The organism is Alsobacter ponti (genome assembly GCF_024294805.1).
GTDB classification, from domain to species: Bacteria; Pseudomonadota; Alphaproteobacteria; order Rhizobiales; family Beijerinckiaceae; genus Alsobacter; species Alsobacter ponti.
The window spans coordinates 1-51,806 of sequence record NZ_JANCLU010000009.1 but is presented as its reverse complement, the minus strand read 5'-3'; the positions used below and the strand labels follow the sequence as shown (position 1 = coordinate 51,806).

Here is a 51,806-nt window from a genome sequence, read left to right as displayed (position 1 = left end):
GCGCGCCGTCCTCGGTGTAGAGCAGCTCGGACGGCTCGATGTCGCTCATCTCCTCCCGCGTGGGGATGGCGATGCGCAGGAAGGCCTCGACCTGCTTGTCCTCCGCCGGCGTCGGCTCGATAAGGTCGATCCAGATCACATCCTCCGGGATCGGCTCGCCCCTCTCCAGCACGCGGCGCTCGAACGGCGACGCGCCCGGCGGCGCGCCCGTCACGCGGTGGACGATGATCATGCCGGCTTCCTTCCTATGGGGCGCTGTCCGGCCCCGCCGGAGGCGGAGCGGAGATGTCGAAGCGCGGCGGCTGCGTGCCGTCGATGTCGGTGAATCCGAAGCGGCGAGCGAGGTCCGCCACGAACAGCGATTGGCCGTTGAGCGCCATCGGGTCGTCGAGCGCGGCGAGCGCGGCCACGGCGCGCCCGGCATAGAGCGGCGACTGCGTCGCCATCGGCCCGTGCCCGGCGTCGAGCACGCGCTCGGTGCGCACGAAGCCCGGCGTCAGGTGGACGCTGGCGAGCCCGTGCGGGGCGAGTTCGGCCGCCATGGCGCGCGCGGCGCGCAGGATGCCGGCCTTGCCGAGGTCGTAGAACACGTCGCCCAGATACGCGTCGGCGGCGTCGAAGCCGACGGAGACGAACAGCCCCCGGCCCGCCGGCATCATCACCGGCGCGAAGGCGCGCGCCGTCGCCAGCACGGCGTAGGGGCCGGTGAGCATCGCAGTCTCGAACGGCTGCAAGGGCCGCGCGAAGAAGGGCGTGCCGTAGCGCGAGCCATCGGCGTAATGGTCCCCGTCGAAGCCTTCGTTGCCGCCCCACACCGCGCAGGCGACGAGCGAGGGCGCGCCGAAGCGGCGCAGCACCCAGGCCGCGAAATCGTAGAGCGCCTTGGGGTCGGTGTGGTCGCAGACGTAAGGGTAGCCCTTGCCGCCCGCCTGCTCCACCGCCTCGGCGGCGTCCTCCACCGTCTCGCGGCGTCCTTCCGTGCGGTGGCCGAACCGCGTCGAGCGGCCGCTGCAGATCACCGTCGCGCCGGCTTCCCCCAGCCCGACGGCGACGCCCCGCCCGACGCCCCGCGAGGCGCCGGCGACGACGCAGACGCGCCCCTCCAGCGGCCCGCCGCTCACGAAGCGAACACCCTGGCGGCGTCCGCCACCGCCCCGGCCCCGTCCACCACCGCGCGCTCCAGGCCGGGCGCCTCGGTCGCGATCTGCTCGGCGAAGAAGCGCGCCGTGGCGACGCGCGCGGTGCGCCCTTGCTCGGACTGGCCGGAATCGTCGAGCGCCGCCATCGCCTCCTTCGCCAGCGACACGCCGCCCTGGCCGACGCCGAACAGCCGCAGATAGGGCGTCGCGCCGGCCAGCGCCTCGGTCTGCCGCCCGTCCGTTGCCGCCGCCAGCATCCACGCCGTGGCGCGGTCGAGCGCGTCGACCGCCTCGCCGAGCCGCGCCGCCGCCTGTCCGAAGCCCGGCGTGTTGCGCGCCGCGAGCGCGTTCACTGTCTCGCGCATGACCGCGATGGCGGCGCGGACGGTCGCGCCGTCGGCCAGCGGCAGCTTGCGGGTGACGAGGTCGATGGCCTGGATGCCGTTGGTGCCTTCGTAGATGGCGGCGATCCGCGCGTCGCGCAGGTGCTGCGCCGCGCCCGTCTCCTCGATGTAGCCCATGCCGCCATGCACCTGCACGCCGAGCGAGGCGACCTCGACGCCGATATCGGTGGAATAGGCCTTGGCGACCGGCGTCAGCAGCGCGGCGCGGTCGGCGGCCTCGCGGCGCGCCTCCGGCGTCGGCGCTCGTCGGGCGCGGTCCAGCGCCTCGGCGGTGAGGTAGCAGATGGCGCGCGCGGCCCCGGTCTGGGCGCGCATCCACATGAGCATGCGGCGCACGTCCGCGTGGTCGATGATCGGGCTCATGCCCTCCCCCGCCGCGCCCGGCGCGCGTCCCTGCCGCCGCTGCCCGGCATAGTCCAGCGCCTGCTGGAAGGCGCGCTCGGCGATGGCGACGCCCTGCAGGCCGACGCCGAGGCGGGCGTTGTTCATCATCGTGAACATGCAGGCGAGGCCGCGATTCTCCTCGCCGACGAGGTAGCCGACCGCGCCGCCCGCGTCGCCGAACATCATCGTGCAGGTCGGCGAGGCATGGATGCCGAGCTTGTGCTCGACGCCGGCGCAGCGCACGTCGTTCGGCGCGCCGAGCGTCCCGTCCGGGTTGACCAGCACCTTGGGGACAACGAAGAGCGAGATGCCGCGCGTGCCGGGCGGCGCGTCGGGCAGGCGCGCGAGCACGAGGTGGACGATGTTGTCCGCCATGTCGTGCTCGCCATAGGTGATGAAGATCTTCTGGCCGAAGATGCGGTAGCTGCCGTCGCCGGCGCGCTCCGCGCGGGCGCGCAGCGCAGCGAGGTCGGAGCCCGCCTGCGGCTCGGTGAGGTTCATCGTGCCCATCCACTCGCCGCTGACGAGGCGGGGCAGATAGAGGCGCTTCAATTCGTCCGAGCCGTGGCTGGCCAGCGCCTCCACCGCGCCGGCGGTGAGCAGCGGGCCGAGCGAGAACGCCATCGAGGCCGAGTTCCACATTTCGATGCAGGCGGACTGGATCAGGTTCGGCAGGCCCTGCCCGCCATGCTCGGGCGGCGAGGCGAGCCCGTTCCAGCCCGCCTCCGCCCAGTCGCGATAGCTGTCGCGCCAGCCGGGCGGCGTCGTCACGCGGCCGTCCTTCAGCACCGAGCCGACCTTGTCGCCGATACGGTTGAGTGGCGCGACGCGCTCGGTGGCGAAGCGACCCGCCTCGCGCAGCACCGCGTCGGCCATCCCGTCCGCCAGCTCGGGCGCGAGCCCGTCCGCCTCGAGGCGATCGAGCCCGGCGACGTGGCGCAGCGTGTAGAGGATGTCGTCGACGGGCGCGCGATAGCTCATGGAGGCTCCTGCCTGCAATCGGGCTCGCGCCGGCGTGCGGGGCGGCCTCGGATCGGGTTGGCGGCGAGGTTATCCCGCGTGCTATGGCAGGCCCAACCGAAAATGTGAATGCTCGGGCTCCGCAGTTTGACCACCGCCGCAGCTTTTCCCGCGCCGCGCGCCACGCGCCGCCTCGCCGCCGATCCCGAGGGGATCGCGCAAGCGGCCGCGCTGCTGCGCGAAGGCGGGCTCGTCGCCTTCCCCACCGAGACCGTCTACGGGCTGGGGGCCGACGCCACCGACGCGCGCGCCGTGGCCGGCATCTACGCCGCCAAGGAGCGGCCGAGCTTCAACCCGCTGATCTCGCATGTGCCGGACGTCGACGCCGCCCTGGCCCAGGGCCGCTTCGGGCCGAAGGCGCTGGCGCTGGCGCGCGCCTTCTGGCCCGGCCCGCTGACGCTGGTGGTGGAGAAGAGCGCGGACTGCGCCGTCGCCGACCTCGCCACGGCGGGGCTGGGCAGCGTGGCGCTGCGCGTTCCGGCCCATCCCGTCGCCCGCGCCTTGCTGGCCGCGACCGGCCGCCCCGTGGCGGCCCCCTCCGCCAACCGCTCCGGCCGCGTCAGCCCGACGGAGGCGGCGCACGTGCTCGCCGACCTCGACGGCCGCATCGACGCCGTGCTCGACGGCGGGGCGACGCGCGTGGGGCTCGAATCGACCATCGTCTCGTGCCTTGGCGACGCGCCCGTGCTGCTGCGGCCCGGCGGCGTGCCGCGCGAGGCGATCGAAGCCCTGCTCGGCGAGACGCTGGCGAGCGGCGGTCACGACGCGCCCGAGGAGGGCGAAGCGCCGCTCGCGCCCGGCATGCTGGCCTCGCACTACGCTCCGCGCGCGCGGGTGCGGCTCGACGCCGTGGACATCGCGCCCGGCGAGGCCGCGCTGCTGTTCGGCGGCGCGAAACCGGCCGGGCTGGAGCGGGCTGTCGCGACGCGCGACCTCAGCCCGTCGGGCGATCTCGTCGAGGCGGCGTCCGGCCTGTTCGCCGCGCTGCGCGCGCTCGACGCCGAAGGGGCGGCGACCATCGCGGTGACGCCTATCCCCATGACGGGTCTCGGCGAAGCGATCAACGACCGGCTGCGCCGCGCCGCCGCCCCGCGCGGCTGACGCGAAAAACCCGCCGCGCGGGGGACGCGGCGGGGTTTCCGGTCGTGAACGGAGTTCTGGAGGTCAGGCCGTCCGGGCGACGGGCGCGCCGAACAGCGGCATGGCGGCGCGGCGCAGCGCGAAAGCCCCCTCGCCGGCCAGCGCCACCGTCAGCGCGCCGACCACCAGGAACGCCGGATATTCCCAGCCGCCATTGGGGTTGGTGAACAGCCAGCCATTGCCGAGGTGGACGTTCAGCGCCCCGAGCAGCAGCGGGATCAGCGCCGCCGCGACCCAGCGGCCGTAGAAGCCGACCACCAGCGCGACGCCGCCGAAGAGTTCGGCCAGCACGATCGGCCAGGCCAGGAAGGCCGGCAGGCCGACCTGCCCGAGAAAGCCCTCGAAGCCCGGCATGGTGAAGACCGCGTACTTGAGCCAGGCATGGGCGATGAACATCACGCCGAGCGAGACGCGCAGGACAAAGAGGCCGTACGGGCCGTTTCTGGTGTCGATCATGGCGATTTTCCTGTGGTGAGCCGACCGGCGGGACGTCCGGTCCGTCTGTCTCCGCCACAGTTATCTTTTCTCTTTCGCAAATCCATGCGAGAGTTGGAAAGGGAAAGATTGCAGGTTCGCAATGGAAAGAATGGCGTGGGACGATTTTCGACTGGTCAAGGCGGTCGCTGACAGCCGCTCGCTCACGGGAGCGGCCGACGCGCTGGGGGTGAACCACTCCACCGTGTTCCGCCGGCTGGGCGAGATCGAGAAGCGGCTCGGAACGCCTTTGTTCGAGCGCCACCGCGCCGGCTACGGCATGACGCCGGCGGGCGAGGAGATGGTGGCCCTGGCCGAGCGCATGGAGCGCGACGTGCTGGAGTTCTCCCGCAAGCTCGCCGGACAGACGCTGACGCCCTCAGGCGAGGTGCGGGTGACGACCAACGACACCATGCTGCTCTATCTGCTGCGGCCGGTGTTCGTGTCCTTCCGCGCGCAATATCCCGACATCCGGCTCGACGTGGTGATCTCCAACGCCGCGCTGAACCTCTCCAAGCGCGACGCCGACATCGCGGTGCGCCCGACGGACAACCCGCCGGAGACGCTGGTGGGCCGCCGCGTCGCCTCGCTGCAATGGGCGCTGTACGGCAGGCGCAGCGAGTTCGGCGACGCCGTCGGGCATGCCGGGCTCGACCCCGCGACGCTCTACCAGCGGCCCTGGGTGTCGCTCGGCGACCAGTTCAGCCATTTCAAGGTGGCGCGCTACGTGCGCGACCATGTCGATCCCGAGCGCATCGTGTTGAAGGTGAACACAGTGCTGGGCCTCACCGAGGCGGTCGAGGACGGCATCGGGCTCGGCCACCTGCCCTGCTTCATCGCCGACCAGCGGCCGGACCTCGTGCGCCTGTCGCCGATCAATCCCGACTTCGCGCCGGGCGTCTGGCTGCTGACGCACCCGGACCTGCGCGCCTCGCCGCGCATCCGCGCCTTCCTGGATTGCGCCGCGGCGGAACTGGTGAAGCTGCGGCCGGCTCTGGAGGGCGAACGGCCGTTCCGGCGCGAGCCGGCGCTGGCCTGAGCGGCGGGCCTAAGCTCAGCCGATCTCGACGATCTCCGCCTCGCCCTGCCCGGCGATGACGATGTCGCCGACCGTCTTGCCCATCAGCTCGCGGGCGAGCGGCGACACATAGGACAGCCGGCCCTCGGTGGGATCGGCCTCGTCCTCGCCCACGATGCGGAACTGCTGCGTGCGGCCGTCGTCGCGCTCGATGGTGACGCGCGAGCCGAAATACACCTTGTCGACGGCCTCGTTGGGCGGCACCACCTCGGCCGAGGAGCGCCGGTGCATCCAGTAGCGCAGGTCGCGCCCGATGCGCGCCAGCGCCTCGTGCTCGTCGTCGCCGCCCTCCTCGTCGGCGGCCTCCGCCTGGGCGCGGGACAGTTCGTCCTGCAGGCGCGCGACATGCGCCTCGATCAGGGCGAGGCCCTCGGGGGTGACGAGATTGGGGTGCGGGCTGATCGGACGGTCCGGAAGCTCGTCGAAGATCTCCGGGTCGTCCTGCTCCCTGACAAAGGCGCGGCTCATGCCAAGACAATACGCCCGCGAGGCGGCGGGTTCCATGTCCCCGCGGCGCGCCGGAAGGAGGCGAAGCGCCCGCCAGTGAAGCCAATCGCGCAGCCGGCGAGTTCTATACTCGCAAGAGTTGCAAGCCCTTGGAATAAAGCTCAAACTACGCCTCGCAACTTGACGGAAATGGGGGAAGACCATGACCAATGCGGCGCCTGTTTCGGCAATCGGCCTCGGCAACGGCATCGGCACGCTGCGGGCGAAATGGGGCTGGCTCGTCGCGCTCGGCGTGCTGATGGCGCTGTGCGGCCTGTTCGCGCTCGGCAACGCCGTGCTGGCGACCTTCACCGTCGTGATCTTCGCCGGCGCGGCCATGATCGTCAGCGGCATCGGCGAGATCATCCACGGCTTCGCGGTGAAGACGTGGAGCAAGTTCTTCCTGTGGGTGCTGGTCGGCCTGCTCTACGTCGTGGCGGGCATCGTCACGGTGTCGATGCCGCTCGTCTCGGCGGTGGTGCTGACGCTGTTCGTCGGCGCGGCGCTCATCGCCTCCGGCATCGTCCACATCGTGCTCGCGTTCCAGATGAAGGAAGGCGCGCCGTGGGGCTGGGTGGCGCTGTCGGGCGTGGTCACGCTGCTGCTGGGCGTGATGATCCTCGCCGGCTGGCCGGTGTCCGGCCTCACCGTGCTCGGCGTGTTCCTCGGCATCGACCTGCTGTTCACCGGCGCGAGCTGGATCGCCGTCGGCCTCGCCCTGCGCAAGGCCGGCTGAGCCGCCGCGCTGAGCCGCAAGCTGAGTCTCCAGCTGCGCATGGAACCCTGAAACGATCCGGGCCGTTCCGACGGGACGGGGCAGCCGCCCCGCTTTCGTCAGCGAACGGCCCAGCTCCCGCCATCGATCCCGGGGTGAATGCGGGCCCGCATCCGGCGCGGATGCGCGGCCGTCTCATCTGTTTGCCCCATTGCGTTTTGATTGGGGCTGGGCAATGCAGGCGGCGTGGTTCTCGCAGGCGCAATAAGAGGACGGCGTAGATGACCAAGTGGGTGTACAGCTTCGGCGACGGCAAGGCCGAGGGACAGGCCGACATGCGCAACCTGCTCGGCGGCAAGGGCGCGAACCTGGCCGAGATGAGCAATCTCGGGCTGCCCGTCCCTCCCGGCTTCACCATCTCCACCGAGGTCTGCACTTACTACTACGCCAACGGCCAGACCTATCCGGCCGATCTCGAGGGCCAGGTCCAGGCCGCGCTGGACCGGGTGGGGGCGATCACCGGCAAGACGTTCGGCGATTCGGAGAACCCCCTGCTCGTCTCCGTGCGCTCCGGCGCCCGCGCCTCGATGCCGGGCATGATGGACACCGTGCTCAATCTCGGCCTCAACGACGTCACCGTCGAGGCCATCGCCCGCAGCTCCGGCGACGCGCGCTTCGCCTATGACAGCTACCGCCGCTTCATCCAGATGTATTCGGACGTGGTGCTGGGCGTCGACCACGGCTTCTTCGAGGACCACCTGGAGGAATACAAGGAGCGCAAGAACTACAAGCTCGACACCGACCTCTCCGCCGCCGACTGGCAGGTGCTGGTCGGCAAGTTCAAGGACACCGTGCAGGCGGAGCTGGGCCGGCCCTTCCCGCAGGACCCGCGCGACCAGCTGTGGGGCGCCATCGGCGCCGTGTTCGGCTCGTGGATGAACCAGCGCGCGAACAAGTACCGCGAGTTGCACGGCATCCCGGCGAGCTGGGGCACGGCCGTCAACGTGCAGGCCATGGTGTTCGGCAATCTCGGCGAGACCTCGGCCACCGGCGTCGCCTTCACGCGCAACCCCTCCACCGGCGCGAAGGAGCTCTACGGCGAGTTCCTCATCAACGCCCAGGGCGAGGACGTGGTCGCCGGCATCCGCACGCCGCAGGACATCACCGAGGCGGCGCGCATCGCCGCCGGCTCGGACCGGCCCTCGCTGGAGCGCGCCATGCCGCAGGCCTACGCGGAGTTCATCCGCATTTGCGGCCTGCTGGAGAAGCACTATCGCGACGTGCAGGACGTCGAGTTCACCATCGAGCGCGGCAAGCTGTGGATGCTTCAGACGCGCAACGGCAAGCGCACCGCCAAGGCGGCGCTGAAGATCGCCGTCGACCTCGCCAGCGAGGGCGTGCTGACGCACGAGGAGGCGATCGGCCGCATCGACCCCGCCGCCCTCGACCAGCTCCTGCACCCCACCATCGACCCCGCCGCCGAGCGCAAGATCATCGCCACCGGCCTGCCCGCCTCTCCCGGCGCGGCGGGCGGCGAGGTGGTGTTCGACAGCGACGAGGCCGAGCAGGCCCGCGCCGCCGGTCGGCGCGTCATCCTGGTGCGCATCGAGACCAGCCCGGAAGACATCCACGGCATGCACGCCTCCGAGGGCATCCTCACCACGCGCGGCGGCATGACCTCGCACGCGGCCGTGGTGGCGCGCGGCATGGGCAAGCCCTGCGTGTCGGGCGCGGGCGGCCTGCGCGTCGACTACGCGGCGCAGACCCTCACCGCCGGCGGCGTCACGCTGAAGAAGGGCGACTGGATCACCATCGACGGCGGCACCGGCCAGGTCCTCGTCGGCGAGGTGAAGATGCTCGAGCCGCAGCTCTCGGGCGAGTTCGGCACGCTGATGGGCTGGGCCGACGGCGTCCGCCGCATGAAGGTGCGCGCCAACGCCGAGACGCCGCGCGACGCCCGCGCGGCGCGCGGCTTCGGCGCGGAGGGCATCGGCCTGTGCCGCACCGAGCACATGTTCTTTGAGGGCGAGCGCATCGTCGCCGTGCGCGAGATGATCCTCGCCGACGACGAGAAGGGCCGCCGCGCCGCGCTCGCCAAGCTGTTGCCGATGCAGCGCGCCGACTTCGTCGAGCTGTTCTCGATCATGAGCGGCCTGCCGGTGACGATCCGCCTGCTCGACCCGCCGCTGCACGAGTTCCTGCCGCACACGGACGAGGAGATCGCCGAGGTCGCCGCCGCCATGGGCGCGGACGCCGACAAGCTGAAGCGCCGCGCCGCCGAGCTGCACGAGTTCAACCCGATGCTCGGCTTCCGCGGCTGCCGACTCGCCGTCGCCTATCCCGAGATCGCCGAGATGCAGGCCCGCGCCATCTTCGAGGCCGCCGTGCAGGCCGCCAAGGCGAGCGGCCAGCCGGTGATCCCCGAGGTGATGGTGCCGCTGGTGATGACCAAGCCCGAGCTGGACCTCGTCAAGGAGCGCATCGTCGCCATGGCCGAGGCGGTGAAGAAGGAGACGGGCGCCGCCCTCGACTACCAGGTCGGCACCATGATCGAGCTGCCCCGCGCCGCGCTGCGGGCCGGTGAGATCGCCGAGAGCGCCGAGTTCTTCTCGTTCGGCACCAACGACCTCACCCAGACGACGCTGGGCATCTCGCGCGACGACGCCGCCTCGTTCCTCGGCCCGTACACGGCCAAGGCGATCCTGCCGGCCGACCCGTTCGTCACCATCGACGCCGAGGGCGTGGGCGAGCTGGTGCGCCTCGCCGCCGAGCGCGGCCGCAAGACGCGCGGCTCGCTCAAGCTCGGCATCTGCGGCGAGCACGGCGGCGACCCGGCCTCCATCGCCTTCTGCGAGAGCGTCGGGCTGGACTACGTCTCCTGCTCGCCCTACCGCGTCCCCATCGCCCGCCTCGCCGCCGCCCAGGCCGCCCTCGGCCTCAAGGCCGCCAGCACGGCTTAAGGCCCGCCACGACCGACGGCCGGCGCTCCCTCCGGGGAGGCCGGCCGGCGTCATACATGACTACATCCGGAACACGCCGAAGCGCGTCTCCTCCACGGGGGCGTTGAGGCAGGCGGAGAAGGCGAGGCCCAGCACGCGGCGGGTTTCCGAGGGCAGGATGATGCCGTCGTCCCACAGGCGCGCGGTGGCGTAGTAGGGGTGGCCCTCCGCCTCGTAGCGCGAGCGGATCGGCGCCTTGAACGCCTCCTCGTCCTGCGCGCTCCACTGACGGCCCTCGGCCTCGATGTTGTCGCGCTTGACGGTGGCGAGCACGCTCGCCGCCTGCTCGCCGCCCATCACCGAGATGCGCGCGTTCGGCCACGTGAAAAGGAAGCGCGGCCCGTAGGCGCGCCCGCACATGCCGTAATTGCCCGCGCCGAACGAGCCGCCGACGATGACGGTGATCTTCGGCACGCGCGCGCAGGCCACCGCCGTCACCAGCTTCGCCCCGTCCTTGGCGATGCCGCCGGCCTCGTATTGCCGGCCCACCATGAAGCCCGAGATGTTCTGCAGGAACAGCAGCGGAATGCGCCGCTGCCCGCACAGCTCGATGAAGTGCGCGCCCTTCAGCGCCGATTCCGAGAACAGGATGCCGTTATTGGCGACGATGCCCACCGGCATGCCCCAGATGCGCGCGAAGCCGGTGACCAAAGTCGTCCCGTAGAGCGCCTTGAACTCGTCGAACTGCGAGCCGTCGACGAGGCGGCCGATCACCTCGCGGATGTCGTACTGCTTCTTGAGGTCTACCGGCACCAGCGCCTCGAGGTCGGCGGGGTCGAGCAGCGGATCCTCCGGCTCGGCCATGGCGATGTCGGGACGCTTGACGCTGTTGAGGTTGACGACGATCCGCCGCGCGATGGCCAAAGCGTGGGCGTCGTCCGCGGCGTAGTGGTCGGCGACGCCGGAGACGCGGGCGTGGACGTCCGCCCCGCCGAGATCCTCGGCCGAGACCTCCTCGCCCGTCGCCGCCTTCACCAGAGGCGGGCCGCCCAGGAAGATGGTGCCCTGGCGGCGCACGATCACCGTCTCGTCGGACATGGCCGGCACGTAGGCCCCGCCCGCCGTGCAAGAGCCCATCACCACCGCGATCTGCGGGATGCCGAGCGAGGACAGCGTCGCCTGGTTGTAGAAGATGCGGCCGAAATGCTCGCGGTCCGGGAACACCTCGGTCTGGTGCGGCAGGTTGGCGCCGCCCGAATCGACGAGATAGACGCACGGCAGGCGGTTCTCGCGCGCGATCTCCTGGGCGCGCAGGTGCTTCTTCACCGTCATCGGGTAATAGGTGCCGCCCTTGATGGTCGAGTCGTTGCACACGACCATCGCCTCCCGCCCCTCCACCCGGCCGACGCCGGCGATGAGCCCGGCCCCATGGATGGCGTCCTCGTACATGGAGTTGGCGGCGAGCTGGCCGATCTCGAGGAAGGGCGAGCCGGGGTCGATGAGCCGCATGACGCGCTCGCGCGGCAGCAGCTTGCCGCGCGACAAATGGCGCTCGCGCGCCCTTGCCGGCCCGCCCTGCGCCGCCTCCGCCCGCCGCTCGCGCAACTCGTCGGCGAGCCGCCGCCACTCGGCGGCGTTGGCCTGGACGTCCGGCGCTTGGCGGTCGACGGCGGAAGTAAGGATGGTCAAGTGTCAGCCCCGCGTGCGGCGCGACGCCCCCCGCGTCGCCTCGCGGGCGATCATGGCCGAAGCGCCGCCGAACGCAACAGCCCCGCCTCGCGCGCCGGGCCGGGGCTCAGGCCCCCGGCTTCGGCTCGCCGCCTTCCACCGGCCCGCCCGCCTTCTTCCACGCGGCGAAGCCGCCGGCGACATGCGCCACCGGCTTCAGGCCCATCTCCTGCGCCGCCTTCGCCGCCAGCGCCGAGCGCCAGCCGCCGCCGCAGAAGAACACGAAGCGCTTGTCCTGCGCGAAGACCGGCTTGTGGTAGGGGCTCTCCGGGTCGATCCAGAACTCCAGCATGCCGCGCGGGCAGTGGAACGCGCCAGGCGCCTTGCCTTCGCGCTCCAGCTCGCGCGGGTCGCGCAGGTCGACCAGCACGACGTCGTCGCGGCCGACGAGCCCGATCGCCTCCTCGGCGGGGATGGTCTCCACCGCCGCCTCGGCCTCCGCCACCAGCGCCTTGTATCCCTTGACGATCGTCTGCGGCATGGCTCACCTCCGGTTGCGCGCGGGCAGGATGGCGAGCCGCCGCGCGGCGGTCAACGGGCGGCGCGCCGCCCCTCTCGCCAGCCCCTGCCCCGGCCTCTTGCGGGCGGCGGCGCGACGCCGCAAGCTTCGGCCATGCCGGACCTGACCCTCCTCGACGCCGTCGCGCTCGCCTTCTTCATCCTGTGCTGGGTCGCCTACCACCGCGTGCTGGAATCGCGGCGGCTGGGGCCGCGCTCGCTGAACGGCATGATGCACGCCGAGCGGCTGCGCTGGATGGAGCGGATGATCGTGCGCGAGCCGCGCATCGTCGACACCCAGATCATGGGCAGCCTGCAGAACGGCACGGCGTTCTTCGCCTCCACGTCGCTGTTCGCCATCGGCGGCTCGCTGGCGCTGCTGCGCGGCGCGGAGGACGTGCAGCGCGTGTTCACCGACATGCCCTTCGCCGTGCAGTCCACCCGCGCCATGTGGGAGGTGAAGACGATCGGGCTCACCGTCATCTTCGTCTACGCCTTCTTCAAGTTCGCGTGGTCGTACCGGCTGTTCAACTACGCCGCGATCCTGCTCGGCGCGACCCCGCCGCCCTCTTCCGCCGACACGCCGGAAGGCCGGCTGCACGTGCTCAAGACGACGCGGATGACCACCGCCGCCGGCGCGCACTTCAACCGGGGCCAGCGCGCCTTCTTCTTCGCGCTCGGCTATCTCGGCTGGTTCCTGGGGCCGGGGGCCTTCCTGGCGACCACGGCGGGCGTCCTGGCGGTGATGGCCTCGCGGCAGTTCCGCTCCAACGGCTACCGCGCCCTCGTCCTGCGCGAGGGCGACGACGCCGGCGCTTGACGCCGGGCGCGAAGCGGCGCAAACGCCCTCGCATGAGCGAGCCCGAATCCGACCCCAGGCCCCGCCCCGCGCCCGAGGCGCTGGAGGAAGCCATCGTGCGGCTCGTCGCCGAGCGCGGCGGCGACAAGACGATCTGCCCCTCCGAGGCCGCCCGGCTGGTCGGCGGCAAGCACCCGGACGAGTGGGGCAAGCTGATGATTCCCGTCCGCCGCGCCGCCATCCGCCTCGCCCACCAGGGCCGCGTGGTCATCTACCGCAAGGGCAAGCCCGTCGACCCCGACGACTTCAAGGGCGTCTACCGCATCGGGCTGCCAAGGCAGGACTGAGGGGGAGGCGTCGGAGCGAGGTTCGCTCGCCGAAGCGATGCGCTAGATTGCGCCGATGTCGCGCGCCGCACGCCTTCTCGACCTGATGCAGGCCCTGCGCCGCCGCCGCGCCCCGGTGTCCGGCGCGGTCCTGGCGGGCGAGCTCGGCGTCTCGCTGCGCACGCTCTACCGCGACATCGCCACGCTGACGGCCCAGGGCGCGCCGATCTCAGGCGAAGCCGGGCTCGGCTACGTGCTGAAACCGGGCTTCGACCTGCCGCCCCTGATGTTCCCGGCGGAGGAGGTCGAGGCGGTGGTGCTCGGCCTGCGGCTGGTGGCGCAGAAGGGCGACCCGGCGCTGACCCGCGCCGCCGAGAACGCCGCCGCGCGCATCCGCGCCGTTCTGCCGGCCGGCCTGCGCGAGGACGCCGAGGCCACGCCGCTGCTGGCGGGGCCGAACGGCGTCACACGGCGCGGGCCGCCCCGCCCCGTCGTGGACGTCGCGGTGTTGCGCGCGGCGCTGCGCACGCGGCGCAAGCTCGCCCTCGCCTATCGCGATCTCTCCGGCCAGGCGAGCCGGCGCGTCGTGTGGCCGGTCGCCCTCGCCTTCTTCGAGAACGCGCTTGTGCTCGCGGCGTGGTGCGAACTGCGGGAGGACTTCCGTCACTTCCGGGTCGACCGGATCGAGACCGCCGACACGCTGGAGGCGCTCGTGCCGGAACGCCGCGCCGCCCTGCTGAAGCGATGGCGCGAGCAGGAGGGCGTGGCCGCGCAGCTCTGAGCGCCGCTGCTGACGGAAACTGTCAGCGGCATGGGCGATGTCATGCGGGTCCTGTTTCGGAGACCCCGCCATGTTCGATCCTTCGCTCGTCATCCTCTACGTCGCCGACCCGGCCCGCAGCGTCGCCTTCTACGCGCCCCTGCTCGGCCGCGAGCCGGTGGAAAGCTCGCCGACCTTCGCCCTGTTCGCGCTCGAGGGCGGACGCATGCTCGGCCTGTGGCGGCGCGACGGCGTACGGCCGGACGCCGCCGTTCCCGCCGGCGGAAGCGAGATCGCCGCCGCCCTCCCCGACGCCGCCGCGGTGGAAGCCGTTCACGCCGCGTGGAGATCGCGCGGCGTCGCCATCGCCCAGCCGCCGACACCCATGGACTTCGGCCACACCTTCGTCGCCCTCGACCCCGACGGCCATCGCCTGCGCATCTTCGCGCCGGAGCAGGGGCAATGACCCGGTTCCGGATCGCGGTCGCCTGCGCCGAGCACGCGGCGCCCAAAGGGCGGACCTCGTCCGCCCGTCCCCGGAACCCCGGAGCGTCAGCGGAGGGGTGTCCGGGGTCCAGCGCATGGATGTTGCCGCGAAGCGGCGCTTTACAAGCCTTTTCCATGAGGACGCGCTGACGCGCGACATCTTGCGCTGGGCCCCGGATCCGGTTCCGCTCCGCTGCACCGGTCCGGGGACTGGCGGGCCGTTGGCCCCCTCCCCCCTCCTCAGCTCACCGGCAGCGGCAGGGCCCTGGCGGCGGCGGGGAGCGCGCGGAGGCGGGCGTACCAGCGCTCGACGTTGGGGTGGGGCTGGCGGGCGATGGGCATGTTCAGCCAGCGGTGGATGTTGGGCGCGAGCACGATGTCGGCCATGGTCAGGCGGCCGTGCTCCAGCGCGTCGCGCCCGGCGAGGTGGGCGTCGAGGATGCCCAGCAGGCGTTCCGCCTTCACCCGCGAGGCCTCGATGATGGCGGGGTCGCGCTTCTCCGCCGGCGTGCGGACGAGGTGCATGAAGGCCGGTCCCATGGCCGGCGCGAACTCGGCGATCTGCCAGTCCATCCACCGCTCGGCCAGCGCGCGCTGGCCGGGGTCGTCCACCCACAGCGTGTCCCGTCCGTAGCGCGCCGCGAGGTAGCGCACGATGGAGTTGGACTCCCACAGCACCAGCCCGTCGTCCTCCAGCGTCGGCACCAGCCCGTTCGGGTTGCGGGCGAGGTACTCCGGCGTGCCGACGACGCCGAACGCGCCGCCCGCGTCGCGCCGTTCATAGGCCAGGCCCAGAACTTCCAGCGCGAAAACGACTTTCTGGACATTCGTCGACGTTATACGCCCGAACAGCACAATCACGGCGGTACCTCCCTACGGAACAGGGCCCGATGTTCGCGGCTTCCAGCGGGACTCCGAATGGAATCGTGCGAACCGTCAATTCAATGCTCAATTGGGGCGTGAAGCCCCGGTTCAATCCGTCATCCAGCCCGTTGTCTCAACGCGCTGGGTTGATCTTGCCTATTCCGACTTCCCGAACAACTCGCGGCCGATCAGCATGCGCCGGATCTCGCTCGTGCCCGCGCCGATCTCGTAGAGTTTGGCGTCGCGCAGCAGCCGGCCGGTGGGATAGTCGTTGATGTAGCCGTTGCCGCCCAGCAGTTGAATCGCGTCCAGCGCCAGTTGCGTCGCCTTCTCGGCCGCGATGAGGATCGCCCCCGCCGCGTCCTCGCGGGTCGTTTCGCCGCGATCGCAAGATTTCGCGACGGCGTAGACATAGGCTTTGCAGGCGTTCATCGTGACATACATGTCGGCGATCTTGCCCTGCACGAGCTGGAACGTGCCGATGGGCTGGCCGAACTGCTTGCGCTCGTGGACATAGGGCAGCACCACGTCGAGCGCCGCCTGCATGATTCCCAGCGGCCCGGCGGCCAGCACCACTCGCTCGTAGTCGAGCCCGGACATCAGCACGTTGACGCCGCGCCCCACCTGCCCGAGCACGTTCTCCTCAGGCACCTCGCAGTCCTCGAACAGCAACTCGCAAGTGTCGGAGCCTCGCATGCCCAGCTTGTCGAGCTTCTGCGCGGTCGAGAAACCCTTCATGCCCTTCTCGATGAGAAACGCCGTGATGCCGCGCGGGCCGGCGGCGGGGTCCGTCTTGGCGTAGACCACCAGCGTCTCGGCCACCGGGCCGTTGGTGATCCACATCTTGTTGCCGTTGAGGACGTAGCGGTCGCCTTTCTTGTCGGCGCGGGTGCGCATCGAGACGACGTCCGAGCCGGAGCCGGGCTCCGACATGGCCAGCGCCCCGACATGCTCGCCGGAGATCAGCGCCGGCAAGTACTTGCGCTTCTGCGCCTCGGTGCCGTTGCGGCGGATCTGGTTGACGCACAGGTTGGAGTGCGCGCCATAGCTGAGGCCGACCGAGGCGGAAGCCCGCGAGACTTCCTCCATCGCCACGCAATGCTCGAGATAGCCGAGCCCGGAGCCGCCGTAGTCTTCCTCGACGGTGATTCCGTGCAGGCCGAGACTTCCCATCTTCGGCCAGAGATCGCGCGGGAACTGGTTGGTGCGATCGATCTCGACGGCGCGCGGCGCGATCTCGGCCTGGGCGAAGCCGCGCACCGTGTCGCGCAGCATGTCGGCCGTTTCCCCGAGGTCGAAATTGAACGGGCGGGCGGCGTTGGCGAGCATGGCGGCTTCGTTTCCTGTTGTGCGCGGTCGAGAAGGAGAATACCCCGTCCCGGCCCGGGGGGAAGAGCCCGCCGGCCCTCGGGGAACCCGCCGTCCATGACCCAGCCCTTCCGCGACCGGCCCAACGCCCTTCCCTGGCCGCCGATGATCTACCTCGCCGCCGTCGCGCTGGGCTGGCTGCTGCAGCAAGTCGACCCGTTCGACGCCATGGACCAGGCGCTGGCGATGCTGCCCCGCACGGTGGGGCTGGCGCTGTTCACCGCCGGCGTCGGGCTGGATTTCTGGGCCTTCCTGACGCTGCGCCGGGCCCGGACCACGGTGCTGCCGACAGCGGGCGCGAAGGCGCTGGTGACGGACGGGCCGTATCGCTTCAGCCGCAACCCGATCTACCTGGGCAACACGATGGCGCTGGCCGCCTTCGCCGTGGCGCTGCGCTGGGGCTGGCTGCTGCTGCTGCTGCCGGTGACGGTGGCGGCGGTGAACTGGCTTGGCATCGCCCGCGAGGAGGAGCACCTGGCGGCGCGCTTCGGCGCGGACTGGACGGCCTACGCGGCCAAGGTGCGGCGCTGGCTGTGAGCCGCGCCGCCGCCTCTCAGAACGGCAGGTATGCGCGGATCGAGGCCGTCGCCTCGGCCTCCATGGGCTCGTCCTGGATGACTCGGGCGCGCTTCAGCCACGCCACCCATTCCTTCTCGGTGCCGTTGAAGACGTTGCGGTCCACCGCGCCGCGCACGCCCGGCACCTGGCCGGTGGTGGTCCACTGCCACATCGTCCAGCGGCGGTCGCTGTAGCGCTCGTGCGGCTCGGCCGCGACGCTGCGGATCCAGAACGGATAGTCCTCGAACTCGCCCTTCAGCACCTCCTCGTGGAAGGTGATGTCGGTGTAGATGATCGGCTTCTTGCCGGTGTGACGCTCGAGCTCGCCCAGCATCACGCGGATCATCGCCAGCGCCTGCTCCTTGGGCACCTTGCGCGGGCAGGTGAGCGAGTGGCCGTTCCACTCCAGGTCGAGCACCGGGGGCAGCGCGTCGGGGTCCTGCGGGATGTGCTGGGCGAACCAGCGGGCCTGCTGGTCGGCCGGGCGGCACCAGTAGACGAAGTGGTACGCGCCGCGCGGAATGCCCGCGGCTTTCGCGCCGCTCCAGTTGGACCAGAACTGCGGGTCCAGGTAGTCGCCGCCCTCGGTGGCCTTGATGAACACGAACTTCGTGCCGGCGTCCTGCACCTCGGCCCAGTTCACGTTGGTCTGGTAGCGCGAGATGTCGATGCCGTGGATGGGATAGGTCTGCGCCTTGGCGACGCCGGGATGCGGCTTGGAATCGCTCTTCCGGGGGTAGTAGTTCGGCGCCATCGTGCAGGAGGCGAGCAGCGATGCGGCCAGCGCGAGGCCGATCCACTGCAGCGGGCGGGGCGTGCGAACGAAGAAGGCCATGGCGAAGGAACCGTCCGGGTGGGTCCTTCCAGCCATTGTATGAAACAGTTTAAGAAATCGGAAAGGCTCGTTTCAGCTTTTTCCAATCAGTGGAGACCGAACCAGAGCGTCGCGATCCCCAAAAAGCTGAAAAATCCCACCACATCCGTCACGGTTGTCACGAAAACCCCCGAGGAAACGGCCGGATCGGCGCGAAAACGCTCGAGAGCCATCGGAATGAGGATTCCGCCCAGCGCGCCCGCGATAAGGTTAACCACCATCGCGAGACAGATCACGATGCCGAGGTTCCAGTCCCGGAACCACAGGCTCGCCACCACCCCCGTCAGCAGCCCGAAACCGACCCCGTTGAGCAGCCCTACCAGCGCCTCGCGAATGGTGATGCGCCAGGCGTTGGAGGGGCCGAGCTCGCGCATCGCCAGCGCCCGCACCGCCACCGTCATGGTCTGCGTGGCCGCGTTGCCGCCCTGGCTGGCGACGATGGGCGCGAGCACGGCGAGCGCCACCATCTTCTCGAGGCTGCCCTCGAACAGGCCGAGCACGGAGGACGCCAGGAACGCCGTGAGCAGGTTGACGAACAGCCAGATGAAGCGGCTGCGGGTGGTGTAGAGCACGGTGTCGGACAGTTCCTCGTCCGCCCGCACGCCGCCCAGCGCCTTGATCTCGTCGTCGGCCTCTTCCTGCAGCACGTCAACCATGTCGTCGATGGTGATGACGCCCACCAGGCGGTCGGCCTCGTCCACCACTGGCGCGGAGACGAGGTTGTAGCGCTGGAACAGCCGCGCCACCTCCTCCGAATCGTCGAGCACGCGCACGCGCCGCCTGTCGGAGACCATCAGCGTCTCGATGCGGGCGGCGCGGTCGCTACGCAGCAGCGCGTCGAGGAAAAGGTGCCCGAGCAGCCTGTGGCCGGGGTCCACGACGAAAATCTCGAAAAACGATTCGGGCAGTTCGGTCGCCTCGCGCAGATGCGCCAGCACCTGCCCCACCGTCCAGAACGGCGGCACGGCGATCAGGTCCGCCTGCATCAGGCGGCCGGCCGAATCCTCGGGGTAGTCGAGACTCTTTTGCAGCGCCACGCGCTCGGAGGCCGGCAGCGCGTCGAGGATCTCGTCCTGGTCCTCCTTGTCGAGGCCTTCGAGGATGTAGACCGCGTCGTCGGAGTCGAGGTCCTTGACGCCTTCGGCCACCGTCTCGGCGGGCAGTTCCTCGAGGATTTCCTCGCGGACGGCGTCGTCCACCTCGGTCAGGGCCGCGAAGTCGAAATCGTCGCCCAAAAGCTCGATCAGGCGCGGGCGCAGGTCGGCGTCCAGCGCCTCCAGCAGCGCGCCCTGGTCAGCCTCGTGGAAGTCGGCGATCAGGTCGCGCAGATGCGCCGAATCGTCGGCCTGGACCGCCTCCGAGACCGCCTGCACGAAGGCGGCGCTGACATCGCCCTCCTCGTCGCGAAAGGCGAGGACGCGCTCGGCCGCCTTCTTGTTCTCTTCCAGGAGCATGGAGCGTCCCGTTCGCGCGTTGCGGGTACGCGCGCCTTGTATGAATTCACACGCGCCGGCGCAACGGCGGAAATCCCCCGGCAACGAAGTTCGGCTATAGGGAACGTATGCGCCCCCGCTCGCTCCCGACGCCGATTCCCCGCCGCCACGCCCTGGCCGGCCTCGCCGCGGGCGCGGCCGGCCTGCTGCTGGGCGGCGACGCGCGCGCCGGGGCGGCGTGCCCGTCCGGGCTCGCCGGCCGGGTGCTGCCGGTGGGCGTGCAGGGCGGGCTGGCGGTGGGCCTAAAATCGTACCCCGCCATGCTCCCCCTCGCCGACCGCGAGATGGTGCTGACCTTCGACGACGGCCCCATCCCCGGCCCCACCTCGCGCGTGCTCGACGCGCTGGCCTGCGCCGGAGCGCGGGCGACCTTCTTCGTCATCGGCCGCAACGCCAGCGCCAACGCGGCGCTGCTGCGGCGCATCCGGGCCGAGGGGCACACGGTCGCCTGCCACACCTATTCGCACCCCTGGACCCTGCGTGAGATGCGCTTCGAGGCCGCCAAGCGCGACATCGAGGCGGGATTCGACGCCATCGCGCAGGCGCTCGGCGAGTCCGCCGCGCCGTTCTTCCGGTTTCCGGGTTTCGCCGACACCCCCGCCCTGCTCGCCTGGCTCGCTTCGCGCGACATCGGCGTGTTCGGCTGCGACTTGTGGGCGTCCGACTGGTCGCCGATGAGCCCCGAGCAGGAGCTGGAGCTCACGCTGGGCCGCCTCGCCAAGGCGCGGCGCGGCATCGTGCTGTTCCACGACGTCCAGGCGCGCACGGCGTCCATGCTGCCGCGCTTTCTGACGGCGGCCGCCGCGCAGGGCTTCCGCGCGGTGCACATGGTCCCGGGGCCGGGCCGCCTCTCGCCCGAGCCGGCCGGGCCGGGATGGTCCAGCGACACCGAGCGGATGATCGCGATCGCCCGGCGGGCGCACGTCTGAAAACAAAAAGGCGACCCGAATGGGCCGCCTTGATGGAGCTTCGCGAAGCTCGAAATGGTGCGGTCGAGAGGACTCGAACCTCCACAACGGTTAAGTTACTAGCACCTCAAGCTAGCGCGTCTACCAATTCCGCCACGACCGCAATTTCGTCCCGACAAGTCACCCTGCCGAAGCGGGGGTTCGTGTAACAGATCGATCCGGGCTCCACAAGGGCGCTGTTGGCCAAAAGGGCCGCGCGCCGGCGGGGCAGCGTCAGACCCGGGTCGCCGCCTGCGTCTGGCTGCCGGGACGGCGCAGAAGTTCCTTGACCTCGACGGTGATTTCGGACCCGTTGACGACCACCATGCCGCGCGCGATGGGAAAATTGTTGGCGAGGATCTCGACCTCGTCGTCCTCGGACGAATCGAGCGCGATCACCGCGCCGCGGCCCATGCGCAGCAACTGGTGGATCGGCATGCGCGAACGGCCCAGCACGATGGAGATTTCCACGGCGACATTGTCGAGGCCTGTCACGCTCTGCTCCTGTTACGCTCGGACCCCACCAATGAACGCAGTTATGGTTAACGCCCGGTGAACTCCCGCGACGCCCTGCCCCTCCGCTTCCCGGCCGCCGTCGGCTCTCCGCCGGTCGATTGGGTCGTGGCGGAAGGCCTTGTGCCCTACCCCGAGGCGGTGGCGGAGATGGAGGCCCGCGCGGCGGCCATCGCCGCCGGCGAGGCGTCCGAGCGCGTCTGGCTGGTCGAGCATCCGCCGCTCTACACCGCCGGAACCTCCGCCAACCCCGCCGACCTGCGCGAGGCGCGCTTTCCGGTATTCGAGACGGGGCGCGGCGGGCAGTTCACCTATCACGGCCCCGGCCAGCGCGTGGCCTATGTGATGCTCGACCTGCGGCGGCGGCGCGAGGACGTGCGCGCCTTCGTCGCCGCGCTGGAGGGCTGGGTCATCGCCACGCTGGCCTCGTTCAACGTGCGCGGCGAGCGCCGCGAGGACCGCGTCGGCGTGTGGGTGCGACGGCCCGACAAGCCGGCCGGGCCGGACGGCGCGGTCGCCGAGGACAAGATCGCCGCCATCGGCATCCGGGTCCGCCGCTGGGTGACGTTCCACGGCATCAGCCTCAACGTCGAGCCGAACCTGGCCGATTTCGGCGGCATCGTGCCCTGTGGCATCGACAACCCCGCCTACGGCGTCACCAGCCTCGTCGACCTCGGCCTGCCGGTGACCATGGCGGACGCCGACGTGGCGTTGCGCGCCGCCTTCGAGGCCGTGTTCGGACCGACGACGACCGTGGCGGGCGCGCCATGAGGCCCATTCCATGACCCCCGTGCTGCACAGGGGCTGGACGCCAGGCCTGCTCGGCTGGATCGTCGCGGAGCACGGCGTCTACTACGAGCGCGAATGGCAGCTCGGCCGCGTGTTCGAGGCGAAAGTGGCCGAAGGACTCGGCGAACTGGCGGCGCGGTTCGACCCCGCGCGCGACCAGTTGCTCAGCGCGCGCGACGGCGACGCCGTGCTGGGGAGCATCGTGGTCGACGGCGGCGGCCCCCACGCCGCCTCGCGCGGAGCGCGGATCCGCTATTTCATCCTGTCGGACGCCGCGCGTGGCCGCGGCGTCGGGAGGCTTCTGCTCCGGGAAGCCCTCGACGGCATCCGCGCCGCGGGCTTCACGTGCGCCTGGCTGACGACCTTCGCCGGCCTCGACGCCGCCCGCCATCTCTACGAGGCGCACGGCTTCCGTCTCGCCAGCGAGGCGGTGGATACGAGCTGGGGCACTCCCCTCACCGAGCAGACGTTCGCCTGGAGCGCCGACGGAGCGCCGTAGCGCGCGTCCCTTACATGGGCGCCTTGAACAGCGGCGTCCCGGGCCGTCGCGGGGCCGGTTCGCCGTGCTCCATTTCGTAGAGATAGCTCTCCGGCAACTCCCACGAGCGTGCCGCCGCCAGCACGGCTTCGAGATAGCCCGGCTTCGGCTTGCCGGGCCGATCGGTGCGGCCGACATAGATCAGCGCGCGTTTCGCGCCGCCATTCATCACCACGGGCTGGCTGATCTTCGTGTAGAGCCCCGTCTGCACGCTCTCGTAGCGATCGAGCGGCGGGACGTCGGACAGGGCGAGGTCCCACACCACCCCGTGCACCTCGCGGCGCGGATCGCGCGCGACCGAGGCGTAGCCGTCCACGGTGACGAGGAAGCGATGGCGCGGCAGGCGGGCGACGCCCAGCGGTCGCGCCGACGGGCACCGCGTCGCCATCGCGGCGCGGTCCATATTGGAGCCATAGGCGAAATAGAGCGGCATGCGCGACATCTCGCATGCGTAACCGCCCGCTTCAAGCCGGCGCGGCGCGCGCCGGCTTAGGCCGATCAGGCGAATTCCATGATCACCGCGTCGACGGCGAGGCTGTCCCCTTCCGCCGCGAGCAGCTTCGAAATCGTGCCGTCGCGCTCGGCGCGCAGCACGTTCTCCATCTTCATCGCCTCGACGATGCACAGGATTTCGCCGGCCTTGACCTCCTGGCCCTCCGTGACGGCGATGGCCTTCACGAGGCCCGGCATCGGGCAGAGCAGCTGCTTGCTGGTGTCGCCGGCGACCTTCTCCGGCATCAGCGCCGCCAGTTCCGCCTCGCGGCGCGTGTAGACGCGCGCGTGCGCCATCACGCCGGCATGGGCCAGCGTGACACCGTTGAGGATCGGGCGCACCTGGACGGCGATGGCCGCGCCGTCCACCGTGCCCGTCCAGACCGGCTGGCCGGGCCGCCACTCGGAGGCGACCGCGTGGGAATGGCCGGGGGAAAAGCGCACATGGAGCGTGTCTCCCTCGGGCTCCACGTCCACGGCGATGCGCTTGTCGTCCAGCGCGACGACGCGGGCCGTGTCGAACGCGAACGGCGTCGCCGCGCGCAGCTGGCCGGAGATCTGGCGTTTGCGCCGGTTCAGCCGGTCGTCGATCGAGGCCGCGACGGCGGCCAGCAGGTGCGCCGTCTCGCCCTCGGGCGCGGCGGGTTTGAAGCCGTCGTGGAACTCCTCGGCGATGAAGCCGGTCGACAGGCGTCCCTGCACCCAGCGCTCGTGCGCCATCAGCGCGGAGAGGAACGGGATGTTGTGGCGGATGCCCTCGATGGCGAAGGCGTCGAGCGCGCGGGCCTGCGCCTGGATGGCCTCGGTGCGCGTGGGCGCGTGAGTGACCAGCTTGGCGATCATCGGATCGTAGTAGATCGAGATCTCGCCGCCCTCGTAGACGCCGGTGTCGTTGCGGACGGTGACGCCGTCGCGAACGCCCTCCTCGGGCGGCCGGTAGGTGACAAGGCGGCCGGTCGAGGGAAGGAAGCCGCGCGTCGGGTCCTCGGCGTAGACGCGGCTCTCCACCGCCCATCCGTTCAGCCGCACGTCCTCCTGCGCAATGGTCAGCTCCTCGCCGGCGGCGACGCGGATCATCTGCTCCACGAGGTCGATGCCGGTGACGAGCTCCGTCACGGGGTGCTCCACCTGCAGGCGGGTGTTCATCTCGAGGAAGTAGAAGGAGCGGTCCTGGCCGGCGACGAACTCCACCGTGCCGGCGGAATCGTAGCCGACCGCCTTGGCCAGCGCGACCGCCTGCTCGCCCATCTTGCGGCGGGTGGCCTCGTCCAGCAGCGGCGACGGGGCCTCCTCGATGACCTTCTGGTTGCGGCGCTGGATGGAGCACTCGCGCTCGCCGAGATAGATGACGTTGCCGTGCTTGTCGCCCAGCACCTGGATTTCGATATGGCGCGGGTCGACGATGAACTTCTCGATGAACACGCGGTCGTCGCCGAACGACGACGCCGCCTCGGAGCGCGACCGCGCGAAGCCCTCGGCCACCTCGTCGGCGGAAAAGGCGATGCGCATGCCCTTGCCGCCGCCGCCGGCCGAAGCCTTGATCATCACCGGGTAGCCGATCTCGTCGGCGATGCGCACGGCGTGCTCGGGGTCCTCGATGACGCCGAGATGGCCGGGCACGGTCGAGACGCGGGCGGCGTTGGCGGCCTTCTTCGACTCGATCTTGTCGCCCATGGCCTCGATGGCCCGCGGGTTGGGGCCGATGAAGGCGATGCCGGCCTGCGCCAGCGCCTCGGCGAAGGCGGCGCGCTCGGAGAGGAAGCCGTAGCCCGGATGCACCGCCTGCGCGCCCGTGGCGCGGCAGGCTTCGACGATCCGCTCGATCTGCAAATAGGACTGCGCGGCAGGGGCCGGGCCGATATGGACCGCCTCGTCCGCCATCTCGACGTGCAGGGCGTCCTTGTCGGCGTCGGAATAGACGGCGACGGTCTTGATGCCCATGCGGCGCGCGGTCTTGATGACGCGGCAGGCGATCTCGCCACGGTTGGCGATGAGAATTTTGGTGAACATGCCCTGCCCAGAAGCTCGAGAGCTCGGAAAACCAGGGCTTTTTCTTACGGCGTGTGCGGTGCAGCGTCCACTCACTCGTTGGACTGAGACGCCGCCCGGATCAAGCAGCCCGCGCGGCGAGCGACGCGGCGCCGGGAGCGGCCGAACCCGCGCCATTGGCGGCCAGGGCCAGGGCGAGCAGGCGCTCGTCGACGTGCTCGGCCTCGCGCACCAGGGACACCAGCAGCGGGGCGACATTGCCGGCCGCCGCCTCGCGCGGCTGCTCGAGCTGGTGGATCAGCCAGGCGACGTCATCGGCGCGCAGGACGCCGGTGGGGCGGCGCTCCCATACGAGGTGCGCGGTGAGCGTTTCGACGAAGAATTCGCCCCAGGCCTCACAGGTCGAGGGCACCATCCGCTCGACACGGATCAACGCTTCCGCCTCGTCCTGCGTGATGAAGCCGCCCTCTTCGAGCGCATTGCGCAGGTCACGGACGTCATCGGCCGTGGCGTTCTGCTTCTCGATAAGACGAATGACAATGTTCTGAATGCGAGAGCGGAACATCGGCGCGATCTCCTTCGATAGATAGAAGTGAAATCAAATTCACTTGCGTGAGGTAACTATTGGTCCACACCTCTGAGAGGCTGGTTAATGCGTCAGTCTTAACGGCGGTTCAGGTAAATCGAGCCTGAGAATCGATGGTTATTTGAACCTGAATCCCGTTGCGCCGGCGCAAGCGGCCCCTTGCCGGGCTTGAGCACAAGGGAGACCCTGGCCATGTGGGGCGCAGACAGACGCCACGGAGGCTTCCATGACCGCACCATCCGCCCGCACGGCCAGCCCAGGCCTGCACCACGTCACCGCGATCGCCGGCGCGCCGCGCCGCAACCTGGCCTTCTACACCGGGCTGATGGGACTGCGGCTGGTGAAGAAGACCGTCAACTTCGACGACCCCGGCACGTGGCACCTCTATTACGGCGACGCCGCCGGCACGCCGGGCTCCATCCTCACCTTCTTCCCCTGGCCGAACGCCGCGCCGGGCCGCGTGGGACCCGGCGAGACCGGCGAGACGAGCTTCGTCGCGCCCGAGGGCTCGCTGGGCTTCTGGCGGGAGCGCCTGGCGCAGGCGGGCGTCGCGACGGAAGACGCAGCCCGCTTCGGCCGGCCGGTGCTCACCTTCGCCGACCCCGACGGCATGCGGCTCGCCATCGCGGAAGGCGCCGAAGGCGCGGGCGGCCCGGCGTGGACCGGCGCGGATGCGCCCGCCGAGGCCGCCATACGCGGCTTCGCCGGCGTGACGCTCGGCGTGCGCGAGCCCGCCCGCACCGCCGCCGTGCTCACCGGGATCTTCGGCTACGAGGAGATCGCTGAGGACGGCCCGCGCCAGCGCTTCGCGGCCTCCGGCGACGGCCTCGGCGGCGTCATCGACCTGGTGACGGTGGAGGGCGAGCGCGGGCGGCTCGGCGCGGGAACGGTGCACCACATCGCCTTCCGCGCCCGCGACGACGCGGAGCAGGCCGCGATGGCGGAGCGCCTGCGCGCAGAACTGGGCATCGCCACGACCGAGCAGAAGGACCGCAACTATTTCCGCTCGGTGTATTTCCGCGAGCCCGGCGGCGTGCTGTTCGAGATCGCCACCGATGAGCCCGGTTTCGCCGTCGACGAACCGGCCGAGACGATGGGCTCGCGCCTGATGCTGCCCGCCCAGTACGAGGCGCGGCGCGCGCGCATCGAAGCCGTGCTGCCGCCGCTTTAAGGAGACCCGCATGACCTCCCCCGACTTCATCCATCGCTTCGTGCCGGCCGAAGACGCGACGGCCGCGCCGCTCCTGCTGCTGCACGGCACGGGCGGCGACGAGAGCGATTTGCTCGGGCTCGGACGCGCCATCGCGCCGGGCGCGGCGCTGCTCTCGCCGCGCGGCAAGGTGATGGAGGGCGCGATGCCGCGCTTCTTCCGCCGCCTGGCCGAGGGCGTGTTCGACGAGGACGACGTGAAGCGGCGGGCCGACGAGCTGGCCGATTTCGTCGCTTGGGCGCGCAGCGAGTACGGCATCGCCGCGCCCGTGGCGGTCGGCTTCTCCAACGGCGCGAACATCGCGGCGGCGGTGCTGCTGCGCCGGCCGGACGCGCTGGCCGGCGCGGCGCTGCTGCGCGCCATGACGCCGCTCTCGGCGCCAGAGCCGGTGGACCTGCGCGGCGCGCCGGTGCTGATGGTGAACGGCGACAGGGACCCCATCATCCCGCTCGCGGACGCGGAGCGCTTGGCCGGGTTGCTGACCCGCTCCGGCGCGCGCGTGACGCGCAAGGTACTGGCGACCGGCCACGCGCTGACACGCGAGGATCTCGAAATCGCCGCCGACTGGCTCCGCGCCCATTGACGGCGCGGGGCCGGAATGGTCCTGCTGGAAGGGTCAATTCCGTACGGGGACCTGCATGGCCACTCCGCTCGCCGTCTGCCTGACGCCGGACGCCAACTATTTCCGGCCCGCCGTGGTCACGGCGGCGAGCATCCTTCGGCAGGACGATTCGGACGGGCTGGAGATCGTCATCCTCTGCGACGAGAGCGACGTCGCGCCCGGCTTCGACCGGCTCGACCCGGCGCTGCGCAGCCGCATCGAGGTGCGGCACGTCGATTGGGACCGCTACGTGGCGGGCCTGCCCGTGCGTGGCCACTTCACCTCGGCGGTCAACCGGCGGCTGGCGCTGCACCGCGTCCTGCCCGAGCGCCACCAGCGCTACGTGTCGATCGACGCGGACATGATGGTGAAGCGCCCGGGCTTGGCGCGGCTGGCCGACATCGACCTCGGCGGCTTCCCCTTCGCCGCCGCGATGGACATGATCTTCCTGAAGGATTTCGAGGACGGGCCGCTCACCGCGGAGTTCCAGGCCTACCGCGCCCGGCTCGGCCTGTCGCGCGGGACGCCCTACTTCAACAACGGCCTCACGCTGGTCGACCGGCACATGTGGGAGAAGCTCGACGTGCCGCGCGCCGCGACGACGTTCCTGGCGGCCAATGCGGGGCGTTGCGCCTTCCTCGAGCAGAGCGCGCTCAACGCCGTCGTGCAGGGCCAGTTCGCGAAGCTCTCGCCCCGCTACAACTTCATGGGCGACTTCCTGCTGCTCGACCTCGAGGCGCTGGTGGAGCCGATCGTGCAGCACTTCGTCAACCGGCCGAAGCCGTGGGAGCCGGGCTGGCGCGGGGACCCGCGCTTCGCGCGCGACTACCGCGAGGCGTTCGCGGCGACGCCCTGGCCGGAGCTCGCGCCCGCCCCCGCCGCGGGCGCGACCGGCGCGCCGCAGCCCGCCGACTCAGACCTCGCCGCCTTCCGCCGGCGGCTGGTCGCGTATCTGAGCACCGTGCGCTTCGCCGACGGCTGGCGCTGCGCGCCGGCCTGAGCGGGCCTCCCGCTCAAAGCGGGAGGTTGTCGTGCTTCTTCCAGGGCAGCTCGGCGTTCTTCTCCGCCAGCATGGCCAGCGCCTTGGCGATCCGCCGCCGCGTCGAGTGCGGCATGATCACCTCGTCGATATAACCGCGCTCGGCCGCGACGAACGGCGACAGGAAGCGTTCCTCGTACTCGCGCGTGCGCTCGGCGATCTTGGCGGGGTCGTTCATGTCGGCCCGGAAGATGATCTCCACCGCGCCCTTGGCGCCCATCACGGCGATCTGCGCCGTCGGCCAGGCGTAGTTCACGTCCGCGCCGATGTGCTTGGAAGCCATCACGTCATAGGCCCCGCCGAACGCCTTGCGGGTGATCACCGTGACCAGCGGCACGGTGGCCTGGCTGTAGGCGAACAGCAGCTTGGCCCCGTGCTTGATGAGGCCGCCATATTCCTGCGCCGTGCCCGGCAGGAAGCCCGGCACGTCGACGAAGGTGACGATCGGGATGTTGAACGCATCGCAGAAGCGCACGAAGCGCGCCGCCTTGCGCGAGGCGTCGGAGTCGAGCACGCCCGCCAGCACCATGGGCTGGTTGGCGACCACTCCTACCGTGCGGCCCTCCATGCGGCCGAACGCGGTGATGATGTTCTTGGCGAAGTTCTCCTGGATCTCGAAGACGTCGCCCTCGTCGACGACTTTCGCGATCAGCTCCTTCATGTCGTAGGGCTTGTTCGGATTGTCGGGGACCAGCGTGTCGAGCGAGGCGTCGACCCGGTCCGCCACGTCGAGGCTGGGCCACACCGGCGCGCCCTGCGTGTTGTTGGCGGGCAGGAAGTCGATCAACCGGCGCACCTGCAGCAGCGCCTCGACGTCGTTGTCCCAGGCGCCGTCCGCCACCGACGACTTCGTGGTGTGGACCTTGGCGCCGCCCAGTTCCTCGGACGTCACGGTCTCGTTGGTGACGGTCTTCACGACGTCCGGGCCGGTCACGAACATGTAGCTCGTGTCGCGCACCATGAAGATGAAGTCCGTCATGGCCGGCGAATAGACGTCGCCGCCGGCGCACGGGCCCATGATGACCGAGATCTGCGGAATGACGCCCGACGCGACGACGTTGCGGCGGAACACCTCGCCATAGCCGCCCAGCGCCGCCACACCCTCCTGGATGCGCGCGCCGCCGGCGTCGAACAGGCCGATGACCGGGGCGCGCATCTTCAGCGCCATGTCCTGGATCTTGGTGATCTTGGCGGCGTGGGTCTCCGACAACGAGCCCCCGAACACCGTGAAGTCCTTGGCGAACACGAAGACCGTGCGCCCGTTGACGGTGCCCCAGCCCGTGACGACGCCGTCGCCCGGAACCTTGGCGCCCTCCATTCCGAAGTCCACGCAGCGGTGCTGCACGAACATGTCGAACTCCTCGAAGGAGCCTCGGTCGAGCAGCAGTTCGATGCGCTCGCGGGCCGTCAGCTTGCCGCGCGCGTGCTGCGCGGCGATGCGCGCCTCGCCGCCGCCGAGCCTCGCCTTGACGCGCCGCTGATCGAGCTTTTCGAGGATGTCCTTCATCGGTCGCCCTTCCCCTCCGCCCGGAGCGGAGCGTTTCGCTGCCGGCTGATTAGCACGCGCCACCGCGTCCGCCCACTCAGACGGAAGGCGGACGCGGCGGAAAACGAGCGGAAAGACGCCTCAGCCGACCATCGCGACCAGCCGCGCGGCGGCGTCCATCTCGCGCCAGCGCCGCGCCCGGCGCTCCAGGGCCTCGTCGTCGTAGCCCCACAGCTCCATCTGGAAATCCTCGTCGACATGCGCCGCCGTCCACGCCTGCTCGGGCGTGAGGCGACCGCGCGCCACCGCGAGCGCCAGCAGCACTGACCCGGTGAGCGAAGTGATGGTCGAGAGGCCGGCCAGAGCCAGCGGGCTCACCACGGCGGCGACGGCCTCTCGCACCGCTTCCAGCGAGGCGTCGGGCTGCGACGCGAACATCACGCCTTCGGCCAGCACGAAGCGAGCGCCCAGCTCATCGCGCGCCCAGGCGAGCACCGGATCCCAGTGCGCCGACTCGCGCTCCACCAGGCGGGCGGGATCGCCGGCGCGGTAGCACAGCAGGTCCGAGCCGGCGTAGCGCGCGATCTCGTCGACCACGGCCTCCCGCTGCCGCGCGACGCCGTCGAGCGCCGTGTTGACGAGCTTGGTGAAGGGCATGCTCGCGGGGTCGATGACATCGCCCTGCGCGGCCCATTCGTCGGCCACGGCTTGCGTGGCGGCCTGCGCCGGCGTCTCCAGCGGCGAACGCGCGGGGGTGCGCGCCGGCCGTCCGTCGAGCGTCAGCACGAAGCCGGTCGGCGTCGCCGCGACGCCCGCTTCCTTGTAGAAGCGGCGCGGCAGCGCGGCCTTGGCCTCCATGCGGATGCTCTTGTGCGGATCGGGCCGGTTCTCGCCGGCGCCGAACCAGTCGCTGATGATGATCTCGTCCTTCATACGGCCCATGTGGCGCGCCAGCGACCGTTTGTCCACCGTGCGACGGTGCCGGCGGACGGGCGACCGCCGCCGGGGGCATCGCCACGCCCGCCCATGGCTGCGCCAGAACGCGCGGCCGTGCTCGACGGGCGGCCCCACCGCGTCAGCCCGGGCCGCAGGCCGGCGACGGCCGCTCGCGCTGCCCCCTTGCCGTCAGCTCCCGCCGCGTCGGCCAGGACAGCAGGCCGACGACGCGGGCTCGGTCCAACGAGGCCGCTGGCGCAGCCCTGCGCTTTGCCCTGGCCGCTCAGCCCTTGCCAGGCCTTGCCGCTCAGCTCTTTGCGGCGCAGCTCTTCACGAAGGCGGCCGCCTCCGGCTTCGCGAGCCCCTTCGCCTTGGCTTCCTTGCGGCAGGCGGAACGGGCCGCGAGATCGGGACGCTGCTCGGCGAAGCAGGCCGCGCGCGCGGCGCTCGCCTCCTTGCCCTTCAGGCCCTTGGCCTTGACCTGCTCCGAGCACGCCTTGCGGGCCTCGCGCGCCAGCGGCTTGCCTGCCGCCGTCGTGGCCGCGTGAGCCACCGTCGCCGCGAACAGTCCCAGAACGGCCACAACCACCCCTGTCATGGAACGCATTTCGTCCTCCTCGTCCACGCGCGCAGCGTGGAACGGCGAGAACAAATCCGCAACAAACTGGCGGTTGCGTCCCTACTCTTCCGGCGCGTCCTCGATCGGGTCGTAGCGCTTGGCGTCGAAGCCGAGCAGGTTCCACGACTGCTGCATGTGGGGCGGCAGCTTGGCGGTGACGTCGACCGGCTTGCCCGTGCGCGGATGCGGGATGACGATCCGCCGCGCCAGCAGGTGCAGCTTGTTCTGGATGCCGCCCGGCAGCTCCCAGTTCTCGATGTCGAAATACTTGGGATCGCCGACGATAGGATGGCCGATATGGGCGGTGTGGGCGCGCAGCTGGTGGGTGCGCCCGGTGACCGGCTTCAGCGACAGCCAGGCGAGCTTCTGCGCCGCCGTCTCCACCACGGCGTAGTAGGTGACGGCGTGGCTCGCGCCCTCGTCGCCATGGCGGGCGACCTGCATCTTGGCGTCGCCGTCGTCATCCTCCCCCTTGGCGAGGTAGGTCGAGATACGCCCCTGCTTGGTGCGCGGAACGCCGGCCACCAACGCCCAGTAGGTCTTGCGCGTGTCGCGCGAGCGGAAGCTCTTGGCCAGCGCCGACGCCGCGAAGCGCGTCTTGGCGATCACCAGGCAGCCGGACGTGTCCTTATCGAGCCGGTGAACGAGGCGCGGCTTCTGCCCCTGCTTGTCGGTCAACGCCGCCAGCATGCCGTCGACGTGCTTCTTGGTGCCCGACCCGCCCTGGACCGCGAGGCCCATCGGCTTGTCGAGGACCATCATGTCATCGTCCTCGTAGAGAACGATCGACTTCAGGAACGCGCGCGTCTGCTCGTCGGCGCCGGGCGGGCGTTTGGATGTCTCCGGCGGGGCGAGCGAGAGCGGCGGGATGCGCACTTTCTGCCCGGCCTCGAGCCGGTCCTTGGTCTCGACGCGGCGGCCGTCGACGCGCAGCTCGCCTTTGCGCACGACGCGCTGGATATGGCTGAACGAAAGCCCGGGAAACCGCGCTTCGAGGAAGCGGTCGACGCGCATCCCCCCTTCGTCCGGCGTCACCTCGACCGTCTGGACGCCGACGGTCGGCGCGGGCGCGGCGGCCGGCGCCGGTTGCGCGGGCGTCGCCTTGGCCGCGGCGCGCGGCGGCGGCGCGTCGCGCTCCTCGCCGCGGGGGCGCGCCGCTCGCGCGGCGGGACGCTCGCGGGGCTCCTCGCGCTCATCGCGCGACGGCGGGCGGGACGGGCGCGGACCGCCCCGTCGGTCGCGGCTCCCGCCGCCGCCGGGGCGCTTCGCGCCGGGCTTGCGTGGCGATCTCATGACAGGCTCCTGATCAGGGCGAGGCCTGCGACGAGGCCAAGGATGGACAAGACGACCGAGGCGGCGACGTAGACGCCCGCCAGCGCCGCCGCGCCGCGTTCCCACAGCAGCACCGCGTCGAGCGAGAAGGCGGAGAAGGTCGTGAAGCCGCCGCACACGCCCGTCGTCAGGAACAGCCGCGTCGCCTGCGACCACGGCGCCTGCGCGCGCATCGCCAGCCATCCGGCGAAAAGCCCCATGGCGAGGCTGCCGGCGATATTGATGACCAGCGTGTGCCAGGGAAACGCCGTGCCGAGAACCCGCCCCACGCCGAGATTGACGGCGTGGCGCAAGGCGGCCCCCAGGCCGCCTCCCAGGAACACGAGAAGCGTCGCTTGCATGGTCTCATCCCGCGGGGACAACGGCGTCCGCGTCGTCGCGCAGCCCTAGCATCGCTCCATGCGAAAAGCGACCCCGCGGGGACGCGTCAGCCGGCGTTGCGCTCCGCCCGCAGCTTGGCCCACCAGTCGAGCCGCTTGCGGATCTCGCGCTCGAAGCCGCGCTCCACCGGCTCGTAGAACGTCTGGCGGCCCAGCCGCTCCGGGAAGTAGTCCTGCCCCGAGAACGCGTCCGGCTGGTCGTGGTCGTAGAGATAGCCCTCGCCGTAGCCCTCGGACTTCATCAGCCGCGTGGGGGCGTTCAGGATGGTCTTGGGCGGCGGCAGCGAACCCGCTTGCTTGGCGACGCCCATCGCCCCCTTGAAGGCGGTGTAGAGCGCGTTCGACTTGGGCGCGGTGGCGAGGTAGACGACCGCCTGCGCCAGCGCCAGCTCGCCCTCCGGCGACCCCAGGAAGTCGTAGGCGTCCTTCGCCGCGTTGCAGACGGCGAGCGCCTGCGGATCGGCCAGTCCGATATCCTCCACCGCCATGCGCACGATGCGCCGGCCGAGATAAAGCGGGTCCTCGCCGGCGTCGAGCATGCGCGCGAGGTAGTAGAGCGCGGCGTCGGGATCGGAGCCGCGCACGCTCTTGTGCAGCGCGCTGATGAGGTTGTAGTGCCCGTCCTGGCTCTTGTCGTAGATCGGCGCGCGGCGTTGCAGAATGTCCGCGAGGCCAGCGGCGTCGAAGATCTCGCCGGGCTTGGCGGCGCGCCACAGTTCCTCGGCGAGAGTGAGGGCGGCGCGGCCGTCTCCGTCGGCCATGCGCACCAGCGTGGCGCGCGCCTCCTCGTCCAGCGGCAGCGCGCGGCCCTCCACGCTCTCGGCCCGGCGCAGCAACTGCGCGACGGCCGCCTCGTCGAGCGGGCGGAACGTCATCACCCGCGCCCGCGACAGCAGCGCGGCGTTCAGCTCGAAGGACGGGTTCTCGGTCGTCGCGCCGACCAGCGTGATGGTGCCGTCCTCCATCACAGGGAGGAAGGCGTCCTGCTGCGAGCGGTTGAAGCGATGGATCTCGTCGACGAAGAGAAGCGTCCCCTGCCCCGCCGCCCGACGGCCGCGCGCCGCCTCGAACACCTTCTTCAGGTCGGCGACGCCGCTGAAAATGGCGGAGATCGGCTCGAAATGCAGCGTCGTCTCGTGGGCGAGCAGGCGCGCCACCGTGGTCTTGCCCGTGCCGGGCGGGCCCCAGAAGATGAGCGAACCGATCGAGCCGGAGTGGATCAGCCGCGTCAGCGCTCCGTCCGGCCCGACGAGATGGTCCTGTCCCACCACGTCCGCCAGCTTTTGCGGGCGCAGCCTGTCGGCCAGCGGCCGCGGTGCGTCCCGCTCCAGTCCGGCGGCGGTGAACAGGTTGGACATCGCGACGCCTGCCTCCTCAGCCGCCGACCACCGTGGTCACGACCTCGCCCTGGCGGCGGATGCTGAGCTTCCAGTAATAGTTGCGCGGCTTCGCGAGCGCGTCGAGCGCGCGCGTCGTGGCCACCGCCTCGTCGTCGACGCGCAGCACCATGTCGCCCTTGCGCAGCCCGAGTTCCTGGGCCGGCGTTCCGGCCGCGACGTCGGTGACAACAACGCCGTCTCCCGGATAATCCATGCCGATTTCCTCGGCGAGCGCCGGCGACAGGTTGGCGACGGTAAGGCCGGCGAGCGGCCAGCGGCCGCGCAGCATCAGGCTGTCGCGCGGCCGCGTCTCGGGCGCGGGCGCGAGGCGCACCTTCGCGGTGGTCTTGCGGCCGCCGCGCAGCACGGTCAGCGTCGCCTCCCCACCCGTCGGCTTGGTGGCGAAGCGGAACCCGAACGCTTCGGCGTCGTCGACCTCCTGCCCGTCGATGGCGAGCACGACGTCGCCCGGCTTCAGGCCCGCCTCCGCCGCCGGCCCTTTCTCGACCACCGAGGCGATCAGCGCGCCCACGGGCCGGTCGAGCCCGACGCTCTCGACGAGATCGGAGGACACCGGCTGCATGCGCGCCCCGAACCACGGCCGGCGCACGACCTTGGCCCCCGCCTTGGCGGAGGCGACCACCACGCGCACCATGTTGGACGGAATGGCGAAGCCGATGCCGTGGCTGCCGCCCGACTGGGAGAAGATCGCGGTGTTGACGCCGATCAGCTGGCCGGTGGACGACACCAGCGCGCCGCCGGAGTTGCCGGGATTGATGGCCGCGTCGGTCTGGATGAAGAACTGGTAGTCCGTCGCGCCCACATGGGTGCGCGCCACGGCCGAGATGATGCCGGACGTGACGGTCTGGCCGACTCCGAACGGGTTGCCGACGGCGAGCACGAGGTCGCCGACCTCGAGCGCGTCGGAATCGCCCAGCTCCAGCGTCGGGAAGCCGGAGCCGCCCTTGATGCGCAGCACGGCGAGGTCGGAACGCGTGTCGCGCAGCACGATGTCGGCCCCGAACTCGCGGCGATCCGCGAGCGAGACCCGCACATCCGTCATGTTCTCGATGACGTGGTTGTTGGTGACGACGAAGCCCGCCGGATCGACGATCACCCCCGAGCCCAGCGAACGCTGCACCCGCTCCTGCGGCGCGGAATCCGGCCCGCCGAAGAAGCGGCGGAAGAACGGGTCCTCCATCAGTGGGTTGCGCGTCTGCTTCTCGATGCGCGAGGCGTAGACGTTGACCACCGCCGGGGTGACGCGCTGCACCAGCGGGGCGAAGCTCTGCTTCACCTGGAACTGAGTGTGGGGAACCTGCGCCGGCTGCTGCGCGCCCGCCGGCGCGGCGAGGCAGACAAGGGCAAGGCAGGCGGCGACGAGGCGCATCGTGCAGGGCTCCGGGCCGTGGCGAGACAGGGTTACGCCCGATATAGGCGCGCCGCGCGCCGCGGGGAAGCCCACGCCTGCCCGGAACGCAAAACGGGCGGCCCTGGGGCCGCCCGTCGCGAAACCTTGATGAAAGGGCGGCTCAGGCCGCCTCGGCCTCGCCGGCCTCCTGGGTCGGGCCCGAATCCTGGCCCTTGGCGTCGACGTCGCGGTCGACAAACTCGATCACGGCCATGGCCGCGTTGTCGCCAAAGCGGAAGCCCGCCTTCATGATGCGGGTGTAGCCGCCATTGCGCTCCTTGTAGCGCGGGCCGAGCACGTCGAAGAGCTTCTTGACGAGCGCCACGTCGCGGATCTGCGCGATGGCCTGGCGGCGGGCGTGCAGGTCGCCGCGCTTGCCGAGCGTGATGAGCTTCTCGACGACCGGACGAAGGTCCTTCGCCTTGGGCAGCGTGGTGACGATCTGCTCGTGCTTGATGAGGGCCTGGCTCATGTTCATGAACATGGCCTTGCGGTGCTCGGCCGAGCGGTTGAACCGGCGGCCCCTGTAACCGTGACGCATTTGGCTGTCTCCTGTTCTTCCGGCCGCCGTGCCAAGGGTCGACCGTCCTCGTTAAGCCCGCTGGCGGGGGACTGGCCCCCGCCGCGCGGCTCTCAGTAGTGCTCCTCGAAGCGCTTGGCCAGCTCTTCGATGTTCTCCGGCGGCCAGCCGGCGATTTCCATGCCGAGATGAAGGCCCATGCCCGCGAGCACTTCCTTGATCTCGTTGAGCGACTTGCGGCCGAAGTTCGGCGTGCGGAGCATTTCCGCCTCCGTCTTCTGGATCAGGTCGCCGATATAGACGATGTTGTCGTTCTTCAGGCAGTTCGCCGAGCGGACCGACAGCTCCAGCTCGTCCACCTTCTTGAGCAGGGCCGGGTTGAAGGCCAGCTCCGGCATCGCCGTCTTCTCTTCCTCGCGGCGCGGCTCCTCGAAGTTCACGAACACTTCGAGCTGGTCCTGCAGGATGCGCGCGGCATAGGCCACCGAGTCCTCCGGCGACACGCCGCCGTTCGTCTCGATGGTCATGATGAGCTTGTCGTAGTCGAGGATCTGGCCCTCGCGGGTGTTCTCGACGCGGTACGACACCTTGCGGACGGGCGAGTACAGGCTGTCGACCGGGATGAGGCCGATCGGCGCGTCCTCGGGACGGTTGCGGTCGGCCGGGACGTAGCCCTTGCCGGTCTTGACCGTGAACTCCATGCGGATCTCGGCGCCCTCGTCGAGGGTGCAGATGACCAGCTCGGGGTTGAGGATCTGCGTGTCGCCCGTCACCTGGATGTCGCCGGCGCGCACCTGGCCGGGGCCCTGCTTGCGCAGCGTCATCCGCTTCACGCCTTCCGCCTGCATGCGCACGGCGATGGCCTTGATGTTCAGCACGATGTCGGTGACGTCCTCACGCACGCCCGGAATGGACGAGAACTCGTGCAGCACGCCGTCGATCTGGACGGAGGTGATGGCCGCGCCCTGGAGCGAGGAGAGGAGCACGCGGCGCAGCGCGTTGCCGAGCGTCACGCCGAAGCCGCGCTCGAGCGGCTCGGCGACAAGCGTCGCCACGCGGCGCGGGTCGTCCCCGGCCGTCACGTCGAGCTTCGTCGGCTTGATGAGGTCTTGCCAGTTCTTCTGGATCACGGAGTTCGTCCTTCATGAAAGAGCGCTGGGCATATCGGTCCGTCGACCCTGGCCCGGCGTTCACGACGGCAAATAGAGACGCCTCCCGCGCCCGTCGGCGCGGGAAGCGCTGAAAGCGGCGGCGTCAGACGCGACGGCGCTTGCGCGGCCGGCAGCCGTTGTGCGGGATCGGCGTGACGTCGCGGATAGAGGTGACGGTGAAGCCGCCCGCCTGCAGGGCGCGCAGCGCCGACTCGCGGCCCGAACCGGGTCCGGAGACCTCGACCTCCAGCGTGCGCATGCCGTGCTCGGCCGCCTTGCGGCCGGCGTCCTCGGCCGCGACCTGCGCGGCGTAAGGCGTCGACTTGCGCGAGCCCTTGAACCCCATGGTGCCGGCCGACGACCAGGCGATTGTGTTGCCCTGCGCGTCCGTGATGGTGATCATCGTGTTGTTGAACGAGGCGTTCACGTGGGCGATGCCCGACACGATGTTCTTGCGTTCGCGGCGGCGGACGCGGGTCGCTTCTTTAGCCATATGTCAGATCCTTCGGTCGCGCCCGTTCCACCAGGCGCTCGGGATGGAGGTGGTCGAACCGGCGCGGCGGGACGAGCCCGCGCCGCGCCATCGAACCCTTGCGGGCCGAATTACTTCTTCTTGCCGGCGATCGGCTTGGACTTGCCCTTGCGGGTGCGCGCATTGGTGTGCGTGCGCTGGCCGCGGACCGGCAGGTTGCGGCGGTGACGCAGGCCGCGATAAGCACCCAGGTCCATCAGGCGCTTGATGTTCATCGCCACTTCGCGGCGCAGGTCGCCCTCGACGATGTAGTCGCGGTCGATCATCTCGCGGATCTGGAGCACCTCGTTGTCGGTCAGCTGGTTGACGCGACGCTCGCTCGGGATTCCGATCGCGGTGGTGATCTCCTCGGCCTTCTTGGCGCCGATGCCGTGGATGTACTGCAGCGCGATGACGACGCGCTTGTTGGTCGGGATGTTGACGCCTGCGATACGGGCCATTGCCGTCTCCATGTCGGCCGGGTCGCCCCGGCGGTTCGTGTGTCCCGCGCGTCCGGTGGAGGCCGGCCCCTGCGCGGTCGTTCGCAAAGCAAACGACGCCGCATGCCTCGTTCCCGAGGCCTCGGCGTCCAACCCTGCGACCGGATGGCCGCTCGTTAAGGGATCGCAGCGGGGGAGTCAAGGCGAAAGGCATACCGCGGCTCAGCCGGACTGTGAGTGAAGCTTGACTGCTTGGCTTTTTTTCCTATCATGGATTTCATTTGATATCGGAGTTTGCAAGTGACGACTGTTCTTTCTCGAACGAGCGCCCGGCGATCGAATAAATTCAGCCCTTTGCAGCCCCGTGTTCCATCCGGGCAGCCGGGTGGAGGGCAGTGGACGCTGAGCGGCGGGCTGCCCAGCGGAGGGGCGGGGAACCACAGCCCCGGTTACCAGCGAGTTTCGTCGCGCCTCTCCAATCTTGTCGCGGAGCTTCCCTACTCAGGAGGACGCTACTGCGTCTATCGTTTCGACTTTGGGGCCGTGATTGTGCCGGGCCCTGTGAATTTGTCGTGTCCTGACTGGGCTCCATCCGCAGCCGTTATCCACGGCACGATCCTCAACAGCAACAAGCCGAGGTGGTGATCATGACGAGAGCCGAGGTCCATCGGACCTTCACCTTCGATCCCGAAACCCGCGAGCCGTTGGAGAAATTGGCGCGCGAATTCGCCGATGCGGTTGGGGAACCCGGCGTCGCTGTCGTCCTGATGCTCGGCGGGTTGCTCGACAATAACTGGCGAGAAGTCAACACGTTGAAGCCGATTCTGGTGACGAGCTTCTATACCGCAAAGCAGTTCGCATCGATTCCGGCGGATATGTGGACCAGGATCGCTGGCTGGAACGTCGTCTTCTTCGCGGTCGACGCTCAGGTCGACTATTTTCTCGGCAAGACACTGTCCTGCAAGGACGGCAAGTTTTTCCTCGCGCCGCGGAAGCCGCCTCCCGGACGGCGAACGCCTGTCGATATGAGCTGATGGCATCTCCCAATACGCAAGAGCCGGGCGCGAAGCCCGGCTCTTCTCATTTCGCGCAGGCGTCGATCTTCAGCCGCCTAGCGCCCGGTTCATCGCCTCGCTGACAGAGTCGATCGGCTGCATGCCGTCGATCGTCTTGAGTCGGCCGGTCTTCTCGTAATACGGGCCGACCACGGCGGTGTCGCGGTTGTAGGCGGCGAGCCGGGTCTTGAAGACCTCTGGGTCGTCATCCTTGCGCACCGGCTGGCCGGCGGCCCTGGCCTCCTCGGCGCGGCGCACGATGCGGTGGACCAGCGCGTCCTGGTCGACGACCAGTTCCAGCACGGCGTCGAGCTTGAGCCCCTTCGCCGCGAGCATCCTGTCGAGAGCCTCGGCCTGGGCCACGGTGCGCGGGAAGCCGTCGAGAATGAAGCCCTTCCGGGCGTCCGCCTCCTCGATCCGGTCGGCGACGATGCCGATGACGACCTCGTCGGGAACGAGGCCTCCCGACTCCATCACCGCCTTGGCCTGAAGGCCCACCGGAGTGCCGGCCGCCACGGCCGCCCGCAGCATGTCGCCGGTCGAGAGCTGCGGAATTCCGTGCTTCTCGACGAGCCGGACCGCCTGGGTCCCCTTCCCCGCCCCCGGCGGTCCCAACAGGATGAGTCTCACCTACGCTTCCCCCGCAGCTTGGCCTTCTTCACAAGCCCCTCGTACTGGTGCGCGAGCAGATGGCCGTGGACCTGGGCCACGGTGTCCATCGTGACGCTCACCACGATGAGCAGCGACGTCCCACCGAAATAGAACGGAAGCGCGGCCTGCGATATCAGCAGTTCGGGCAAGAGGCAGATCAGGACGAGGTAGCCCGCGCCCAGCACCGTGATGCGCGCCAGCGTCTTGTCGATGAACTCGGCCGTCCGCTCGCCCGGGCGGATGCCGGGGATGAAGCCGCCATGCTTCTTCAGATTGTCCGCCGTCTCCGTCGGGTTGAAGACGATGGCCGTGTAGAAGAAGGCGAAGAAGATGATCAGCGCCGCGTAGAGGACCATGTAGAGCGGCCGGCCGTGACCGAGATAGGCGGCCACGACGCCGAGCACGCCGCCCGGATCGTTCTGCGCGGAGAAGCCCGCGATGGTGGTGGGCAGCAGCAGCAGCGACGACGCGAAGATCGGCGGGATGACGCCCGACGTGTTCAGCTTGAGCGGCAGGAACGAGGACTGCCCCTCGTAGACGCGGTTGCCGACCTGCCGCTTCGGATAGTTGATCAGCAGCCGACGCTGGGCGCGCTCCATGAACACGATGAAGGCGATGACCGCCACGGCCATGACGATGACCGCCAGGATCAGCGCGGTCGAGACCGCGCCCTGCCGGCCGAGTTCGAGCGTGCCCGCGATGGCGGAGGGCAACTCGGCCACGATGCCGGCGAAGATGATGAGCGACGAGCCGTTGCCGATGCCGCGCGCGGTGATCTGCTCGCCCAGCCACATCAGGAACATGGTGCCGCCGACCAGCGTGATCGTGGTCGAGATGCGGAAGAACATGCCCGGATCGGCGACGACGCTGGCCGAGCCTTCGAGGCCGACCGCGATGCCGTAGGCCTGGAAGGTCGCCAGCACCACGGTGAGATAGCGCGTGTACTGGTTGATGACCTTGCGGCCGCTCTCGCCTTCCTTCTTCAGCGCCTCCAGCGTCGGCACCACGGAGGTGAGCAGCTGGATGATGATCGACGCCGAGATGTACGGCATGATGTTCAGGGCGAAGATCGCCAGACGGCCGACGGCGCCGCCCGAGAACATGTTGAACAGGCCCAGCACGCCCTGGGACTGCTGCTTGAAGATGTCGGCGAGCGCGTCGATGTTGATGCCCGGCAGCGGGATGTAGGTGCCGAGCCGGTAGACCAGAAGCGCGCCGAGGGTGAACCAGATGCGCTTCTTCAGGTCCTCGGCCTTGGCCAGGGCTCCGAAATTCAGGTTCGCTGCAAGCTGTTCAGCCGCCGATGCCATACTGCGCTCCGCTGAGGGACTGCGGGGGTCCGCGCGGACCCCGATAAGCAAAGCCGGGCGAAGCGGATCGCTCCGCCGCCCGGCATCGAGTTTCTGCGACGAGACCCCGAAGGGATCAGGCCGTCGCTTCCGTCGCCGCGGGGGCGAGCAGCGTGAGCGAGCCGCCAAGCTTCTCGATGGCGGCCTGGGCCGACTTCGAGGCGCCGTGGACCTGGAACGCCAGCTTCGCCTTGAGCTCGCCGACGCCGAGGATCTTCACGCCGTCGCGGGCCCGGGAGCACACGCCGGCGGCGACCAGCGCCTCGACGGTGACCGGCTGCGAGGCGTCCAGCTTCTTGGCGTCCAGCGCCTCCTGGATGCGGCCGAGGTTGACCTCGTTCAGATCCTTGGAGAAGGGGTTCCAGAACCCGCGCTTCGGCAGGCGACGGTAGAGCGGCATCTGGCCGCCCTCGAAGCCCTTGACGCGCACGCCGGTGCGGGCCTTCTGACCCTTGACGCCGCGGCCGCCGGTCTTGCCCTTGCCGGAGCCGATGCCCCGGCCGACGCGCATGCGGCCCTTCTTGGCGCCCGCGTTGTCACGAATGTCGTTCAGCTTCATGACGGTGTCCTCCTCACTTCGCGCGGCTGTCGTCGGCGACGACGCGCACGAGGTGCGCCACCTTGGCGATCATCCCGCGGACGGCGGGCGTGTCGACGAGAGTGGAGCGGCGGTGGAGCTTGTTGAGGCCGAGGCCCACCAGCGTCGCGCGCTGGCTCGCCTCGCGGCGGATCGGGCTGCCGACCTGCTCGACGGTGACGGTCTTGGAGTCTGCCATGGCTTCCTCCCTTACGCGTCGGCGCCGGCGCCGTCCGCGTCACCGCGGCGGGCCTGCAGGACGGACACCTTGAGGCCGCGACGGGCCGCGACCGAACGCGGGCTGTCCTCGTGCTTCAGGGCGTCGAAGGTGGCGCGAACCAGGTTGTACGGGTTCGACGAGCCGAGCGACTTGGACACCACGTCGTGCATGCCCAGCGCCTCGAAGACGGCGCGCATCGGGCCGCCGGCGATGATGCCGGTGCCGGCCGGGGCGGCGCGCAGCACGACCTTGCCGGCGCCGTGGCGGCCGGCGACGTCGTGGTGCAGCGTGCGGCCTTCGCGCAGCGGCACGCGGATCAGGCCGCGCTTGGCGGCTTCCGTGGCCTTGCGGATGGCTTCCGGCACTTCACGGGCCTTGCCGTGGCCGAAGCCGACGCGGCCCTTCTGGTCGCCGACGACGACGAGGGCCGCGAAGCCGAAGCGACGGCCGCCCTTCACCACCTTGGCGACGCGGTTGATATGGACCAGGCGGTCCACGAACTCGGAATCGCGCTCTTCGCGATCCCGGTTCTGACGTTCACGAGGTTCTCTCGCCATGGATTCTCTCACTTTCGCGGACGCCGTTCCCGGACGCCGCTCGCTTGATCCCAGGGAAGTTCAGGAAGGCCCCGTGGGGCCGAGCCGAAAGGCCGCCCTCGCGGACGGCCAGGGCCCTGAACCGGTCGGCCCGCCGGGCTCGCGCCAGGCGGACCGGACGTTCTCAGAAGTCGAGGCCGCCCTCGCGAGCGGCGTCGGCGAGCGCCTTGACGCGCCCGTGATACATGTAGCCGCCGCGGTCGAAGACGACCTGGGTGACGCCCGCCTGCTTGGCGCGCTCGGCGACGAGCTTGCCCACCAGCTTGGCGGCCTCCACGTCAGCGCCCGTCTTCAGCGAGGTGCGCAGGTCCTTCTCGACCGTCGAGGCCGAGACCAGCGTCACGCCGCGCGCGTCGTCGATGACCTGCGCGTAGATCTGCTTGGACGAGCGGAAGACCGACAGGCGAGGACGCCCGTTCGCGGCCTTCCGGATCGTGCGGCGCACGCGGGCGACGCGGCGCTCCGCGGCCTGGATATTCTTTGCCATGGCCCGTGCCCCTTACTTCTTCTTGCCTTCCTTGCGGAAGATGAATTCGCCGGCATAGCGAACGCCCTTGCCCTGGTAGGGCTCCGGACCGCGGAACTCGCGGATCTCGGCGGCGGTCTGGCCGACGCGCTGCTTGTCGATGCCCGTCACCACGATCTCCGTCGGCTTGGGCGTCGCGATGGCGATGCCGGCCGGGATCTCGTAGTCGACGTCGTGGCTGTAGCCGAGCGACAGCTTGAGGACCTTGCCGGCGACCGCGGCCTTGTAGCCGACGCCGGTGATCTCGAGCTTGCGCTCATAGCCCTTGGTGACGCCTTCGACGAGGTTGGCGACCTGCGAGCGGGACATGCCCCACATCGCGCGGGCGCGCTGGGACTCGTCCTTCGGCGCAACCTTGATGGCGCCCTCTTCCATCGACACCACGACATTGTCGGGAGCGCGGAACGACAGTTCGCCCTTCGCGCCCTTGACCTTGACGAGGTTGCCGTCGACGGCGGCCGTGACGCCGGCGGGCATCGCGACGGGCTTCTTACCAATACGAGACATTTCTGGTCTCCCCGTGTCTGCGTTGCCGGACGATCAGAAGACCGTGCAGAGCACTTCGCCGCCCACGTTCTGCTCGCGAGCCTCGTGATCCGCCATCACGCCCTTCGGCGTGGAGAGGATCGTGATGCCGAGGCCGTTGGCGACGCGCGGCATGGCGCCCACCGACGAGTAGACGCGGCGGCCCGGCTTGGACACGCGCGAAATCTCGCGGATGACCGGCTGGCCGTCGAAGTACTTCAGCTCGATCTCGAACTCGGAGCGGCCGTTGCCGTACTCGGTCGTGCTGTAACCGCGGATGAAGCCTTCAGCCGCGAGCACGTCGAGGACACGGGCGCGCAGCCGCGAGCCGGGGGTCGACACCTTGGTCTTGCGACGCATCTGCGCGTTGCGGATGCGGGTCAGCATATCGCCGACGGGATCATTCATGGCCATGGTCGACCCTCCTTACCAGGACGACTTGGTGAGCCCCGGGACCACGCCCTGCGAGCCGAGCTCGCGCAGCGCGATACGGGACATCTTCAGCTTGCGGTAGTAGGCGCGCGGACGCCCCGTGACTTCGCACCGGTTACGGACGCGGGTCGGGTTGGCGTTGCGTGGCAGTTCCGCCAGCTTGAGGCGCGCCGTGAAGCGCTCCTCCATGGACTTGGATTCGTCATTCGCGATCGCGAGCAGACGCGCCCGCTTGCCGGCATACTGCTTGACCAGCTTGCGGCGGCGGTTGTTCTTCTCGATCGAGCTCTTCTTCGCCATCTGTCTCTCCTGGTTTCCGCGTTTAAGAGCGAACTCTTACTGCCGGAACGGGAAGTTGAAGGCGCGCAGCAAAGCGCGGGCCTCGTCGTCGGTCTTGGCGGTGGTGCAGACGATGATGTCCATGCCCCACACGGCCTCGGCCTTGTCGTAGTTGATCTCGGGGAAGATCAGGTGCTCCTTGATCCCGAGAGCAAAGTTGCCGCGGCCGTCGAACGACTTGGGGTTGAGGCCCCGGAAGTCGCGGACGCGCGGGAGCGCGATGTTCACCAGACGGTCGAGGAACTCGTACATCCGGGTCTTGCGCAGCGTCACCTTGCAGCCGATCGGCATGTTCTCGCGCACCTTGAAGGTCGCGATCGCCTTGCGGGCCTTGGTGATGACCGGCTTCTGGCCGGCGATCAGGGCGAGGTCGGCCGCGGCCACCTGCGCCTTCTTGGAGTCCGCCGTGGACTCGCCGACGCCCATGTTGATGACGACCTTCTCGATGGTCGGCACTTCCATGATGTTCTTGTAGCCGAACTCCTCGATGAGCTTCGGCCGCACGACGTCGTTGTAAACCTGCCTGAGGCGCGGCGCCTGGGCCGCCTGCATCTCGTTAGCCATCGATCAGATCCCCCGAGCGCTTGGCGAACCGCACCTTGCGGCCGTCCTCCAGAATGCGGAAACCGACGCGGGTCGGCTTTCCGTCCTTGGGGTCGGCGATCGCGATGTTGGAGAGCTGGATCGGCGCCTCTTTCGAGATGATCCCGCCTTCCTGGTTCTGCGTCTGCTTCTGGTGCTTCTTGACCAGGTTCACGCCGCGGACGAGCGCGCGCGACTCCTTGGGCATCACCTTGACGACTTCGCCGCTCTTGCCGGCGTCGCGCCCGGTGATGACGACGACCTTGTCGCCCTTCTTGATCTTAGCAGCCATCACAGCACCTCGGGCGCCAGCGAAATGATCTTCATGTGGTTCTTGGCGCGCAGCTCGCGCGGAACCGGCCCGAAGATGCGGGTGCCGATCGGCTCTTTCTGGTTGTTGATCAGCACGGCCGCGTTGCGGTCGAAGCGGATCACCGAGCCGTCCACGCGGCGGATGTCCTTGGCCGTGCGAACGACGATCGCCTTCATGACGTCGCCCTTCTTCACGCGGCCGCGCGGAATCGCCTCCTTCACGGAGACGACGATAACGTCGCCGACCCCAGCGTACTTGCGCTTGGAGCCGCCGAGAACCTTGATGCACATCACGCGACGGGCGCCGGAGTTGTCGGCCACGTCGAGATTCGTCTGCATCTGGATCATGGTCGTGATCCTTTCTGTGTCTCAGACCGGTTTCCGGCACTTGAATGGCTGCCGGACTTCGCCTGACGGGGATCTCCGTCCCCCGTTTGCATGACGCAACAAACGGAAGGGCCGCTTGCGCGGCCCCCCACGAACGTTGCGGAGGAACTCTTTAGACGGGTTGGGCGTCTTCCACAACCACCCATGTCTTCAATTTCGACATGGGCCGGCCTTCCTGGATGCGCACCTGGTCCCCGACCTTGTACTTATTCGCCTCGTCGTGGGCGTGATAGTTCTTCGTCCGCCGCACCGTCTTCTTGAGAAGCGGGTGCGTGAAGCGGCGCTCGACCTTCACGACAACGGTCTTGTCCTGCTTGTCGCTGACGACGACGCCCTGCAGAATGCGCTTCGGCATCGGTCTCTCCTCAGGCCTTGCTCGAGCCGGCGGCCTTTTCGGCCGCCGTCGTCTTGATGCGCGCGATGTCGCGACGCACTTCCTTCACCCGCGCCACGTTCTCCAGCTGGCCGGTGGCCTTCTGGAAGCGCAGATTGAACTGTTCCTTCTTCAGCTTCACCAGCTCGTCCTGGAGCTGGTCCGCCGACATGGTCCGAAGGTCGGACACGCGCTGCTTGGTCTTCATCGTGCCCTCCTTACTCGGCGATGCGCTGAATGAAGCGCGTCTTGATCGGCAGCTTGGCGGCGGCGAGGGTCAGCGCCTCGCGGGCCAGCTCCGGCGACACGCCGTCGATCTCGAACATGATGCGGCCGGGGTGGATGCGGCACGCCCAGAACTCCGGCGCGCCCTTGCCCTTGCCCATGCGGACTTCGGCCGGCTTCGACGACACCGGCACGTCCGGGAACACGCGGATCCAGACGCGGCCGGCGCGCTTCATGTGGCGGGTGAGAGCGCGACGGGCCGCCTCGATCTGGCGGGCGGTGACGCGCTCCGGCTCCATCGCCTTCAGGCCGAACTGGCCGAAGTCGAGGTTATATCCGCCCTTCGCGGCGCCGTGGATGCGGCCCTTGAACTGCTTGCGGAACTTGGTCTTCTTGGGCTGAAGCATGTTTGAGCCTCCTCACGGGCCCGACTTACGAAGCGTGCTCGCGACGGCCGCCACCCGAACGGGGGCCCCCGTCGTCGGCCATGCGCTTGTCCTGGGCCATGGGGTCGTGTTCAAGGATCTCGCCCTTGAAGATCCAGACCTTGATGCCGCACGTGCCATAGGTGGTGAACGCGGTCGCCACGCCATAGTCGACGTCGGCGCGCAGCGTGTGCAGCGGAACGCGACCTTCGCGGTACCATTCCTGGCGCGCGATCTCAGCGCCGCCGAGACGGCCCGAGCAGTTGATGCGGATGCCGCCGGCGCCCAGACGCATGGCGGACTGCACCGCCCGCTTCATGGCGCGGCGGAACGCCACGCGGCGCTCGAGCTGCTGGGCGATCGACTCGGCGACCAGCGTCGCGTCGACCTCCGGCTTGCGCACCTCGACGATGTTGATGACGACCTCCGAGGAGGTCATCTTCGACACGGCCTTGCGCATCTTCTCGATGTCCGCGCCCTTCTTGCCGATCACCACGCCCGGACGGGCGGAGTAGATCGTGACGCGGCACTTACGGTGCGGACGCTCGATGACGATCTTCGACACCGCCGCCTGCTTCAGGAGCTTCATCAGCGCCTTGCGGATGCGGATATCCTCGTGCAGCAGCTGCCCGTACTCGGCGCGGCCGGCGACCCAGCGGCTGTCCCACGTCCGGTTGATGCCGAGGCGCAGGCCGATGGGATTGACCTTCTGACCCATTGTTCTCTCCTCAGGCCTTCGCTTCGACTTCGCGCACGATGATGGTCAGGTTCGAGAAAGGCTTCTCGACCCGGCCGGCGCGGCCGCGAGCGCGGGCGTGGAAACGCTTCATCACCAGCGCCTTGCCCACGAAGGCCTGCGCCACGACGAGATCGTCGACGTCGAGGTCGTGGTTGTTCTCGGCGTTGGCGATGGCGCTCTCGAGGCACTTGCGCACGTCGCGGGCTATCCGCTTCTGCGAGAACTCGAGATCGGCCAGGGCATTCGCGACCTTCTTGCCGCGGATGAGCCCGGCAACAAGGTTCAGCTTCTGCGGCGAGACGCGAAGCATGCGGGCGACCGCCTTGGCTTCGTTCTCGGGCAGCGAGCGGGGAGCAGCAGCCTTACCCATCGCCTTACTTCCTCTTGGCCTTCTTGTCCGCCGCGTGCCCGTAGAACGTACGGGTCGGGGCGAACTCGCCGAACTTGTGGCCGACCATCTCCTCGGAGACGGCGACGGGGACATGCTTCTGGCCGTTGTACACGCCGAAGGTGAGGCCCACGAACTGGGGCAGGATCGTGGAGCGACGGCTCCAGATCTTGATCACTTCCGAGCGCGTCGAGGCGCGGGCGGCATCCGCCTTCTTCAGGAGGTAGCCGTCGACGAACGGGCCCTTCCAAACGGAACGAGTCATCGCGACCCCCTTACTTCTTCTTGCGAGCGTGGCGGCTCGACACGATGAAACTGTCGGTCCGCTTGTTGGAACGAGTCTTCTTGCCCTTGGTCGGCTTGCCCCACGGGGTGACCGGGTGGCGGCCGCCCGAGGTGCGGCCTTCGCCGCCGCCGTGCGGATGGTCGATCGGGTTCATGGTCACGCCGCGATTGTGCGGGCGACGGCCCAGCCAGCGCTGGCGGCCGGCCTTGCCGATCGAGGTGTTCATGTGGTCCGGGTTCGACACCGCGCCGACCGTGGCGAAGCAGCCGCCGTGAACCAGGCGCTGCTCGCCCGAGTTCAGGCGAAGGATGACGTAGCCCTGGTCGCGGCCGACGATCTGCGCGTAGGAGCCGGCCGAGCGGGCGATGGTGCCGCCCTTCCCGATCTTCATCTCCACGTTGTGGACGATGGTGCCGACCGGGATGTTGCCGATCTCCATGGCGTTGCCGGGCTTGATGTCGACCTGCGCGCCCGCGACCACCTCGTCACCAGCCGACAGGCGCTGCGGCGCCAGGATGTAGGCGAGCGTGTCGTCGGCGTAGCGCAGCAGTGCGATGAACGCGGTGCGGTTGGGATCGTACTCGATCCGCTCCACCTTGGCGGTCACGCCCAGCTTGCCGCGGCGCTTGAAGTCGATGACCCGGTAGGTCTGCTTGTGGCCGCCGCCACGGAAGCGGACCGTGATCCGGCCGTAGTTGTTGCGGCCGCCCTTGGAGGACTTGCCCTCGGTCAGCGCCTTGACCGGCTTGCCCTTGTAGAGCTCGCTGCGGTCGACGATGACGAGCTGGCGAAGGCTCGGGGTCGTGGGCTTGTAGGTCTTGAGTGCCATGGTCCTGATCCTCTGGCTCTCACAGGCCGGTGGTGACGTCGATGGAGTGGCCCTCGGCGAGGGTCACGACCGCCTTCTTCACGTCCGACTGCTGGCCAACGGTGCCCTTGAAGCGCTTCACCTTGCCCTTGCGGACGAGGGTGTTGACGCTCTCGACCTTCACGTCGAAGAGCTTCTCCACGGCCGCCTTGATCTGCGGCTTGGAGGCTGTCTTGCGAACCTTGAAGACCACCTTGTTCTGCTCGGAAGCCGTCGTCGCCTTCTCGGTGATGACCGGGCCGACGATGACGTCGTAGTGACGCGGATCGGTGCTCATTTGAAGCGCGCCTCCAGCGCATCCACGGCCGCCTTGGTCAGCACCAGCTTCTCGCGGCGGATGATGTCGTAGACGTTGATGCCCTGCACGGGCAGCACGTCGACGTTCGGAATGTTGCGCGCCGCCAGGGCGAAGTTGGCGTTCACCTCGGCGCCGTCGATCACCAGAACGCTGGCCAGACCGAGCTTGCCGAAGCGCTCGCGCAGGGCCTTCGTCTTCGGGTCCGCCGCGCTGGCCTGGTCGACGACCACGATGGCGTTGTCGCGGGCCTTGGCCGACAGGGCGTGGCGCAGCGCCAGCGCGCGGACCTTCTTGGGAAGGTCGTGGGCGTGCGAGCGCACCACCGGGCCGAAGGCGCGACCGCCGCCGCGGAACTGCGGCACGCGGGCCGAGCCGTGGCGGGCGTTGCCGGAGCCCTTCTGCTTGTACAGCTTCTTGCCGGTGCGCCAGATCTCGGCGCGACCCTTGGTCTTGTGCGTGCCGGCCTGGCGCTTGGCGAGCTGCCAGAGCACGTAGCGCTGGATCAGATCCTGGCGCGGCTCGAGACCGAAGATCTCGTCCGACAGGTCGACCGAACCGGCCGAGCCGCCGTCAAAGGTCGTGACGTCGAGCTTCATCACACGCTCTCCACTTCCGCGGTCACCGGAGCCGCACCGTCCTGACCCGAAAGCCGGAACGCGCCGGGCTTGGGGGCGTCCTTCGGCAGGGCGCGCTTGACGGCGTCCCGCACGAAGATCCAGCCGCCCTTCACGCCGGGGACAGCGCCCTCGACCAGGATCAGGCCGCGCTCGACGTCCGTCTGCACGACGCGCAGGTTCTGCGTCGTCACGCGCTCGGCGCCGAGATGGCCGGGCATCTTCTTGTTCTTGAACGTCTTGCCGGGATCCTGGCGGCCGCCGGTCGAACCGATCGAGCGGTGCGACACCGACACGCCGTGCGAGGCGCGAAGGCCGCCGAAGTTCCAGCGCTTCATGCCGCCGGCGAAGCCCTTGCCCGTCGTGGTGCCCGTCACGTCGACGAACTGGCCAGCGACGAAGTGGTCCGCCGTGATCTCCGCGCCGACCGGGATCAGATCCTCGGAGGCGACGCGGAACTCCGCGAGCTTGCGCTTCGGCTCGACATTGGCCACGGCGAACCTGCCGCGCTCCGCCTTCGAGACGTTCTTCACCTTGGCCTTGCCGACGCCGACCTGCAGCGCGGTGTAGCCGTTCTTCTCTTCCGTCCTGTGCGCGACCACCTGGCAGTGGTCGAGCTTGAGAACGGTAACCGGCACGTGTTCACCCGAATCCGTGAAGATCCGTGTCATGCCAAGCTTCTGGGCGATGACGCCTGACCGCATTGTGGTGGTCCCCGTGTCCCGCTCGCAACTCAGAGCTTAATCTCGACGTCGACGCCGGCCGCCAGGTCGAGCTTCATCAAAGCGTCGACGGTCTGGGGCGTGGGGTCGAGGATGTCGAGAACGCGCTTGTGTGTGCGGATCTCGAACTGCTCGCGCGACTTCTTGTCGATGTGCGGCGAGCGGTTCACAGTGAATTTTTCGATACGCGTCGGAAGGGGAATGGGACCCCGAACCTGCGCACCGGTCCGCTTCGCCGTCGAGACGATCTCGCGCGTCGAAGTATCGAGGATTCGATGATCGAACGCTTTCAGACGAATACGGATGTTCTGGCCGTTCATTGCAGTGCCCTCGGGGTTGACCCGTCCGGTCGAGCGGGGCGCCCGGCTTACCGGGCCGCCCGCTCTCTTCTCGTTACGCGATGATCGAGGCGACGACGCCGGCGCCGACGGTGCGGCCGCCTTCACGGATGGCGAAGCGCAGCTTCTCCTCCATGGCGATCGGCGCGATCAGCTCGACTTCCATCGTCACGTTGTCGCCCGGCATCACCATCTCGGTGCCCTCGGGCAGCTTCACCATCCCGGTCACGTCCGTCGTGCGGAAGTAGAACTGCGGACGGTAGTTGGTGAAGAACGGCGTGTGGCGACCGCCCTCCTCCTTCGTCAGGATGTACGCCTCGGCCTTGAACTTCGTGTGCGGCTTCACCGAGCCGGGCTTGGCCAGAACCTGGCCGCGCTCCACTTCCTCGCGCTTCGTGCCGCGCAGCAGGCAGCCGACGTTGTCGCCCGCCTCGCCCTGGTCCAGCAGCTTGCGGAACATCTCGACGCCGGTCACCGTCGTCTTGATCGTCGGGCGCAGGCCGATGATCTCGATCTCCTCGCCCACCTTCACCACGCCGCGCTCGATGCGCCCCGTCACCACCGTGCCGCGGCCCGA

Annotated in this window: 66 protein-coding genes and 1 tRNA gene (1 of these 67 running past the window's edge); 16 read left to right on the top strand and 51 right to left on the bottom strand. The window is 69.6% G+C overall.

The genetic code is table 11. The features are described from left to right. The 3 genes in view from corA to NK718_RS10985 are tightly spaced (at most 13 nt apart) and all read right to left on the bottom strand, a layout consistent with a single transcriptional unit that may run on beyond the window. A protein-coding gene (gene corA / locus NK718_RS10995; RefSeq protein WP_254741787.1) for a magnesium/cobalt transporter CorA crosses the window boundary here: on the bottom strand, positions 1-232 show its 5' portion. 758 nt of this gene lie to the left of the window's left edge; only the first 232 of its 990 coding nucleotides appear in the window; it begins with the start codon at positions 230-232; the stop codon falls past the left edge of the window. A gap of 13 nt (positions 233-245) precedes the next feature. Beyond that, positions 246-1,121: an SDR family NAD(P)-dependent oxidoreductase gene (locus NK718_RS10990; RefSeq protein ID WP_254741785.1), complete on the bottom strand. Its 876-nt coding sequence runs from the start codon at positions 1,119-1,121 to the stop codon at positions 246-248. Further along, positions 1,118-2,908, bottom strand: coding sequence for an acyl-CoA dehydrogenase family protein (locus NK718_RS10985; protein ID WP_254741783.1), 1,791 nt, complete (start codon positions 2,906-2,908; stop codon positions 1,118-1,120). Before NK718_RS10985 ends, NK718_RS10990 begins: the two co-directional genes overlap by 4 nt. Positions 2,909-3,016: 108 nt before the next feature. Between NK718_RS10985 and NK718_RS10980 the strand changes: the two genes are divergently transcribed. Beyond that, complete coding sequence (locus NK718_RS10980) at positions 3,017-4,048, top strand: L-threonylcarbamoyladenylate synthase (protein ID WP_254741781.1); 1,032 nt, start codon at positions 3,017-3,019, stop codon at positions 4,046-4,048. Positions 4,049-4,111: 63 nt separating this feature from the next. Here the strand turns inward: NK718_RS10980 and NK718_RS10975 are convergent, their stop codons facing one another. Next, positions 4,112-4,543, bottom strand: coding sequence for a DoxX family protein (locus NK718_RS10975; RefSeq protein ID WP_254741779.1), 432 nt, complete (start codon positions 4,541-4,543; stop codon positions 4,112-4,114). A 130-nt stretch (positions 4,544-4,673) separates the two neighbouring features. Here NK718_RS10975 and NK718_RS10970 point away from each other — a divergent pair, with 130 nt between their 5' ends. Continuing rightward, positions 4,674-5,600, top strand: a complete 927-nt coding sequence (locus NK718_RS10970; protein WP_254741777.1) for a LysR family transcriptional regulator — start codon at positions 4,674-4,676, stop codon at positions 5,598-5,600. 15 nt (positions 5,601-5,615) lie between these two features. Here NK718_RS10970 and greA read toward each other — a convergent pair whose 3' ends face one another. Beyond that, positions 5,616-6,107, bottom strand: a complete 492-nt coding sequence (gene greA, locus NK718_RS10965; RefSeq protein WP_254741775.1) for a transcription elongation factor GreA — start codon at positions 6,105-6,107, stop codon at positions 5,616-5,618. Between the two features lie 181 nt (positions 6,108-6,288). Here greA and NK718_RS10960 point away from each other — a divergent pair, with 181 nt between their 5' ends. Together NK718_RS10960 and ppdK are read left to right on the top strand one after the other, a co-directional pair. Then, entirely contained in the window at positions 6,289-6,861 is a 573-nt protein-coding gene (locus NK718_RS10960) for an HdeD family acid-resistance protein (RefSeq protein WP_254741773.1), read from the top strand. A gap of 260 nt (positions 6,862-7,121) precedes the next feature. Continuing rightward, positions 7,122-9,800, top strand: coding sequence for a pyruvate, phosphate dikinase (gene ppdK, locus NK718_RS10955; RefSeq protein WP_254741771.1), 2,679 nt, complete (start codon positions 7,122-7,124; stop codon positions 9,798-9,800). Between the two features lie 60 nt (positions 9,801-9,860). On the opposite strand, the gene NK718_RS10950 is transcribed toward ppdK, so the two are convergent. After that, positions 9,861-11,468, bottom strand: coding sequence for a carboxyl transferase domain-containing protein (locus NK718_RS10950; RefSeq protein WP_254741769.1), 1,608 nt, complete (start codon positions 11,466-11,468; stop codon positions 9,861-9,863). Between the two features lie 106 nt (positions 11,469-11,574). Further along, a complete protein-coding gene (locus tag NK718_RS10945) occupies positions 11,575-11,988 on the bottom strand; it encodes a rhodanese-like domain-containing protein (protein ID WP_254741767.1) in 414 nt (137 codons plus the stop codon). A gap of 132 nt (positions 11,989-12,120) precedes the next feature. Here NK718_RS10945 and NK718_RS10940 point away from each other — a divergent pair, with 132 nt between their 5' ends. The 4 genes from NK718_RS10940 (at position 12,121) to NK718_RS10925 (ending at position 14,356) form a co-directional block, all read left to right on the top strand. Further along, positions 12,121-12,825 (top strand): DUF599 domain-containing protein, encoded by a 705-nt coding sequence (locus tag NK718_RS10940; RefSeq protein ID WP_254741766.1) that lies wholly within the window; start codon positions 12,121-12,123, stop codon positions 12,823-12,825. A 32-nt stretch (positions 12,826-12,857) separates the two neighbouring features. After that, complete coding sequence (locus NK718_RS10935; RefSeq protein WP_254741765.1) at positions 12,858-13,151, top strand: DUF3253 domain-containing protein; 294 nt, start codon at positions 12,858-12,860, stop codon at positions 13,149-13,151. A 55-nt stretch (positions 13,152-13,206) separates the two neighbouring features. Beyond that, positions 13,207-13,911, top strand: a complete 705-nt coding sequence (locus NK718_RS10930) for a helix-turn-helix transcriptional regulator (protein ID WP_254741764.1) — start codon at positions 13,207-13,209, stop codon at positions 13,909-13,911. A 70-nt stretch (positions 13,912-13,981) separates the two neighbouring features. Further along, positions 13,982-14,356: a VOC family protein gene (locus tag NK718_RS10925; RefSeq protein WP_254741762.1), complete on the top strand. Its 375-nt coding sequence runs from the start codon at positions 13,982-13,984 to the stop codon at positions 14,354-14,356. 260 nt (positions 14,357-14,616) lie between these two features. On the opposite strand, the gene NK718_RS10920 is transcribed toward NK718_RS10925, so the two are convergent. Beyond that, positions 14,617-15,237 carry a glutathione S-transferase family protein gene (locus tag NK718_RS10920; RefSeq protein WP_254741759.1) on the bottom strand — a complete coding sequence of 207 codons (621 nt, stop codon included), beginning with the start codon at positions 15,235-15,237 and terminating at the stop codon, positions 14,617-14,619. A gap of 159 nt (positions 15,238-15,396) precedes the next feature. Next, a complete protein-coding gene (locus NK718_RS10915; RefSeq protein WP_254741756.1) occupies positions 15,397-16,569 on the bottom strand; it encodes an isovaleryl-CoA dehydrogenase in 1,173 nt (390 codons plus the stop codon). A gap of 96 nt (positions 16,570-16,665) precedes the next feature. Between NK718_RS10915 and NK718_RS10910 the strand changes: the two genes are divergently transcribed. Beyond that, entirely contained in the window at positions 16,666-17,145 is a 480-nt protein-coding gene (locus NK718_RS10910; RefSeq protein ID WP_254741753.1) for a methyltransferase family protein, read from the top strand. 16 nt (positions 17,146-17,161) lie between these two features. Here NK718_RS10910 and NK718_RS10905 read toward each other — a convergent pair whose 3' ends face one another. Beyond that, positions 17,162-18,001, bottom strand: a complete 840-nt coding sequence (locus tag NK718_RS10905) for a glycoside hydrolase family 25 protein (protein ID WP_254741751.1) — start codon at positions 17,999-18,001, stop codon at positions 17,162-17,164. A gap of 86 nt (positions 18,002-18,087) precedes the next feature. Continuing rightward, positions 18,088-19,494: a magnesium transporter gene (gene mgtE / locus NK718_RS10900; RefSeq protein WP_254741749.1), complete on the bottom strand. Its 1,407-nt coding sequence runs from the start codon at positions 19,492-19,494 to the stop codon at positions 18,088-18,090. A gap of 107 nt (positions 19,495-19,601) precedes the next feature. On the opposite strand from mgtE, the gene NK718_RS10895 reads away from it, so the two are divergent. Further along, entirely contained in the window at positions 19,602-20,462 is an 861-nt protein-coding gene (locus NK718_RS10895) for a polysaccharide deacetylase family protein (RefSeq protein ID WP_254741747.1), read from the top strand. A gap of 55 nt (positions 20,463-20,517) precedes the next feature. Here NK718_RS10895 and NK718_RS10890 read toward each other — a convergent pair. Then, positions 20,518-20,604 (bottom strand) — tRNA-Leu (locus NK718_RS10890). A 110-nt stretch (positions 20,605-20,714) separates the two neighbouring features. Beyond that, positions 20,715-20,975 (bottom strand): FliM/FliN family flagellar motor switch protein, encoded by a 261-nt coding sequence (locus NK718_RS10885; RefSeq protein ID WP_254741745.1) that lies wholly within the window; start codon positions 20,973-20,975, stop codon positions 20,715-20,717. 57 nt (positions 20,976-21,032) lie between these two features. Between NK718_RS10885 and lipB the strand changes: the two genes are divergently transcribed. Further along, the gene (gene lipB, locus NK718_RS10880; protein WP_254741743.1) at positions 21,033-21,764 is read left to right on the top strand and encodes a lipoyl(octanoyl) transferase LipB; all 732 of its coding nucleotides are present in this window, start codon (positions 21,033-21,035) and stop codon (positions 21,762-21,764) included. Positions 21,765-21,774: 10 nt separating this feature from the next. Beyond that, the gene (locus NK718_RS10875) at positions 21,775-22,281 is read left to right on the top strand and encodes a GNAT family N-acetyltransferase (protein WP_254741741.1); all 507 of its coding nucleotides are present in this window, start codon (positions 21,775-21,777) and stop codon (positions 22,279-22,281) included. Positions 22,282-22,291: 10 nt separating this feature from the next. Here NK718_RS10875 and NK718_RS10870 read toward each other — a convergent pair whose 3' ends face one another. The 3 genes from NK718_RS10870 to NK718_RS10860 all read right to left on the bottom strand — a co-directional run bounded on the left by NK718_RS10870 (position 22,292) and on the right by NK718_RS10860 (position 25,366). Further along, a complete protein-coding gene (locus NK718_RS10870; protein WP_254741739.1) occupies positions 22,292-22,753 on the bottom strand; it encodes a gamma-glutamylcyclotransferase family protein in 462 nt (153 codons plus the stop codon). A 65-nt stretch (positions 22,754-22,818) separates the two neighbouring features. Further along, the gene (locus NK718_RS10865) at positions 22,819-24,822 is read right to left on the bottom strand and encodes an acetyl-CoA carboxylase biotin carboxylase subunit (protein ID WP_254741737.1); all 2,004 of its coding nucleotides are present in this window, start codon (positions 24,820-24,822) and stop codon (positions 22,819-22,821) included. Positions 24,823-24,922: 100 nt separating this feature from the next. Then, positions 24,923-25,366: a hypothetical protein gene (locus tag NK718_RS10860; protein ID WP_254741734.1), complete on the bottom strand. Its 444-nt coding sequence runs from the start codon at positions 25,364-25,366 to the stop codon at positions 24,923-24,925. A gap of 247 nt (positions 25,367-25,613) precedes the next feature. Between NK718_RS10860 and NK718_RS10855 the strand changes: the two genes are divergently transcribed. Genes NK718_RS10855 through NK718_RS10845 form a run of 3 tightly spaced genes read left to right on the top strand, consistent with a single transcriptional unit; the run spans position 25,614 to position 28,198 of the window. Beyond that, complete coding sequence (locus NK718_RS10855; protein WP_254741715.1) at positions 25,614-26,558, top strand: ring-cleaving dioxygenase; 945 nt, start codon at positions 25,614-25,616, stop codon at positions 26,556-26,558. A gap of 10 nt (positions 26,559-26,568) precedes the next feature. Then, positions 26,569-27,180: an alpha/beta hydrolase gene (locus NK718_RS10850; RefSeq protein WP_254741712.1), complete on the top strand. Its 612-nt coding sequence runs from the start codon at positions 26,569-26,571 to the stop codon at positions 27,178-27,180. A gap of 55 nt (positions 27,181-27,235) precedes the next feature. Then, complete coding sequence (locus NK718_RS10845; RefSeq protein ID WP_254741709.1) at positions 27,236-28,198, top strand: glycosyltransferase family 8 protein; 963 nt, start codon at positions 27,236-27,238, stop codon at positions 28,196-28,198. 13 nt (positions 28,199-28,211) lie between these two features. Here NK718_RS10845 and NK718_RS10840 read toward each other — a convergent pair whose 3' ends face one another. The 11 genes from NK718_RS10840 to rpsM all read right to left on the bottom strand — a co-directional run bounded on the left by NK718_RS10840 (position 28,212) and on the right by rpsM (position 38,423). Continuing rightward, entirely contained in the window at positions 28,212-29,744 is a 1,533-nt protein-coding gene (locus NK718_RS10840) for an acyl-CoA carboxylase subunit beta (RefSeq protein ID WP_254741706.1), read from the bottom strand. Positions 29,745-29,864: 120 nt separating this feature from the next. Then, positions 29,865-30,656 carry an ATP12 family chaperone protein gene (locus NK718_RS10835; RefSeq protein ID WP_371877270.1) on the bottom strand — a complete coding sequence of 264 codons (792 nt, stop codon included), beginning with the start codon at positions 30,654-30,656 and terminating at the stop codon, positions 29,865-29,867. 310 nt (positions 30,657-30,966) lie between these two features. Further along, a complete protein-coding gene (locus tag NK718_RS10830) occupies positions 30,967-31,266 on the bottom strand; it encodes a hypothetical protein (RefSeq protein ID WP_254741700.1) in 300 nt (99 codons plus the stop codon). Between the two features lie 72 nt (positions 31,267-31,338). Further along, the gene (locus NK718_RS10825; protein ID WP_254741697.1) at positions 31,339-32,571 is read right to left on the bottom strand and encodes an RluA family pseudouridine synthase; all 1,233 of its coding nucleotides are present in this window, start codon (positions 32,569-32,571) and stop codon (positions 31,339-31,341) included. Next, entirely contained in the window at positions 32,568-32,951 is a 384-nt protein-coding gene (crcB, locus tag NK718_RS10820; protein ID WP_254741695.1) for a fluoride efflux transporter CrcB, read from the bottom strand. The genes NK718_RS10825 and crcB overlap by 4 nt, the downstream gene beginning before the upstream one ends. Positions 32,952-33,037: 86 nt before the next feature. Then, the gene (locus NK718_RS10815; protein ID WP_254741693.1) at positions 33,038-34,348 is read right to left on the bottom strand and encodes a replication-associated recombination protein A; all 1,311 of its coding nucleotides are present in this window, start codon (positions 34,346-34,348) and stop codon (positions 33,038-33,040) included. A 16-nt stretch (positions 34,349-34,364) separates the two neighbouring features. Continuing rightward, on the bottom strand, positions 34,365-35,759 hold the full coding sequence (locus tag NK718_RS10810; RefSeq protein ID WP_254741691.1) for a DegQ family serine endoprotease: 1,395 nt from the start codon (positions 35,757-35,759) through the stop codon (positions 34,365-34,367). Positions 35,760-35,901: 142 nt separating this feature from the next. Then, positions 35,902-36,321, bottom strand: a complete 420-nt coding sequence (gene rplQ, locus NK718_RS10805; RefSeq protein ID WP_254741688.1) for a 50S ribosomal protein L17 — start codon at positions 36,319-36,321, stop codon at positions 35,902-35,904. Positions 36,322-36,413: 92 nt separating this feature from the next. Next, entirely contained in the window at positions 36,414-37,430 is a 1,017-nt protein-coding gene (locus NK718_RS10800; RefSeq protein WP_254741686.1) for a DNA-directed RNA polymerase subunit alpha, read from the bottom strand. Positions 37,431-37,554: 124 nt separating this feature from the next. Continuing rightward, a complete protein-coding gene (gene rpsK / locus NK718_RS10795; RefSeq protein ID WP_254741683.1) occupies positions 37,555-37,944 on the bottom strand; it encodes a 30S ribosomal protein S11 in 390 nt (129 codons plus the stop codon). 110 nt (positions 37,945-38,054) lie between these two features. Further along, positions 38,055-38,423 carry a 30S ribosomal protein S13 gene (gene rpsM, locus NK718_RS10790; protein WP_254741680.1) on the bottom strand — a complete coding sequence of 123 codons (369 nt, stop codon included), beginning with the start codon at positions 38,421-38,423 and terminating at the stop codon, positions 38,055-38,057. 626 nt (positions 38,424-39,049) lie between these two features. On the opposite strand from rpsM, the gene NK718_RS10785 reads away from it, so the two are divergent. Next, the gene (locus NK718_RS10785) at positions 39,050-39,436 is read left to right on the top strand and encodes a hypothetical protein (RefSeq protein ID WP_254741677.1); all 387 of its coding nucleotides are present in this window, start codon (positions 39,050-39,052) and stop codon (positions 39,434-39,436) included. A gap of 69 nt (positions 39,437-39,505) precedes the next feature. Here NK718_RS10785 and NK718_RS10780 read toward each other — a convergent pair whose 3' ends face one another. The 24 genes from NK718_RS10780 to NK718_RS10665 form a co-directional block, all read right to left on the bottom strand. Further along, the gene (locus NK718_RS10780) at positions 39,506-40,087 is read right to left on the bottom strand and encodes an adenylate kinase (protein ID WP_254741674.1); all 582 of its coding nucleotides are present in this window, start codon (positions 40,085-40,087) and stop codon (positions 39,506-39,508) included. Then, positions 40,084-41,418, bottom strand: a complete 1,335-nt coding sequence (gene secY / locus NK718_RS10775) for a preprotein translocase subunit SecY (protein ID WP_254741671.1) — start codon at positions 41,416-41,418, stop codon at positions 40,084-40,086. Before secY ends, NK718_RS10780 begins: the two co-directional genes overlap by 4 nt. A gap of 115 nt (positions 41,419-41,533) precedes the next feature. After that, the gene (gene rplO / locus NK718_RS10770) at positions 41,534-42,016 is read right to left on the bottom strand and encodes a 50S ribosomal protein L15 (RefSeq protein ID WP_254741668.1); all 483 of its coding nucleotides are present in this window, start codon (positions 42,014-42,016) and stop codon (positions 41,534-41,536) included. Positions 42,017-42,029: 13 nt separating this feature from the next. Then, a complete protein-coding gene (rpmD, locus tag NK718_RS10765) occupies positions 42,030-42,233 on the bottom strand; it encodes a 50S ribosomal protein L30 (RefSeq protein ID WP_254741665.1) in 204 nt (67 codons plus the stop codon). 11 nt (positions 42,234-42,244) lie between these two features. Continuing rightward, positions 42,245-42,811: a 30S ribosomal protein S5 gene (gene rpsE, locus NK718_RS10760; protein ID WP_254741662.1), complete on the bottom strand. Its 567-nt coding sequence runs from the start codon at positions 42,809-42,811 to the stop codon at positions 42,245-42,247. Positions 42,812-42,974: 163 nt separating this feature from the next. After that, complete coding sequence (gene rplR / locus NK718_RS10755; RefSeq protein WP_254741659.1) at positions 42,975-43,337, bottom strand: 50S ribosomal protein L18; 363 nt, start codon at positions 43,335-43,337, stop codon at positions 42,975-42,977. Between the two features lie 12 nt (positions 43,338-43,349). Then, complete coding sequence (rplF, locus tag NK718_RS10750) at positions 43,350-43,883, bottom strand: 50S ribosomal protein L6 (RefSeq protein ID WP_254741656.1); 534 nt, start codon at positions 43,881-43,883, stop codon at positions 43,350-43,352. Between the two features lie 33 nt (positions 43,884-43,916). Then, positions 43,917-44,315 carry a 30S ribosomal protein S8 gene (rpsH, locus tag NK718_RS10745; RefSeq protein ID WP_254741653.1) on the bottom strand — a complete coding sequence of 133 codons (399 nt, stop codon included), beginning with the start codon at positions 44,313-44,315 and terminating at the stop codon, positions 43,917-43,919. 12 nt (positions 44,316-44,327) lie between these two features. Continuing rightward, entirely contained in the window at positions 44,328-44,633 is a 306-nt protein-coding gene (gene rpsN, locus NK718_RS10740) for a 30S ribosomal protein S14 (RefSeq protein ID WP_254741650.1), read from the bottom strand. 36 nt (positions 44,634-44,669) lie between these two features. Continuing rightward, entirely contained in the window at positions 44,670-45,236 is a 567-nt protein-coding gene (gene rplE, locus NK718_RS10735) for a 50S ribosomal protein L5 (protein WP_254741647.1), read from the bottom strand. Next, complete coding sequence (gene rplX, locus NK718_RS10730) at positions 45,229-45,546, bottom strand: 50S ribosomal protein L24 (RefSeq protein WP_254741644.1); 318 nt, start codon at positions 45,544-45,546, stop codon at positions 45,229-45,231. The genes rplE and rplX overlap by 8 nt, the downstream gene beginning before the upstream one ends. Beyond that, positions 45,546-45,914: a 50S ribosomal protein L14 gene (gene rplN, locus NK718_RS10725; RefSeq protein WP_254741641.1), complete on the bottom strand. Its 369-nt coding sequence runs from the start codon at positions 45,912-45,914 to the stop codon at positions 45,546-45,548. Before rplN ends, rplX begins: the two co-directional genes overlap by 1 nt. Positions 45,915-46,065: 151 nt before the next feature. Then, positions 46,066-46,308 carry a 30S ribosomal protein S17 gene (gene rpsQ, locus NK718_RS10720; protein ID WP_254741638.1) on the bottom strand — a complete coding sequence of 81 codons (243 nt, stop codon included), beginning with the start codon at positions 46,306-46,308 and terminating at the stop codon, positions 46,066-46,068. Between the two features lie 10 nt (positions 46,309-46,318). Continuing rightward, a complete protein-coding gene (gene rpmC, locus NK718_RS10715) occupies positions 46,319-46,534 on the bottom strand; it encodes a 50S ribosomal protein L29 (protein WP_254741635.1) in 216 nt (71 codons plus the stop codon). 10 nt (positions 46,535-46,544) lie between these two features. Next, positions 46,545-46,958: a 50S ribosomal protein L16 gene (rplP, locus tag NK718_RS10710; protein WP_254741632.1), complete on the bottom strand. Its 414-nt coding sequence runs from the start codon at positions 46,956-46,958 to the stop codon at positions 46,545-46,547. A 25-nt stretch (positions 46,959-46,983) separates the two neighbouring features. Next, positions 46,984-47,694 (bottom strand): 30S ribosomal protein S3, encoded by a 711-nt coding sequence (gene rpsC, locus NK718_RS10705; RefSeq protein WP_254741629.1) that lies wholly within the window; start codon positions 47,692-47,694, stop codon positions 46,984-46,986. Between the two features lie 10 nt (positions 47,695-47,704). Beyond that, the gene (gene rplV, locus NK718_RS10700; protein WP_254741626.1) at positions 47,705-48,085 is read right to left on the bottom strand and encodes a 50S ribosomal protein L22; all 381 of its coding nucleotides are present in this window, start codon (positions 48,083-48,085) and stop codon (positions 47,705-47,707) included. Between the two features lie 4 nt (positions 48,086-48,089). Continuing rightward, positions 48,090-48,368, bottom strand: coding sequence for a 30S ribosomal protein S19 (rpsS, locus tag NK718_RS10695; protein WP_254741623.1), 279 nt, complete (start codon positions 48,366-48,368; stop codon positions 48,090-48,092). 10 nt (positions 48,369-48,378) lie between these two features. Further along, on the bottom strand, positions 48,379-49,218 hold the full coding sequence (gene rplB, locus NK718_RS10690; RefSeq protein WP_254741620.1) for a 50S ribosomal protein L2: 840 nt from the start codon (positions 49,216-49,218) through the stop codon (positions 48,379-48,381). A 19-nt stretch (positions 49,219-49,237) separates the two neighbouring features. Next, positions 49,238-49,534, bottom strand: coding sequence for a 50S ribosomal protein L23 (locus NK718_RS10685; protein WP_254741617.1), 297 nt, complete (start codon positions 49,532-49,534; stop codon positions 49,238-49,240). After that, positions 49,531-50,151, bottom strand: coding sequence for a 50S ribosomal protein L4 (gene rplD / locus NK718_RS10680; RefSeq protein WP_254741614.1), 621 nt, complete (start codon positions 50,149-50,151; stop codon positions 49,531-49,533). Before rplD ends, NK718_RS10685 begins: the two co-directional genes overlap by 4 nt. Next, entirely contained in the window at positions 50,151-50,873 is a 723-nt protein-coding gene (gene rplC, locus NK718_RS10675; RefSeq protein WP_254741611.1) for a 50S ribosomal protein L3, read from the bottom strand. Before rplC ends, rplD begins: the two co-directional genes overlap by 1 nt. 29 nt (positions 50,874-50,902) lie before the next feature. Further along, on the bottom strand, positions 50,903-51,211 hold the full coding sequence (rpsJ, locus tag NK718_RS10670) for a 30S ribosomal protein S10 (protein WP_254741608.1): 309 nt from the start codon (positions 51,209-51,211) through the stop codon (positions 50,903-50,905). Positions 51,212-51,284: 73 nt separating this feature from the next. After that, positions 51,285-51,806 (bottom strand): EF-Tu C-terminal domain-related protein (locus tag NK718_RS10665; RefSeq protein WP_254741604.1); only part of this gene is annotated, 522 nt, incomplete at its 5' end.

Excerpts from the sequence above, each read along its gene's own strand:
- NK718_RS10985 (WP_254741783.1), bottom strand. The coding sequence starts at position 2,908 with ATGAGCTATCGCGCGCCCGTCGACGACATCCTCTACACGCTGCGCCAC.
- NK718_RS10980 (WP_254741781.1), top strand. The coding sequence starts at position 3,017 with ATGCTCGGGCTCCGCAGTTTGACCACCGCCGCAGCTTTTCCCGCGCCG.
- NK718_RS10975 (WP_254741779.1), bottom strand. The coding sequence starts at position 4,543 with ATGATCGACACCAGAAACGGCCCGTACGGCCTCTTTGTCCTGCGCGTC.
- NK718_RS10970 (WP_254741777.1), top strand. The coding sequence starts at position 4,674 with ATGGCGTGGGACGATTTTCGACTGGTCAAGGCGGTCGCTGACAGCCGC.
- greA (WP_254741775.1), bottom strand. The coding sequence starts at position 6,107 with ATGAGCCGCGCCTTTGTCAGGGAGCAGGACGACCCGGAGATCTTCGAC.
- NK718_RS10960 (WP_254741773.1), top strand. The coding sequence starts at position 6,289 with ATGACCAATGCGGCGCCTGTTTCGGCAATCGGCCTCGGCAACGGCATC.
- ppdK (WP_254741771.1), top strand. The coding sequence starts at position 7,122 with ATGACCAAGTGGGTGTACAGCTTCGGCGACGGCAAGGCCGAGGGACAG.
- NK718_RS10945 (WP_254741767.1), bottom strand. The coding sequence starts at position 11,988 with ATGCCGCAGACGATCGTCAAGGGATACAAGGCGCTGGTGGCGGAGGCC.
- NK718_RS10940 (WP_254741766.1), top strand. The coding sequence starts at position 12,121 with ATGCCGGACCTGACCCTCCTCGACGCCGTCGCGCTCGCCTTCTTCATC.
- NK718_RS10935 (WP_254741765.1), top strand. The coding sequence starts at position 12,858 with ATGAGCGAGCCCGAATCCGACCCCAGGCCCCGCCCCGCGCCCGAGGCG.
- NK718_RS10930 (WP_254741764.1), top strand. The coding sequence starts at position 13,207 with ATGTCGCGCGCCGCACGCCTTCTCGACCTGATGCAGGCCCTGCGCCGC.
- NK718_RS10925 (WP_254741762.1), top strand. The coding sequence starts at position 13,982 with ATGTTCGATCCTTCGCTCGTCATCCTCTACGTCGCCGACCCGGCCCGC.
- NK718_RS10915 (WP_254741756.1), bottom strand. The coding sequence starts at position 16,569 with ATGCTCGCCAACGCCGCCCGCCCGTTCAATTTCGACCTCGGGGAAACG.
- NK718_RS10910 (WP_254741753.1), top strand. The coding sequence starts at position 16,666 with ATGACCCAGCCCTTCCGCGACCGGCCCAACGCCCTTCCCTGGCCGCCG.
- NK718_RS10905 (WP_254741751.1), bottom strand. The coding sequence starts at position 18,001 with ATGGCCTTCTTCGTTCGCACGCCCCGCCCGCTGCAGTGGATCGGCCTC.
- mgtE (WP_254741749.1), bottom strand. The coding sequence starts at position 19,494 with ATGCTCCTGGAAGAGAACAAGAAGGCGGCCGAGCGCGTCCTCGCCTTT.
- NK718_RS10895 (WP_254741747.1), top strand. The coding sequence starts at position 19,602 with ATGCGCCCCCGCTCGCTCCCGACGCCGATTCCCCGCCGCCACGCCCTG.
- NK718_RS10875 (WP_254741741.1), top strand. The coding sequence starts at position 21,775 with ATGACCCCCGTGCTGCACAGGGGCTGGACGCCAGGCCTGCTCGGCTGG.
- NK718_RS10870 (WP_254741739.1), bottom strand. The coding sequence starts at position 22,753 with ATGCCGCTCTATTTCGCCTATGGCTCCAATATGGACCGCGCCGCGATG.
- NK718_RS10865 (WP_254741737.1), bottom strand. The coding sequence starts at position 24,822 with ATGTTCACCAAAATTCTCATCGCCAACCGTGGCGAGATCGCCTGCCGC.
- NK718_RS10860 (WP_254741734.1), bottom strand. The coding sequence starts at position 25,366 with ATGTTCCGCTCTCGCATTCAGAACATTGTCATTCGTCTTATCGAGAAG.
- NK718_RS10855 (WP_254741715.1), top strand. The coding sequence starts at position 25,614 with ATGACCGCACCATCCGCCCGCACGGCCAGCCCAGGCCTGCACCACGTC.
- NK718_RS10850 (WP_254741712.1), top strand. The coding sequence starts at position 26,569 with ATGACCTCCCCCGACTTCATCCATCGCTTCGTGCCGGCCGAAGACGCG.
- NK718_RS10845 (WP_254741709.1), top strand. The coding sequence starts at position 27,236 with ATGGCCACTCCGCTCGCCGTCTGCCTGACGCCGGACGCCAACTATTTC.
- NK718_RS10840 (WP_254741706.1), bottom strand. The coding sequence starts at position 29,744 with ATGAAGGACATCCTCGAAAAGCTCGATCAGCGGCGCGTCAAGGCGAGG.
- NK718_RS10835 (WP_371877270.1), bottom strand. The coding sequence starts at position 30,656 with ATGAAGGACGAGATCATCATCAGCGACTGGTTCGGCGCCGGCGAGAAC.
- NK718_RS10830 (WP_254741700.1), bottom strand. The coding sequence starts at position 31,266 with ATGCGTTCCATGACAGGGGTGGTTGTGGCCGTTCTGGGACTGTTCGCG.
- NK718_RS10825 (WP_254741697.1), bottom strand. The coding sequence starts at position 32,571 with ATGAGATCGCCACGCAAGCCCGGCGCGAAGCGCCCCGGCGGCGGCGGG.
- crcB (WP_254741695.1), bottom strand. The coding sequence starts at position 32,951 with ATGCAAGCGACGCTTCTCGTGTTCCTGGGAGGCGGCCTGGGGGCCGCC.
- NK718_RS10815 (WP_254741693.1), bottom strand. The coding sequence starts at position 34,348 with ATGTCCAACCTGTTCACCGCCGCCGGACTGGAGCGGGACGCACCGCGG.
- NK718_RS10810 (WP_254741691.1), bottom strand. The coding sequence starts at position 35,759 with ATGCGCCTCGTCGCCGCCTGCCTTGCCCTTGTCTGCCTCGCCGCGCCG.
- rplQ (WP_254741688.1), bottom strand. The coding sequence starts at position 36,321 with ATGCGTCACGGTTACAGGGGCCGCCGGTTCAACCGCTCGGCCGAGCAC.
- rpsK (WP_254741683.1), bottom strand. The coding sequence starts at position 37,944 with ATGGCTAAAGAAGCGACCCGCGTCCGCCGCCGCGAACGCAAGAACATC.
- rpsM (WP_254741680.1), bottom strand. The coding sequence starts at position 38,423 with ATGGCCCGTATCGCAGGCGTCAACATCCCGACCAACAAGCGCGTCGTC.
- NK718_RS10785 (WP_254741677.1), top strand. The coding sequence starts at position 39,050 with ATGACGAGAGCCGAGGTCCATCGGACCTTCACCTTCGATCCCGAAACC.
- secY (WP_254741671.1), bottom strand. The coding sequence starts at position 41,418 with ATGGCATCGGCGGCTGAACAGCTTGCAGCGAACCTGAATTTCGGAGCC.
- rplO (WP_254741668.1), bottom strand. The coding sequence starts at position 42,016 with ATGAAGCTGAACGACATTCGTGACAACGCGGGCGCCAAGAAGGGCCGC.
- rpmD (WP_254741665.1), bottom strand. The coding sequence starts at position 42,233 with ATGGCAGACTCCAAGACCGTCACCGTCGAGCAGGTCGGCAGCCCGATC.
- rpsE (WP_254741662.1), bottom strand. The coding sequence starts at position 42,811 with ATGGCGAGAGAACCTCGTGAACGTCAGAACCGGGATCGCGAAGAGCGC.
- rplR (WP_254741659.1), bottom strand. The coding sequence starts at position 43,337 with ATGGCAAAGAATATCCAGGCCGCGGAGCGCCGCGTCGCCCGCGTGCGC.
- rplF (WP_254741656.1), bottom strand. The coding sequence starts at position 43,883 with ATGTCTCGTATTGGTAAGAAGCCCGTCGCGATGCCCGCCGGCGTCACG.
- rpsH (WP_254741653.1), bottom strand. The coding sequence starts at position 44,315 with ATGGCCATGAATGATCCCGTCGGCGATATGCTGACCCGCATCCGCAAC.
- rpsN (WP_254741650.1), bottom strand. The coding sequence starts at position 44,633 with ATGGCGAAGAAGAGCTCGATCGAGAAGAACAACCGCCGCCGCAAGCTG.
- rplE (WP_254741647.1), bottom strand. The coding sequence starts at position 45,236 with ATGGCTAACGAGATGCAGGCGGCCCAGGCGCCGCGCCTCAGGCAGGTT.
- rplX (WP_254741644.1), bottom strand. The coding sequence starts at position 45,546 with ATGGCTGCTAAGATCAAGAAGGGCGACAAGGTCGTCGTCATCACCGGG.
- rplN (WP_254741641.1), bottom strand. The coding sequence starts at position 45,914 with ATGATCCAGATGCAGACGAATCTCGACGTGGCCGACAACTCCGGCGCC.
- rpsQ (WP_254741638.1), bottom strand. The coding sequence starts at position 46,308 with ATGCCGAAGCGCATTCTGCAGGGCGTCGTCGTCAGCGACAAGCAGGAC.
- rpmC (WP_254741635.1), bottom strand. The coding sequence starts at position 46,534 with ATGAAGACCAAGCAGCGCGTGTCCGACCTTCGGACCATGTCGGCGGAC.
- rplP (WP_254741632.1), bottom strand. The coding sequence starts at position 46,958 with ATGCTTCAGCCCAAGAAGACCAAGTTCCGCAAGCAGTTCAAGGGCCGC.
- rpsC (WP_254741629.1), bottom strand. The coding sequence starts at position 47,694 with ATGGGTCAGAAGGTCAATCCCATCGGCCTGCGCCTCGGCATCAACCGG.
- rplV (WP_254741626.1), bottom strand. The coding sequence starts at position 48,085 with ATGGGTAAGGCTGCTGCTCCCCGCTCGCTGCCCGAGAACGAAGCCAAG.
- rpsS (WP_254741623.1), bottom strand. The coding sequence starts at position 48,368 with ATGACTCGTTCCGTTTGGAAGGGCCCGTTCGTCGACGGCTACCTCCTG.
- rplB (WP_254741620.1), bottom strand. The coding sequence starts at position 49,218 with ATGGCACTCAAGACCTACAAGCCCACGACCCCGAGCCTTCGCCAGCTC.
- NK718_RS10685 (WP_254741617.1), bottom strand. The coding sequence starts at position 49,534 with ATGAGCACCGATCCGCGTCACTACGACGTCATCGTCGGCCCGGTCATC.
- rplD (WP_254741614.1), bottom strand. The coding sequence starts at position 50,151 with ATGAAGCTCGACGTCACGACCTTTGACGGCGGCTCGGCCGGTTCGGTC.
- rplC (WP_254741611.1), bottom strand. The coding sequence starts at position 50,873 with ATGCGGTCAGGCGTCATCGCCCAGAAGCTTGGCATGACACGGATCTTC.
- rpsJ (WP_254741608.1), bottom strand. The coding sequence starts at position 51,211 with ATGAACGGCCAGAACATCCGTATTCGTCTGAAAGCGTTCGATCATCGA.